The following is a 57,671-nucleotide window of genomic DNA, read 5'->3' on the forward strand; positions in this document are numbered from 1 at the left end:
TCGCTATGCGATGGAGCACATCTTCGACCGGGTCTGCTCGGAGCACGGGATCGAGCATCGCCTGGCAAAGGTGAACCATCCCTGGACCAATGGCCAGGTCGAGCGCATGAACCGCACGCTCAAGGAAGCGACCGTCAAGCGCTACCATTTGAGGCACACGCTCAACTCGAAACCCACCTCGGCGACTTCATCGCAGCCTACAATTATGCGCGTCGCCTCAAGACGCGGCAGGGCCTAACGCCATTCGAGTTCATCTGCAAAATCTGGACAAGAGAGCCAGAAAGATTCACTGTCGATCCAACCCATCACACGCTGGGACTAAACACGTAGTGTCCAGACACATTGAGTTTCACAGCCAGAACAGAACGGTTGCGGCGAGCATGATCGCTGAGAAGAACGTCTCCGGGCATCGATCGCAACGGGTCGCGCCGCGCCGCCAGTCCTTGATGCGCCCGAACATGATCTCGATGCGGTTACGCCGCTTGTCGTATTTGACTGCCCTGTTGCGAGACTTCCGGCCGGGGATGCGGACCTTTATCCCCTTGTCTTTCAACGCTTCTCTGAACCAATCGGCGTCATTGCCTCGATCGGCGAGCAGCCACCCCGCCGTCGGCAAGCTGCGCGGCCTCGACGCCGCCACCCCGAACGGGCTGGCCGGTGCGGGGAAAACCACCATCGAAGAACGCCCCGCCGGGCAAACCCTCGTCGATAACCGGGCCAATGCCGCCCCCAACGCGTCAGCAGCGGCGATGTCGACCGGACGCACACTGGCCATGTCCGACGTGCTCGCGCTGGCCACGGCTGGGTTCGCGGTCGTCTTCCGCGGTTGCGTCGGCTTTGACGAGGATGTTCCTGCGCGGATGTTCGGCGAAACAGGCGCGCCGACGCCGGATTTGTTGCAGCCTTTCGACAAAGGCGTCCCACCCTGCGCCCGCGGCACGGGGCGATGGCAGCGTACTGGCGATCTGCGACAGCGGTACCGACGATGACCAGATCGGCGCGCAGCGGATGGATGCCGGGGGCCAGCTCATCGGCGACGAATTCGTCAACTTCGCCGGTCAAAGCATGCATCCGGCAGCGGCCTGGCTGGACGACAGGGGGCGGTGATCGTCGACGCCGATCCGAACGGCGAGGTGGTCCCGGCGATCAAGGTGTTCGATCTGAATTTTCAGGGCAATGCGGTGGACGACCTGTTTGACGGCAGCGTCGGCGATGGCGCGGACGCGCCGCTTGGCTCGACCGGGTCCGAGGCTGGCGGGCGGTGCGGGCAACGGCTGCCGGTGAGCGGCGCCGGTGCCGGAAAGCTGGTTGGCGTCACGGGGTCTCTTGGGTGGCCCTGCCGTCAGGGCGCTCGATAAGCGGGAAGGTCGGGACACGCGAAGAGGTCCATTCGTCCAGCCGCTCGCCGCACGCGCGACAGTCGAAATAGTCGCGGTCACGAGATGTCAGCTTATAGCTTCCCACCTCGTAGGCTGTGCCGCACTTGCATGTTTTTGGTTTCCATCATGGGTGTATGATAGTGCTGCGCTCGGATCGATGCAAAGCCTCGCGCGAGGAGGTCAGAGCTTTCTGATTTCAAAGTGGCCCACTACCACAGGACTGACATGGTCGATCCGCAGATCAGCGATATGATGTCCACCAGCTTTGAAACCGAGACGATCGAACCGCAAAATCCCGATGGTTCGCGCGGGGCGGAAGCCGTCAGCTCTGTGGTGATTGGTGCGGCGTGCCATGTGCTTCGGAACGGGCCGGGCATCCGGCAGCGTCGGCACGCGGGGGCGGTTTTCATCCAGCAAGGCGCCGGCTAACGACAGTGAAACCAAGCGCGCTCTTGACGACGTTGCCTTGATCGGGTTCGCGCAGGACGACGGGCTGTTCCCGATCTGACCCGGGCGGGGGGACCACCGCTGGGACGATGCTGCCGCCTGGTCTTTCCTGTGCCCGCTGTTTTCCGCCGCGGCGTCGCGTGCAGACCGCGTGCAGAAGGGGGCGCTGCGCCCCGCCTGTCGGCTCCCCCCGGAGTTTAACGGGCAAGATGAAGACGGGGCGCGGCGCCCTGGCTTCATCTTGCCAAATAAACTCCCGCCGGAGGCGTTCGGGCGAACGGCCAGGCGCGGCGCCCCGAGCAGGGCGCAGCGCCAAACTGTCAGGTCACGTCCTTGTAGCTGATTTCCTTGATGTCCGATCCGGTCTTGCTGCGGCGCACATGCAGCCGGTTCAGCGCGTTCACATAGGCGCGCGCCGAGGCCACCACCGTGTCGGTGTCCGCCGATTGCCCGGTGGCGATCTTGCCGTCTTCTTCCAGGCGGACGGAGACGGTCGCCTGCGCGTCAGTGCCTTCGGTCACGGCGCTGACCTGATAAAGCTGAAGCCGCGCCTTGTTCGGATAAAGCTTGCGCACCGCCTTGAACGTCGCATCGACCGGCCCGTCGCCGAATTCGTCGGCGCTGGATTCCTGCCCGCCAACTTCCATCTCAAGCACCGCTTCGGCCTGACCGGCGGTGCCACAGATCACCTTGAGCGACACGATTTCCAGGTGGTTTTCCTGATCGTCGGCCATGTGGGCGGTGACCAGGGCAAGGATGTCGTCATCGTAGACCTCTTTCTTGCGGTCGGCGAGATCCTTGAACCGCACGAAGATGTCCTTGAGCTGGTTGTCCCCCACATCGACCCCAAGCTCCTTGAGCTTGGCGCGCAGGGCGGCGCGGCCGGAATGCTTGCCAAGCGGCAAGGAGGTGCCCGCAAGGCCGACATCCTCGGGGAGCATGATTTCGAATGTTTCCTTGTTCTTGAGCATGCCATCCTGATGGATGCCGGATTCATGCGCGAACGCGTTCTTGCCGACGATGGCCTTGTTGAACTGCACTGGAAAGCCCGCCACCGACGCGACGCGGCGCGAGATATGCATGATCTTTTTCGTCTCGACCCCGGTGTAGAACGGCATGATGTCGCCACGGGTGCGCAGGGCCATGACGACCTCTTCCAGCGCGGTGTTGCCCGCGCGTTCGCCAAGGCCGTTGATGGTACATTCGATCTGGCGCGCCCCGCCCTCGACTGCGGCCAGCGCGTTGGCGGTCGCAAGCCCAAGGTCGTTGTGGCAATGGGTGGCAAAGATCACCTCATCCGCGCCGGGCACGGTGGCAATCAGCTTGCGGATCAGTTCGGCGGATTCGTTGGGCGCGGTATAGCCCACGGTGTCGGGGATGTTGAGGGTGGTGGCCCCGGCCTTGATGGCGATCTCGACCACGCGGCACAGGTAATCCCATTCGGTGCGGGTCGCATCCATCGGGGACCATTGCACATTGTCGCACAGATTGCGGGCATGGGTGACCGTTTCGTGGATGCGGTCGGCCATTTCATCCATCGAGAGGTCAGGGATGGCGCGGTGCAGCGGCGAGGTGCCGATAAACGTGTGGATGCGAGGGCGGGGGGCATGTTTCACCGCCTCCCAGCAGCGGTCGATGTCGGCTTTCTGGGCGCGGGCAAGCCCGCAGATCACCGTTTCCCGCGACCTCCGGGCGATTTCCGCCACGGCGGCGAAGTCGCCTTCGGAGGCGATGGGAAAGCCTGCTTCGATGATGTCGACGCCCATGTCTTCGAGCAGCTCGGCGATTTCCAGCTTTTCATCGTGGGTCATCGTGGCGCCGGGCGACTGTTCGCCATCGCGAAGCGTCGTATCGAAGATGTAAACGCGGTCCTTGCCTGCGCTCTGAGCCTGGTCTGTCATGGTTCTGGATCCTGTAAGGTCTTCGTCCTGGGGTGTTTCGCCGGCGCGAAACGGGTCTCCTCTGAGCGTCCGCGCCGGGAACTGCGCGCTCAGAGGCGAATTAGGAGAAGACGCAGGCCAAGCGCAAGCTCTGCGCAAGGCGCAGTGGCGGGTCGCGCGATATGGCCGTTCATCGTCATGCCTCGGACTATAGGCGCACGGGGGCAAATGAAAACCCGGAAAATGAGCGGGTTTCCGCGAAAATTTCCGCTGCGCTGCGGCATCGCGACGGCAGGGCTTGAGCGGCGCGCGCCACCGTTCATAGTGCGAAATACGAGCAATGAAGAGGGAACCGCGTGCTGAAACAGCTATGCCGCGCCGCCGTGCTGGCGACGATTCCGGTCTGGGCGGCGGCCGAGGGTCGCGAGGCGGCCGATGTCTACGTCTTCGGCAACAGCCTGGTGCATTATCTTGGCGAAACGGCGCGGTCCAACGTGCCGCACTGGCTGGGTGCGATGGCCGAGGCCGACGGCCGGCGCCTGGCGCTGGACGGGCAGTGGGGGTTTCTGCGCGATTTCGCCGGGGGGCTGCCGCCGCGCCCGAACTGGTCGTTTCCGGGGGTGGCAAGCGCCTGGGATCCCGGGCGCGGGGCCTTTGGCGACGCGGGCTTTGACGCGGTGCTGGTGACACCCGCGAACTTTATCCAGTATCAGGCCCCGGACATGGCTTACGAGGGTGACAACCCCGGTGGCGAGTCGCCTCTGGGCGCGACGCTGAAAGTGCTGGACTGGATGCTGGGCCATACCGGGGGCGTGCCGGTCTGGATCTACGAAGGCTGGGCCGAGATGTCGTCGCTGGTGGGGCGCTTTCCGCCGCCGGACCAGGCACTGCGCCGCTATCAGGCGTTCAACGCGGGCGATTATCACGCGTGGTATCTGGACCTGACCGAGGCGCTGCGTGGCGCGCGCCCCGACGCGGACGTGCGGCTGTTGCCGGTGGCCTCGGTGCTGGCCGGGCTGCTGGGCGACGGGGGACTGCTGGAAACCCTGCCAGCCGAGGCTTTGTATGTGGATGCCGACCCGCACGGCACGCCGACGTTGTATTTCCTGGCGGCGATGGTCGTCTATTCGGCGCTGTACGAGACGCCGCCGCCGGCGGGTTATCAGCCGCCCGATAGCCTGCATCCGCAGGTGACATCGGCTTATCCGCAACTGGCGCAGGCTGTCTGGCAGGCTGTCAGGGCGGCGGGTGTCTTGCAGGAAGCGAGGGGCGCACCGCAGCGTCAGGCTGCGGCCAACCCGCCGCAAACGGGTCCGCTGCCGCGGCGCGGCGCGGTGGCCCTGCCGGCAGCGGGCGCCCGTCCGCAGGGGGTTCCCGCGCTGGGAATGGGGCTGAACGGCATTTCGGACTGGTCGACACAGCAGCCCTTTGTGGACCTGATGAAGACGGCGCGCGAATGGGTCGGGCATCTGCCCGGCCAGTGGGGCGGCGTGACAATCGACGCATTGCGCGCCGAGGGCGTTCTGGACGACAACGGCTGGCCTCTGCGCATCCCCGACCGGATCGACCGGCTGGAGGCGCTGTTGCTGACCGATCAACCCGAAGACGCCGATTACCTGCGCGGCAGCTATGTGGTGACATGGGCGGGAACCGGCGATCTGAAACTGACCGGCCGCGCCCGGCGGGTCAGCTATGGCCCCCGCGAGGCGCGATTTCATTACACCCCCGGCGAGGGGGCGGTGGGGATTTCGGTGTCGGCGACCGACGCCAGCGACCCGATTCGCGACATCCATGTGGTGCGCGAAGACCAGATGGCGCTGTTCGAGGCGGGGGTGATCTTTGATCCCGCATGGGTGGCGCGGGTGCGCGACCTGCGCTCGGTCCGGTTCATGGACTGGATGATGACCAACGGCTCGCCCGTACAGGCCTGGTCCGACCGGCCCCGCCCGTCCGATTACACCTGGACCGCCTGGGGCGTGCCGCTTGAAACGATGATCGCGCTTGCCAACCAGATTGGCGCGGACCCCTGGTTCAACATGCCCCATATGGCGAATGACGACTACATCCGCCGCTTTGCCGAAACGGTGCGCGACCGCCTGGACCCCGGACTCAAGGCGCATGTGGAATATTCCAACGAGGTCTGGAACCACATCTTTCCGCAGGCGGGCTGGGCACAGATTCAGGCCGACGCGTTGTGGGGGCCATCCGAAACCGGCTGGATTCAATATTACGGGCTGCGCGCCGCGCAGGCGATGCGGATCTGGGCAGAGGTGTTCGGCGATGCGGCACAAGACCGGCTGGTGCGGGTCGTGGCCACCCACACCGGCTGGCCGGGGCTGGAGGAAAACATCCTTGTCGCGCCGCTGGCTTATCTCGAACTGGGCCATCCCCCTGCGGCGGACTTCGATGCCTACGCGGTGGCGGGGTATTTTGGTTACGAGATGGGCGGCACAGAGATGGCGCCACAGATCGACGGATGGCTCGATCGGGCCGAAGCCGAGGCTGTCGCTGCGGGCAAGGCGCAAGGTCTGCGCCGCGTCGCGCTGCGCGAATACGTCAGGGTTCACCGTTACGAGGCGGCCGTTGCGCCGGTGACGCTGGCGCTTCAGGAGGGCTCGCTGAGGGAACTGGTCGAAGACATCCTGCCCTATCATGCCGGCGCCGCCGAGGCTGCCGGCCTGCGGTTGGTGATGTACGAAGGCGGCACCCATGTGGCCGCACAGGCCGGGCGCACCGAAGACACGCGCCTCACCGAGTTTTTCGAATATCTCAACTACACACCCGAGATGGCCAAGCTGTACGAATCGCTGCTTGGCGGATGGGCGGCGGCGGGCGGCACGTTGTTCAATGCCTTCGTCGATGTGGCGCCGCCATCGAAATGGGGCAGTTGGGGCGCGCTGCGACATCTGGGCGATGCCAACCCTCGCTGGGACATGTTGATGAGCTTCAACGCCACCGGCCCATCTGACTGGGCGCCGCGCGACCCGGACGCCTTTGCCGACGGGGTGATGCTGACCGGCACCGCCGGGGCGGACAGGCTGGGCGGCACCGCGCAGGAGGACATTCTGTTGGGCGGGGCGGGCGACGATACATTGGTGTCGGGCGGTGGCGACGACAGCCTGCACGGCGGGGCGGGGCGGGATGTGGCGCTGCTGCCCGGATCGCGGGGCGATTACAGCTTTGCGCCCGATGGCGCCGCGCTGATCGCGTCCAGCCCGGCGGGACGGGTGCGGCTTGTGTCGGTCGAAGGCCTGAGCTTTGCGGACAGCCCCGCCACCGTTGTTCCTGGCTCGGAGCTGTGACTAAAATTTTTAGCTAAAAATTTTAGGCCCCGGCGCGGCCCTTGGTGAGGTCGTCGATGGCGCGCAGACCGCTCAGAAGCGCCCCGAGCCCGTCGATCTGCACCATGTTCGGCCCGTCCGACGGGGCGTTGTCCGGGTCTTCGTGGGTTTCGATGAACAGTGCCGCCGTGCCTACCGCGCAGGCTGCCCGCGCCAGCGGCTCGACGAACTGGCGTTGCCCGCCCGACGATATGCCCTGGCCGCCGGGCAGTTGCACCGAATGGGTCGCGTCGAACACCACCGGATAGCCGGTCTGCGCCATGATCGGCAGCGAGCGCATGTCGCTGACCAGCATGTTGTAGCCAAAGCTGGCGCCGCGCTCGCACAGCATGATGCGGCGGTTGCCGGTCGAGGCGATCTTGTCCGCGACGTTTTCCATATCCCAGGGGGCCAGGAATTGCCCCTTCTTGACGTTGATCGCCGCGCCGGTTTCCCCCGCAGCCAGCAGCAGGTCGGTCTGGCGCGACAGGAACGCCGGGATCTGCAAGACGTCCACCGCCTGTGCCACCGTCGCGCATTGCGCCGTGTCATGCACATCGGTCAGCACCGGCACGCCGAATTCGGCGCCGATCGTGGACAGGATCGACAGCCCCGCATCCATCCCGATACCGCGCTTGCCACCCAGGGACGAGCGGTTCGCCTTGTCAAAACTGCCCTTGAAGATCCACGGCGTGCGGGCGGCTTCGGCGGCGTTGGCGATGCGTTCCGCCAGCATTCGCGCGTGCTCCAGGCTTTCCAGCTGGCATGGCCCCGCGATCAGCGCGAAAGGCGCGTCGTTGGATACGGTGAGGCCCTTGATCGTCAGTTCCGTCATTCGATGCCTTCCAGTTGCAGCACGGATTCGATGCGGCTGACATCGACCGGATTGTTGAGCTCCCAAAACACCCGGCCCTGCGCCTTGACCTCGACGCAGGCGACCGGGACGCCGTGTTCGAGAAAGCGCAGCTGTTCCAGGCCCTCGACCTTTTCAAGCGTGCCCTCGGGCCAGCCCGCGTAGCTGCGCAGCGCCTCGGGGCGGTAGCCGTAGACGCCCACATGATGCCAGACCTCGGGCGGCGCCGTGCGGTCGCTGACGTAGGGCAGCACTTCTTTCGAGAAATACAGCGCTGTGCCGTCGGTGCGCATCACCGCCGTGGTGCCCCCGACCCGGCCCATCTTGCGGTCGGTGAGAAAGTTCAGAAGCATGTCGCGTTCGGTGCGCAGAACGGGGGTCGCCACCTGCACGGCAGGGTCCTGCATCCGGTCGATCAGCGCCTCGACGAACCAGGGCGGCGTCAGGGGGGCATCGCCTTGCAGGTTTATGACGATGTCGGGATCGGTGCCGAGCTGCGTCAGGGCCTCGGCGCAGCGTTCGGTGCCGTTGCGCGCATCGCTCGACGTCATCAGCACGTCCGCGCCAAAGCCGCGCGCCGCATCCGCGATGCGCGCATCGTCGGTCAGCACATACACTGCGTCGACGCCCTGGGCCTGACGTGCTGCGTCCCAGCTGCGCTGGATCAGCGTCTTGCGCACGCCGCTGGTTCCGGCCAGTTCGATCAGCGGCTTGCCCGGAAACCGGGTCGAGGCAAAGCGGGCGGGGATGAAGATGACCGTTTTCATGCCACACCTGCCCGCAGCGCGTCGTGGATATGCACCAGTCCGACCAGCGTGCCATCGGCGTCGACCGCGAACAGGGACGAGATCTTGCCTGCGTTCATCACCCCCAGCGCCTCGGTCAGCAGCGCGTCGGGCGCGATGCTGCGGGGGTTTCGGGTGGCGACTTGTCCGGCGTTGCGCTCCATGAGTCCCTCCAGGTTGCGGCGCAGATCCCCGTCAGTGATCACGCCTGTCAGCTTTCCGTCCTCGACCAGCGCCGCGACACCAAAGCCCTTCTGCGACATCACCACCAGCGTCTCGCCCATGTCGGTGTCGGGCGTGACCATGGGCAGTTCGGCGCCGCGATGCATCACCGCCGACACCCGCAGCAATTGCGCGCCAAGCGAACCGCCGGGGTGGAAGGCCAGGAAATTCTCGCGGTCGAAGCCGCGCGCGCGCATCAGCGATACCGCCAGCGCATCCCCCAGTGCCATGGCCATGGTGGTCGATGTGGTGGGGGCCATGCCGATGGCGCAGGCCTCGGGGGCGTCGGGCATAAGCAGCAGATGGTCGGCTTGCCGTGCCAGCGTGCTGTCGGCGCGGCGCGTCATGGCGATCATGGGGATGGAAAAGCGCGCGCAATGGGCGATCATGTCGGCAAGTTCGCGGGTTTCGCCCGAGTTGGAAATCAGGATCACCGCGTCGTCTGGGGTAATCATCCCCAGATCGCCGTGGCTGGCCTCGCCTGGGTGCACGGTCAGGGCCGGGGCGCCGGTCGAGGCCAGCGTTGCCGCGATCTTGCCCGCCACATGGCCCGATTTTCCCATGCCCGACACGATGATGCGCCCGTTGATGTGCAGCAACAGCGTGATGACGTCATCGTAGGCGGCGGGCAGTTCGTCGGCCAACCGCGACAGGGCCGCAGCCTCGGTGGTCAGGACCTCGCGGGCGATCTGGGAAGAAGTCTGGACCATGCGCTTTCTCGTAAACACTGTGTGCGCCTGTTAACGCGGGGGGGCGGCGCTGTCCAATGCGGTCTTTGCCGACCCGTTCAAAACCTGCCCGTCAACCCCGGCGGGAGTGGCATGGGCGTGGGCATGGCAGGGCGGCGTTTCTGCCGCCCCGGCCCCCATCAGGGCGCCTGAACCAGACCCGAGGCAGGCAGACCCGCGGCAGGCAGCCGTCCGTTGGTCGGCAGAGACGGTCAGTCGCGGGTCTCGTCCGGGGCCACGCCCCAAATGGCAGTCTTGGGCGCCCAGCCGCTGTATCCGCCAGCGGACAGTTCGCACCACGACACGGTGCAGTCGCCCAGTTCGGCCACTACCCCAAGGGCAAGCTTGGCGGTGACGGGGGTGTCTTCGGACGCGCGGCTGTGCAGGTCGAGCATATCCTTTTCCACCAGCACCGTGCGCACGCCGGACAACAGCGAATAATGCACCCAGCCGCCGGCGCCGTCGGCGTCGCGCACCCGGCGCCAGTGGCCATGTTCGGCGGTGATTTCCAGCGGCATGTCGCGGCGCAGAAACACCCAGTCGATGCGGTGGGTCAGCGAGGGCCCGCGTCGCACGTTGGCCTCGGATGTCTTCAGCGACACGAACCTTGGCACGGGCAGGGACGTGACCGGCCCGCGTTCCTCGGCGCCGGTTGCGGCGCCCGAGACCAGCGTCGCGACCAGCGACAGTGCCACGGCGAATTGTCTCATTTCCCTGTCCTGCCCGTTTTTTTGCAGGCGGGGTTCTTGTGCCCCGCAGCATCAGAGGGCAGTGTGCCAGCAAGCCAGCGCCAAGGAAAGGGACGGGACCGCGTCATGCCGATGAAACGCCTGAGTGTTGTTGTCACGCGACGCTTGCCGGAAGCGGTCGAAACCCGCCTGACAGAGCTGTTCGACGCGACCCTGCGCGACGATGACACCCCGATGACCCGTGCCGAGATCGCCGCCGCCATGGCAGGCGCAGACGTGCTTGTGCCCACGATCACCGATAACATCGACGCCGCGCTGATCGGGCAGGCGGGCGACACCCTCAAGCTGATCGCGAACTACGGCGCGGGGGTCGACCATATCGACGTCGAGACCGCCCGGCGGCGCGGCATTCTTGTGTCGAACACTCCCGACGTGATGACCGACGATACCGCCGATATGGTCATGGGGCTGATGCTGGCGGTGATGCGCCGGATGCAGGAAGGGCTTGTCACCATGCAGGCCGGTGACTGGGGCGGCTGGGCGCCGACCGCGTTTGTGGGCACCCGGCTGGGCGGCAAGCGGCTGGGCATTCTGGGGATGGGGCGGATCGGGCAGGCGGTGGCCAGACGCGCCAACGCCTTTGGCATGCAGATCCATTACCACAACCGCCGCCGCCTGCGTGCCGAAACCGAAGAGGCGCTGGAGGCGACCTGGTGGGAAAGCCTGGACCAGATGGTGGCGCGGATGGATGTGATTTCGGTCAATTGTCCGCACACGCCATCGACCTTTCATCTGCTCAACGCACGGCGGCTGAAGCTGATGAAGCCCTCGGCCGTCATCGTCAATACCTCGCGCGGCGAGGTCATCGACGAAAGCGCGCTGACGCGGATGCTGAAGGCGGACGAACTGGCGGGCGCGGGGCTGGATGTTTACCAGCACGGCATCCGGGGCAACCCGGAGCTTGTGAACATGCGCAATGTCGCGATGACGCCGCACATGGGGTCGGCCACGATCGAAGGCCGGATCGAGATGGGCGAAAAGGTGCTTTTGAACATCAAGACCTTTGCCGACGGGCATCGTCCGCCCGATCAGGTTCTGCCCGGCGTGTTCTGAGGCCTCGCCAGATTCGATGAAAATCCGGGGGAAAGGTCGCGGTTGCGCCCGGTTTGGGCACGACTTGCGACACCGCGACACCCGACTTTGACAGCGCAACGTCGATCAGACCGGAGTCGCTGTCATGATGTCTCATCTTTCCACCGCCCCCCGTGGGGATGCGTTTCTCGACGATCAGTATGCCTGGTCCCCCGGCTATGACTCGCCCCCCCCCGAGGTGTCCGGGGCGCCCGTCGGGTCGTTCTGGGCCGAAGCGACAGCGCAGCAGGCGGCGGTGTTCTGGCAGGCCGAAGCGGCCTGGGCCGAAATCCTGGATGAGCGCGAATCCTTTGGTTGGTCTGCCCTGCACGACGAACGGCTGACCGAGACCCAGGCCTTTGCCGCCCACGAAGAGCTGCTGTTCAACGGTCTTCCGGCGGGCGGCTTTTCGGTGCTGCAATGGGAAGGCGTCGGAACCATGCGCAACATCGGCAACCTCGCCGCCGATCTGGGCCGCATCCTGACGCTGGAAATCGTGCAGACCGCGGGCCAGCCTTATCTGCTTGGGGTCAGCCGCGACAAGGACATGCTGGTCGCCTGGCGTGTTCTGGAAGACGGCGATCTGGTCGAAACCTCTCGGGTCGATTTTGGCGCCGTTCTGGGCATCCGCTCCCCGAAGGAAATGACCGTGCGCGTGCTGGGCGATGTGCCGTATATGCTGCTGGTGGGCGAAAACGATCATGCCCCCGGCGTTCTGGCCATGACCGAAACCGGAGAGCTGCACCTTGCCGAAACGCTGCTGGAACTTGGCGTCTTGCCCTGCGGGGCGCTGCGCGTGCCGCGGGTGGCCCTGACCAAGGCTGCCGTCCCGGTCGCATTCGGGATCGAGCTGATGCTGGCGCCCGTTGTGCCGCCGGTCTGGCTGGTGCCCGGCGGCGGGATCGCGCTGCAACTGGCGGGGGATCTGGTGCCCGGCTACGCGGTGCTGTCCGCCTGATCCCGCCCTGACAGGATCCCGTTCACAAGCGTTTCCGCGCCGAGGCTGGCGCGGAATTTTTCTTCGACATGTGCCCGGCCCGCCGCAGACAGGCGCGCAGCGCTTTCGGGGTTCTGTGCCAGTTCCTTGATCGCGCGCGCCAGCGAGGTGGGGTCCTTGGGGGGGACAAGCTTGCCGTTCCGGCCGTCGTCGATCAGTTCGCGCACGCCGCCCGCATCGGTGCCGATGGTCGGCACCCCGCAGGACATTGCCTCCATATAGGCCACGCCCAGCGGTTCGTGCCAGGACGCCAGCGCAAACACATGCGATTCCAGCAGCTTGGCCTTGACCGCCTCGGCGTCGATCGCGCCCAGCAGCTTGACGTGATCCTGCAAGCGCAGCTTGCGCAGGTGCGCTTCCAGTTCCTTGCGGAAACCATCGCCGCCGGCGTCATCCTCGCCCGCGATCTCCAGCCGCACATCGACGCCTTGATCCAGCAGTTGGCGCACCGCCGACATCAGATCCTGGTGCCCCTTGACCACATTCAGCCGGCCGCAGGAAAACAGCTGCACCGGGCGGCCCTTTTCCGGGGCGCGATAGGGCGTGGTGCGTTTCAGAATGTCGGTGTCCACCCCCATCGGGCGCACATAGACGCGCGCGGGCAGGGCGCCGGGCAGGGCGTCGCGCATTTCCTGCAGCAGCTTGTGGGTGATGATCGTGGCAAACGCCGCGCCCGACCATTTGAACCGCTGCCCCGGTCCGTAATCCGACAGCGGCCCGTGCAGGGTCAGCGAATAGGGCGGGCCGCCAAGTTTGCGGCACAGCGCGGCGATCAGCGCGGCGCGCCCGCAGGAATGCACATGGATGTGGTCAAGCTGCCGTTTCGCCGCCAGGGTTTTCAGCGCCTGGGCCGCGGACAGCGTTATCGCGACGTCCTTGCCGAAGCCGGGGCCCTCGCGGGCGATCCAGCCGAGTATGCCCCTGGGCAGCAGCGCCGCCATGGCCTGCGCCGCCAGAACAGGGCGCATCTGCCCTAGGTAAACGGTCCGCGCGATGGCCGCTTGCGACCAGTCGTGCGAGATCAGCCCCAAAGGAGGCATACGCGTCGACAGCAGCTGGACCGTATGGCCCATCCGTTCCAGCGCACGCAGCTCACGCCAGTAAAAGATATGCGTCTGCCCCGGAAACTGGGGCACGAGATATCCGATTCGCAATCGCTGCGACACCGATCCCCCCGCTTACAGGCTGTTTCCCCGCGTGGAACCGCGGGTGTTTGTCCCAGCTTCCCCGGTTCTTCTTTATTTGGCCACAGTTTGGTGGCACCTGTGCGCCTGAAGGGCGATGAAATCGCGCGACTGTGGCGGGTTTAATACGCATGACGACTGATCCCGGAGAGAATCCCGGAACGCCAGCGGTTTCGGTGGTGCTTCCTGCCAGCAATGAGGCGGCGCTGATCGGTCGTTGCCTGCGGGCGCTGCGCGGATCGCGGTTCGATCAGACAGTGCAGGTCGTGGTCATCGCCAATGGTTGTCACGACGAGACCGCCGCGCGCGCGCGCGCCGAGGCACCGGGCTTTGCGGCGCGGGGCTGGTGCTTGCAGGTGATCGACCGCGCCCAGGGAGGCAAGCTTGGCGCGCTTGGGGTCGGGGATGCGGCGGCGCGGGCGGGCATACGCATTTACCTTGACGCGGACGTGACCGTCAGCCCCGACCTGATCGCACAGCTGTACGGGGCGCTGGACCGGCCCGGCGCGCGCTATGCCAGCGGGCGGGTCCGCATCACCGGGGTCGGTGCGATGTCACGCGCCTACGCGCGGTTCTGGGCGCAGGTGCCGTTCATGCGTCAGGGCGTTCCCGGCTGCGGAGTCTTTGCCGTCAACGCCGCGGGGCGCGCACGCTGGGGCGACTGGCCCGCCATCATTTCCGACGACACCTTCGCGCGGCTGTGCTTTGCCCCCGCCGAACGCCTCGGCGTTTGCGCGCCCTACGACTGGCCAATCGCCACGGGATTGCGCAATCTGGTCAGGGTGCGACGCCGCCAGGACGCGGGCGTCGCCGAAATCGAACAGAGGTATCCCGACCTGCTGTGCAACGACGACAAGCCGGGGTTTCCGGCATCCGAAAAGCTGCGGCTGGCGTTGCGCGACCCGCTTGGCTTTGCCGTCTACAGCGGCGTGGCGCTGGCTGTCCGGCTGCGTCCGGCCGGCGCGGGCTGGAGCCGGGGGCGATGATCGCGGTGATGCGCCAGCGGTTTCGTGGCACGTCGCTTGCGGCGCGGGCGGTGCGGTCTTCGCTGCTGACGGTGGGCGGCTTTGGCTTCAATCAGGCGCTGCGGCTGGCGTCCAACCTTGTGCTGACGCGGCTGCTGTTCCCCGAGGCCTTTGGCCTGATGGCGCTGGTGTCGGTGTTCATGATGGGGCTGCAACAGTTTTCCGACGTGGGCACCACAACGGCGATCCTGCAAAGCCGGCGCGGCGACGATCCCGATTTCCTGAACACCGCCTGGACCGTACAGGTGTTGCGCGGGGCAGGGCTGGCGCTGGCGGGCGCGGCGCTGGCCTGGCCGATGGCGCGTTTCTACGACGAAGCGCAGCTGCTGCATATGTTGCCGGTGGCGGCGCTGTCCTTGTTTATCGTGGGGTTTCGCCCCACCCGGATGGACACTGCCAACCGGCATCTGCTGCTTGGGCGGGTGACGTTGCTGGACATGGTCACGCAGGTGTCGGGGCTGGCGGTGGCGATTTTTCTGGCCTGGGCGACCGGGTCGGTCTGGGCGCTGGTGATCTCGGGGCTGGTGTCCTGCGCGGTCGAGGTGGTGATCAACTGGGTCTTTCTGCCGGGGCCGTCCAACCGCTTTCGCTGGGAACGCGCGGCGACGCGCGAGCTGGTGACCTTTGGCAAATGGATTTTCCTGTCCACCGTCTGCGGGTTCTTCTTCAGTCAAAGCGACAAGCTGCTGATGGGCAAGTACCTGACGCTGGACCTGCTGGGGATCTACAACATCGGCTATTTCCTGGCGGCCTTTCCGATGCTGCTGGGGGGGATGGTGACGCGCCGCATCCTGATCCCGATCTACCGCGAGACCCCGCCGCGCCGGAGCCGCCACAATTTCCTGCGTCTGCGCCGGATGCGGTTCATCGTGACGGCGGCGCTGATGACGCTGGTGGGGGTGTTCGCCTGCGTCGGAGACTGGCTGGTCGATCTGATGTACGACGAACGCTACCTGGCGGCGGGGGCGGTGACGGTGGTCATCGCCTGCATGCAGATGCCGCAGATCATCGTGCAGACCTACGATCAGGCGGCGCTGGCGGCGGGCGACAGCCGGACGTTCTTTGTGTTGGCCTTTGCGCGGGCGGTTCTGATGATCGGCTGCGTCCTGATCGGGCTGGAACTGGGCGGCCTACTGGGGGCGCTGCTGGGCATCGGGGCGGCCTATGTGCTGGCCTATCCGGTCGTGGTGTGGCTGGCGCGCCGGATGGGGGCGTGGGACCCGTTGCACGACGCGGTCTTCGCGCTGGCCGCGACCGGGCTGACCGGGTTGGCCGCCTGGCTGAACTGGCCGGTGATCGTGGCGATCGCAGGGCTTGGTGGGGGCTGAGCCGCGTCGTTAAAAGGGAAACGATTCCATGGCTGCGCGGCATTGTGTTTCGTGCCATAACAATGCCCGTTAAAATGCCCTTGATTCATGGCGAAGACCGGCCGGATACCTAAAAACCGCCGCAATTCTCCCCCATTGCTGCGTTAGCAGAGTATTAATATCTATTTAGCGGGGTAATTTGGTCATGCGCCCAATCGATCAGCACGAAATCGGTGAAAACGACATCGCCATCGTCGGCATGGCGGCGCACCTTCCCGGCGCGGGCGATATTCTGCGTTACTGGGAAAACCTGCGCGCCGGGCGATCGTCGTTCCGCAAGCTGACCGAGGATGATCTGCGCGCGGCGGGCGAAGATCCCGGCCTGATGCGCCACAAGAATTATGTACCCTTCGCCGCGCCGCTGGACGATTTCGAAATGTTCGACGCGGAATTCTTCGGGTTTTCGCCCAAGGAAGCGGCGATCATGGACCCTCAGCACCGGCAATTCTTGGAATGCGCGTGGGAGGCGCTGGAAAACGCCGGCCATGTCCCGGACAGTTTTGACGGGCAGGTGGGCGTGTTCGCGGGTTGCGGCATGGGGTCGTATTTCTATTTCAACGTCTGCTCGAACCCGGATCTGGTGGAAAACACCGGGATGTTCCTGCTGCGCCACACCGGCAATGACAAGGATTTCATGACCACGCGCGCCAGCCATGTGCTGGATCTGCACGGCCCGTCGATCAATCTTCAGACCGCGTGTTCGACCTCGTTGGTGGCGACGCATTACGCGGTGCAGGCGCTGCTGAACGGCGAATGCGACATGGCGCTGGCCGGGGGCGTGACGATCGAACTGCCACAGGGGCGCGGCTACCTGTACAAGGAAAACGAGATCCTTTCGCCCGATGGTGCCTGCCACGCCTTCGATCACCGCGCGCAGGGCACGGTGTTCGGGTCCGGCGCCGGGGTCGTGGTGCTGCGCCGCCTTGCGGATGCGGTGGCGGATGGCGATCACGTCTGGGCGGTCATCAAGGGCAGCGCGGTCAACAACGACGGCGCGCAAAAGGCGGGCTATCTGGCGCCTTCGGTCGATGGTCAGGCGGCGGCAATCGCCGAGGCGCAGGCGGTGGCGGGCATCACGTCCGACACGGTGGATTACGTCGAATGCCACGGGACCGGCACCTATCTGGGCGATCCGATCGAGGTCGCGGCGCTGACCCAGGCATTTCGCGAAACCTCTGACGCGACGGCGCATTGCCGCATCGGGTCGGTCAAGACGAACATCGGACATCTGGACACGGCGGCCGGGGTGGCGGGGCTGATCAAGGCCTCGCTGGCGCTGCATCACCGCGAGATGCCGCCGTCTCTGGGGTATGAGGCGCCGAACCCGTCCATTGATTTCGACGGCTCGCCCTTTGTGGTCAACGACGCGCTGGCCGCCTGGCCGAAAACGGCACATCCGCGCCGCGCCGGGGTGAATGCGCTGGGGGTGGGGGGCACCAACGCCCATGTGGTGCTGCAGGAATCCCCGGCGCCCGCGCCGTCGGATGCAAGTGACTGGCCGTTCCAGATCCTGACCCTGTCGGCGCGGACGCAGGGCGCGCTGGACGATGGGGCAAAACGTCTTGCGGCGCATCTGCGCGCGCATCCCGAACAGCCTCTGGCAGACGTGGCCTGGACGCTGAAGCAAGGGCGCCGCGCCTTTGACAAGCGCCGCATCGTGGTTGCCGAAACCCACGAACAGGCCGCCCTTTTGCTGGAACAGGACGATCCGCGTCGGGTGCATTCGCACAGCGCGCTGGATCGCCCCGAGGTGGTATTCACCTTCCCCGGCGGCGGCGCGCAATACCCCGGAATGGCACGCGATCTGTACGAGACCGAACCGGTCTTTGCCGAATGGATGGATCGCGGGCTGGATGCTTTGACCGGGATTTCCGACGCCGACATCCGCGCGCTCTGGCTCGATACCGAACCGGCGCAGGCGGACGAGGCGCTGAAACGCCCGTCGCTGCAACTGCCACTTATCATGATTGCCGAATATGCGCTGGCGCAGCTTTGGATAAGCTGGGGCATCACGCCGGTTGCGCTCGCGGGGCATTCCATGGGCGAAAACACCGCCGCCTGCCTTGCCGGTGTCATGCGTTTCGAGGATTGTATCGGCCTTGTGCATCTGCGCGGGCGACTGTTCGATACCGTGCCAGCCGGGGGAATGCTGTCGGTGAATCTGCCCGCTGACCAATTGCGCCCGCTGCTGGGCGATCAGCTGGATCTTGGCGTGGTCAACGCGGCGGATCTGTCGGTCGCCTCGGGGCCGGTGGCGGCGTTGGGGGCACTGCACGCGCGGCTGACGGCGGACGGCATCGACTGCCAGCGCATCGCCATCGACATCGCCGCGCACAGCCGGATGCTGGACCCGATCCTGAACGAGTTCCGTCGCTATCTGATGACCATCGACCTGAACGCGCCGCAGATTCCGCTGACGTCGAACCGAACCGGCAATTTGATGACGCCCGAGCAGGCGGTGTCGCCCGATTACTGGGTCGACCACTTGCGCGGCACGGTGCTGTTCGCTGATTGCATCGGGGCCGTGGCGGGGCCGAACCGTATCCTGCTTGAGGTCGGGCCGGGCAAGGCGCTGTCGGCGCTCGCCCGTCAGCATCCGGACGTGACCGCCAACCAGGTGCTGTCGTCGCTGCGCCACCGCGACGATGCGGTGTCCGACGACAAGCACATGTTCGAGGTTCTGGGCCGGCTTTGGGCGCTGGGCGCGACCATCGACTGGGCGCAGGTCTGGGGCGGCGCCCGCCGCGCCCGCGTGGCGCTGCCGGGCTACGCGTTTCAGCGCGCGCCGTATTTCATTGCGCCGGGCCGGGCACAGCCGCAGACCGCGCCGCAATACCTGATGCGGCAGGGCGATGTCGCTGACTGGGGCTGGAAACCCGTCTGGCGCCCCCGCGCCGCCGAGACCGAGGTCGATGTCGATCACGGGCTGGCCGATGCGGATCCGCAGGTCTGGCTGATGTTCATGGATGACTCCGGGCTGGCCGCCCGTGCCGCCATCCGCCTGCGCGCCGCCAGTCACACGGTGATCGAGGTGCGCCCCGGCGATAATTTCACCCGCCTGGCCGACACCTCGTATCTGCTCGCCCCCGAGCGCGGCCGCGAAGGGTATGACCTGCTGATCCAGGATCTGGTGCAGCGCGGTCAGGTGCCGACCCGCATCGCCCATCTGTGGCTGGTCACCACCGCTGAGGATCACCGCCCCGGCTCCAGCTTTCTGCATCGGCTTCAGGAGCAGGGGTTCTATTCCCTTCTGTTCCTCGCTCAGGCCGTGGCCGAGGAAAACCTGCCCAGACCGCTGCATATGACGGTCGTCACCAATGGCGCAGCGCGGTTGCGCGATGAATCGCTGCCCTATCCGGTCAAGGCCACGATCGCGGGTCCGGCCCGCGTGATCCCGCGCGAATTGCCGGGCGTCACGGTGTCGACCCTTGACCTGACGCTGCCGGAGGCGGCGACGGGGGGCCTGTTCGCCCGGCGCAAGGCGCAGGCGGCCCATGATCTGGCAACCGACGCGCTGGCCACCCAACTGCTCGAAGAACTTCTGGCCGCGCCCTCGGGCGCCATCGCCGTGCTGCGTGGCGGCAAGCGGTACGCCTGCACGATGAAGCCTGTGGCGCTGCCCGCGCCTGCCGCGCCAGTCACCGGGGGCACGGTGATGATTACCGGCGGGTTCGGTGGCATCGGCCTGACGCTGGCGCATCAGCTGGCGGCGCAGGGCGCGCGGATCGCGCTGGTGGCGCGGGCGGCTTTGCCCGACCCGCTGCACTGGTCCGACTACCTGTCGCGCCACGCGCCGCAGGATGTCATCGCACGGCGCATCCGCGCGGTGCGCAGCCTTGAAGCGGCGGGCGCCACCGTGATGACCTGCGCCGCCGATGTCTGCAATCTGGGCCAGATGCGCAGCTTGCGCGATGACATCGAACAGCGGCTTGGCCCGATAGCCGGCGTCATCCATGGCGCTGGCGTGATCGACGATGGCCCGCTGATGACCAAATCTTCGGCGAGCATCGAGGATGTGTTCACCCCCAAGATTCACGGCACGCAGGTGTTGGGCGACATCTTTCCCGACGGCACGCTGGACTGGATGGTGCTGTTCGCGTCATCCTCGACCGTCACGGCGCCTGCGGGGCAGGTGGATTATGTCGCCGCGAACGAATACCTCAACGCCTTTGCCCAGTCCCGCGCGGGTGGCAAGACACGCGTCATCGCGATCAACTGGGGCATCTGGAACGAGGTCGGCATGGCCGCCGAAGCGGTCGCGCAGCGTCGGGGCGAAACGCCTGCGGCCCCGGTGGACCCCGCCGGCGTGCCGATGCTGGACACGCGCACGTTCGATGCCCGGGGCAACCGGATGTTCACCGCGCGCTACGCCACGTCCGACTGGTTCATCGGCGAACACCGCACCCGCGCGGGCGATGCGCTGCTGCCCGGCACCGGCTACATCGCCCTCGCGGCCGAGGCGCTGCGGGCGCAGGGCGAACCCGCCGCTTTTGAAATTCGCGACCTTGCGTTTTTGCGCCCGCTGCGCGTGACCGATGGCGCGTCCCGCGACGTGCGCGTCCGGCTGACCCGCCGCGACGAAGGCTATGGGTTCGACGTGCTGGCCGACGCCACGCTGGGTGGAACGCGAGGCCACGCGCTGACCGCGCAAGCGCGGCTGGCGCTGATGCCGATGGCACGGCCCGACCCGCTGGACCTTGGCGCGATCCGGGCGCGCTGCGGCGCGCCGGTCACCGCGCAGGGCGGCAAGCTGACCACCGCGCAAGAGGTGCACCTCGCTTTTGGTCCCCGCTGGAAGGTGCTGGACGCCCGCGCGCTGGGGCAGGGCGAGGGCATCGCCGATCTGTCGCTCGCGCCCGGTGCGGCGCCGGATGGCTGCCTGCTGCACCCGGCGCTGATGGACATCGCCACCGGCTGGGCGATGGAACTGATCGAAGGCTACCAGCCTACCCACCTGTGGGTGCCCGTCAGCTATGCCCGTGTGCGCGTCCATGCCCCCCTGACCGGGCGCATCGTCAGTTGGGTGCGCAACGCCGCCGACAACCGCGCAGCCAACGAGACCGCGAGCTTTGACATCACGCTGTGCGACCCGCAGGGCGCGGTGCTGGTCGAAATCTCGGGCTTTACCATCCACAAGCTGGTGCAGGCCGACGTGCTGCGCGCCGCCCCGCGCCTGACCGCCGCCGAACTGGAAACCGACAGGACCGAAACGCAGCCGCTGTCCCCGGCCGAGGAACGGCTGGCCCACAACCTGTCCCAGGGCATCCTGCCCGCCGAGGGGGCCGAGGCCTTTGCCCGCGCGCTGGCGCTGGGCGCGCCGCAGGTGGTGATTTCGTCCATGGATCTGGGCCAGCTTGTGGCGCAGACCGCCGCCAGCACCGCCGAACGGGCCGAGGGCCATAGCTTTGACCGCCCGCAGCTTGACGGCGATTACGTCGCCCCCGGGAACGATGTCGAACGCACGCTTGCCGGGTTCTGGCAGGATCTGCTGGGCGTGCGGCAGGTGGGTGTCGATGACAGCTTCTTCGACCTCGGCGGGCACAGCCTGATCGCCGTGCGGCTGTTCGGCATGGTGCGCAAGACCTTCCGCGTGGATTTCCCGATCTCGGTGCTGTTCGAGGCCCCGACGATCCGCAAATGCGCCGCGCTTATCATCGCCCAGACCGGCCATGTCGACAGCAGCGACGCGCCATCGGCACCCGAGCGCCGGTTTACCCATCTGGTGGCGATGCACGACGGCGAAGGCGGGGCACGCACGCCGTTCTTTCTGGTGGCGGGGATGTTCGGCAATGTGCTGAACCTGCGGCATCTGGCGCATCTTCTGGGGGCGGACCGGCCGTTCTACGGGCTTCAGGCGCGCGGGCTTTACGGCGACGCGGCGCCTCACGACGACATCGAGGCGATGGCCCGCGATTACATCGCCGAAATGCGGCAGGTGCAGCCGCACGGGCCCTACATGGTCGGCGGCTTTTCGGGCGGTGGTATCACCGCCTATGACATCGCGCGCCAGCTGGAACTGGCGGGCGAAGAGGTGTCGCTATGTGTCCTGCTGGACACGCCGCTGCCGGTGCGCCGCCCGCTGGATCTGCGCGACCGGCTGATTATCCAGGCGGCCGAGGCCCGCGCCAGAGGACCGCTTTATCCGCTGATCTGGGCGCGCAATCGCATCCGCTGGGAAATCGCCAGGCGCCGCGCGCCCGGGGAAACCCGGACCCCCGGCTTTCACAACGCGGAAATCGAGGCCGCCTTCCTTGCCGCCGTGGGGCGCTATCACGTCCGACCGTGGGACGGGCGGCTGGTGCTGTACCGCCCGCCGCTGGTGGGCAAGTGGACGGTAACGGGCGGCCGCATGGTCAATTCCGAACGCGCCTATGCGCTGCACGACAACGACTGGAGCGCCCGGTCGCCTCACGTCGAGGTTCACGAGGTGCCCGGAGATCACGATTCCATGGTGTTGGAACCCAACGTCCGGGTGCTTGCCGCGCTGATGCGCGAGGCGATCATCGAGGCCGAGGCCACAGGGGGCGAGGTGGTCGATTTTCCCGGCCATCGCGCGGCGGAGTAAGCGATGCCCCGGCTGCTGATCGTTTCGCTGAACTACCGCACGCCGCAGATGACCCTGCGTTCGGCGCAGGCGGCCCTGCGCGAGATGGAGGGGCTGGACGCGGAACTGGTGATCGTCGACAACGACAGCGGCGACGGCTCGTTCGAAACCATGCAGGCCGGGCTGGCGCAGCCCTGGGCCGCGCGGGCCCCGATCCGGCTGATCCAGTCGGGGCACAACGGCGGTTTCGGCGCGGGCAACAACGTGGGCATCCGGGCGGGCATGGCCGACGGGTCGCGCCCCGATTATGTGTACCTGCTGAATTCGGATGCCTTTCCGGGGCCGGGCAGCATCGCGCGGCTGCTGGATCACCTTGAAACCCATCCCGAAGCAGGCTTTGCCGGCAGCTATATCCACGGCGAGGACGGCGCGCCGCATATCACCGCCTTCCGCTTCCCGTCGGTCTTGTCGGAACTGGAAGGGGCGGCGCGTTTCGGCCCGATTTCCCGCGCGCTGGCGGGCTGCAAGGTGCCGCTTGCCCTGCCCGAGCGCACGCAGCGTGTCGATTGGCTGGCCGGGGCGTCGCTGATGATGCGGGACTCGGTGCTGGACGGGATCGGCCTGTTCGACGAAACCTTCTTTCTGTATTTCGAGGAAACCGAACTGTGCCTGCGCGCGGCCCGCGCCGGGCATGAAACCCATTACGTCCGCGACAGCGAGGTCACGCATATCGGCTCCGTCTCGACCGGGATGAAGCGATGGCAGCGCATCCCCGGCTTCTGGCTCGACAGCCGCTGGCATTATTTTTGCAAGACGCGGGGGCGCGGGTACGCGGCACTTGCGACCCTGGCCCATGTGGCGGGCGGGCTGCTGTGGCGGCTGCGCAGGGTGGTTCAGCGCAAACCCGCGGCGGACCCGCCGCATTTCCTGCGCGATATGGTTTTTCACGATCTTCGGGCCCTGCTGCCCGGCGCGGCGCGCCCCATGGTGCGCCGTCGCGAGATCAAGACGGAGTAAGGTAGGATGACCCAGTTTTCCAGCGTTGTCATGGGCAACGAAAGCCTTCTGGTGCAATGCAGTGAAAAGCTGCTTGACGCTGGGCACGAGATCCGCGCGGTGGTCACCCGCAACGCGGACATCGCGGCGTGGGCCAAAGACCGGGGGCTGGCGGTGGTGGCACCGGGCACGGGGCTGGCGGACCGGCTGGGGGGGCTGGCGTTCGACTGGCTGCTGTCGATCGCCAACCTTGACCTGATACCGGCGGCGGTGCTGGCGCTGCCCGCCAGGGGCGCGGTGAATTTCCATGACGGCCCGCTGCCGCGCCACGCAGGGCTGAATGCGCCGGTCTGGGCGTTGATGCAGGGAGAAACCCGCCATGGCATCACCTGGCACATGATCGAGGGCGGCGTTGACGAAGGCGACATTCTGGTGGCGCGCGGGTTTGACATTTCGGCCTCCGACACGGCGATGACGCTGAACGCCAAGGCGTTCGAGGCGGCCATCGACAGCTTTCCCGAGCTGATGGCCCAGCTTGAACACGGGCTGAACCGGTACCCGCAGGACTTGACGTTGCGCAGCTATCACGCGCGCAGTGATCGCCCGTCAGCGCATGGGCTGCTGGATTTCTCGCAATCCGCCGACAGCCTCGCGCGGCTGGTGCGCGCGCTGGATCACGGCGGCTATGCCAACCCGTTGTCCGCCCCCAAGGTGCTGGCGCATGGCCACCTGTGGCTGGTGACTGCCGCGCAGCCGGTTGCCGGCACCGGCGCCCCCGGCGATATTCTGGAGGCAACCGACGATCACCTTACCGTCGCCTGCGGCAGCGGTGCGCTGCGGCTGGCGCATTTTACCCACCCCTGCGGCGCGCTGGCGCTGGTGGCGCAGGTCGGCAAACCCGGTGAGCGGCTTGCGGTCCTGTCCGAAACCGAGCGCGCCGGGATCGACGCCCGGATTGCGCAGGCGGCCCCGCATGACGCGCACTGGCGCGCCCGGCTTGCCGCCCTTGCGCCGGTCGAATTGCAGGGGCTTGGCAAAACGGGCGGTCAGATCCTGAGCCGCGCTCTGACCCTGGGCCGCCAGCCCGAAGCGCAGGTCGCGGTGTGGGCGGCGCATCTGGGGGGGGCGACGCAGGGCGACATTGCCTTTGCCGATGCCGCGCTGAAGGATCTGTCGCAGGGCGGCTACATTTCCCCGTGGGTGCCGCTGCGGGTCAATACCGCCGAGCCGCGCGACGATCTGGCCGCCGCGCTGTCCGCTGAGATCGCCACGGCGCGCCGGCGCCACGGGTTTTTCACGGATCTGCCCGCGCGCACGCCGCGGATGTCGGGCAAGCCCCAGGTGCCTCATGTGGGACTGAGCCTGGGGGCGGGGCACATCCCCGGCACAGTCGTGACGGTCGAGTTGGCCGATGGCGCCGCGACCCTGCTGACCGACAGCGGGCGGATGGATCCGGCGCGGGCGGAACTGCTCGCCGCGCGGCTGGAACTGATGGGCGGGGCGGACGCGCGGCCGATGCTGCCCGATGCGGAACGCGACCTTGTGGTCAACCGCTGGAACGCGGGCCAGGTCGATCACGACGCCGCGCTGACCATGCAGGCGGCGTTCGAAGCGCAGGCGGCGCGCAGCCCCGACGCGGTGGCGTTGGCGTTCGAGGGCCAGACCCTGACCTATGCCCAGCTTGACCGGCGCGCCAATCAGGCGGCGCAGGTGCTGCGCGGCATGGGCGTGGGGGCGGACACGGTGGTGGGGCTGTATACGCGCCGCTCGGTCGATCTGATGGTTGGCGCCCTGGGCATTCTGAAGGCGGGCGGGGCCTATTTGCCGCTGGACCCGGCCTATCCGGCGGACCGGCTGCAACATTACATAACCGACAGCGGCGCGCCGGTGATCGTCACCCAGTCCGGGCTGCGCGACAGCCTGCCCCGGCACGGCGCGCAGCTTTTGGTGATCGACGCCGATCCGCGCCTGACGCAGGCTCCGACGCAAGCCCCCGCGCCGGTCGCCGGGCCAGAGCACCTTGCCTATGTCATCTATACCTCGGGATCGACCGGGGTGCCCAAGGGCGTGATGATCGAACACCGCAACGTGGCGAATTTCTACAGCGGCATGGATGCGGTCATACCGCATGAACCGGCCGGGACGTGGCTGGCCGTCACCAGCCTCAGCTTCGACATTTCCGTGCTGGAACTGTTCTGGACCACGGCGCGCGGGTTCAAGGTGGTGCTGACGTCGGATGAAGACCGGGCGCTGATCTCGAATGGCGCGATGCCGATGTCGGATGCGGGCATGGAATTTTCGCTGTATTACTGGGGCAATGACGACGGCGTCGGGCGCGACAAATACGCCATGCTGCTTGAGGGCGCGAAATTCGCCGACCAGAACGGATTCAGCGCCGTCTGGACGCCCGAGCGGCATTTTCACGCCTTTGGCGGGCCCTATCCCAACCCGTCGGTGACGGGTGCCGCGGTCGCCGCAGTTACCCGCAACATCGCGGTGCGGTCGGGTTCGGTGGTGGCCCCTCTGCATCATCCCGCGCGCATCGCCGAGGAATGGGCGGTGATCGACAACCTCACCAACGGGCGCGCCGGCCTGGCGATCGCCAGCGGCTGGCAACCCGACGATTTCGTGCTCCGCCCGGAAAACACCCCCCCCAACAACAAACCGGCGATGATCGAAACCATCGCCCGGCTGCGCGACCTGTGGCGCGGCACACCGGTGCCGTTCCCGCGCGAGGACGGCACGATGTTCGACGTGGTGACGCAGCCGCGCCCGGTGTCGGAAGAACTGCCGATCTGGATCACCACGGCGGGCAACCCCGACACATGGCGCGAGGCGGGGCGGTTGGGGTGCCACATCCTGACCCACCTGCTGGGCCAAAGCATCGACGAGGTGGCCGACAAGATCCGCCTTTATCACGCCGCGCTGCGCGAGTCGGGGCACGATCCTGCGGATTTCAAGGTTTCGCTCATGCTGCACAGCTATGTGGCCGAAACCCGCGACGCGGCGCGGGAAACCGCCCGTGGTCCGATGCGCGAATACCTGCGCGCGGCGGCGGGGCTTATCAAGCAATACGCATGGGCGTTTCCAGCGTTCAAGCGGCCTCAGGGACTGAACAACCCGTTCGAGCTGGATCTGGAAATCCTTGAACCGGACGACCTTGAGGCGATCCTTGATTTTGCTTTCGAACGGTATTTCAACGACAGCGGCCTGTTCGGCACGGTGCAGGACGCGCTGGACCGGACAGAGCAACTGAAGCGCATCGGCGTGACCGAAATCGCCTGCCTCATCGACTATGGCATCCCGCGCCAGCAGGTGCTGGACGGGCTGAAACCGCTGGCCCGCGTGGTAAGGGCGGCGAATGCCACGCCCGAACTGGCGGCGGACGATTTTTCCATCGCCGCGCAGATCGTCCGGCACGACGTGACGCATATGCAATGCACGCCGTCGATGGCGCGGATGATCGCGATGAACGACGAGGCGCGCTTTGCGCTGTCGAAGGTCCGGCACCTGTTTCTGGGAGGCGAGCCGCTGCCCGGCGCATTGGTCGAGGAATTCGGGCGAATCACGCAGGCCAGCATCACCAACATGTACGGCCCCACCGAAACCACGATCTGGTCGTCGACCGAGCTGGCGCAGCCCGGAGACGGCGTGGTCAACATCGGCCTGCCGCTGGCCAACCAGCAGCTGTATGTGTTGGACGAGGCGCAACAGCCCGTCGGCATCGGCATGCCGGGCGAGCTGTGGATCGGCGGCCAGGGTGTGACCCGCGGCTATTGGGGCCTGCCCGAACTGACGGCGGACCGCTTCGTGCCCAATCCGTTCCATGCGGGGCGGATGTATCGCACGGGCGATCTGGTGCGGCGGCGCATCGACGGGCGGATCGACTTCATCGGGCGGGTCGATCATCAGGTCAAGCTGCGCGGTTTCCGCATCGAACTGGGCGAGATCGAAGCGGTGCTGGAATCCCAGCCCGGCGTCACCCAGGCCGTGGTTGCCGCGCGCGAAGACACGCCGGGCGATCTGCGGCTGGTCGGTTATTACACATCCGACGCGCCGCTGGCCGACGCGGACCTGCGCGCCGGGATGGCGCAGCATCTGCCCGGTTTCATGGTGCCCCAGCATGTCATGTGGCTCGACAGCTTTCCGCTGACCCCGAACAAAAAGGTCGATCGCAAGGCGTTGCCAAAACCCGACGCCCGGCCCGCGCGCCCCGCCCCCGCGCCGCGCACCGCCCCTGTGACCCGGTCGCCAGCAGCGGTGACGGCGCAGGGTCCGGACCTGCTTCGGGCGCGGATCGCCGAGATCTGGTCGACGGTTCTGGGCGTATCGGACATTGCGCCCAGGGACAGCTTTTTCGACCTCGGGGGACATTCGTTGCTGGCGGTACAGGCGCATCGGTCGATCCGCGACGAGCTGGGGGCCAGGGGGCTGTCGATCACCGACATCTTCCGCTTTCCGGTGCTGGCGGATCTGACCGCGCGCGTCGCTGCGCTGGTTGACACGAGCGATGCGGCCCCCGGGATGGCCGGGCCCCCGCCTGATGGCGCGCCGCAACCGGCGCCGGTCGGCGACCGGGCACAGACGCGATCCGACGCCATGTCCCGTCGCCGCGCGATGCGGGCGCGGCGCAGCGCCTGACCCGGATGACTCCGAAGGCACTAAGCCGGGCGCTGGCCGATACCGGCCTGCTACAGGGGCTGGGCTGGTCGGTCAGTCTTCCGGTCGATGATCCCGACGCGTTGTTTGACAGCGAGCGCGCCGCGCTGCGCCGGGCCGTGCCGGCGCGTCTCGCGGAATTTACCGGAGGGCGCGTTGCCGCCCGCGCGGCCATGGCGCGGATCGGCATCGGAGCGCAGGCGATCCCCATGCAGGATGATCGCGCGCCGCTTTGGCCGCAGGGCGTGGCGGGCAGCATCTCGCACGGGGGCGGGCTGTGTCTTGCGGTGGCGGCGCGCGGCCCGTGGCGCGGCATCGGCATTGACCTGGAACCCGACGCCGACATGGATGCGGCGCTGATCGACGCCATTGCCACCCCCGCCGAGCTGACGGGCCTGGCGCCGCTGCCCCCAGAGCGGGCGGCGATGCGGGTCTTTTCCGCCAAGGAAGCCGCTTACAAGGCGCAGTATCCGCTGTGCCGCGCCCTATTTGGATTCGACGCGATGCACGCCGGGCTGCCTCTGTTCGATATGCGGATGACCCGTGACATCGGGCTTGGCATCGGGGCCCGCATCCCGGTCAGGCAGGAAATCATCGCCGGACTGATCGTTTCGCTGTCACTGTTGCCGTAAACCTTTCGAAACATGGCGCGATTGTGGCGGTGCGGGCCGTTCCGTCAACGATTTGTTTCCAGTTTGTACCCGATTAACGATGGCGGGAATGCGGCATTGGGGCTAAATTGTGGCCCAATGGCGGCGCCTTGCCCCGGTTCGAATCGAATTGGGGCGGCTTGGGGAAATTCCTCGGGCAGGGCATCCGGAAGGAACCGCTTCGCGTTCGCAGGGTGGGGGCACACGTTGCGGGAGTAAAGAGAATGAACCAGTTCCAGTCGGTTGGCGAAGTGCTTGCAGCTTTGCGGCGCAGGGTGCTGCTGATGATCGCCGTCATTCTTCTGGGGTCCGCTCTCTCGCTTTATATCGCTACGCAGCAGGTCAAGACCTACGAGACGACCGCCGTCGTTCAGATCGAAGAAAGCCAGGTCCCCGACACGCTGGCAGGCTCTGCCGCGCAGTCTCAGGATGCCGCGCGCCGGGTGCAGTTGATCGAACAGCGGCTGATGTCGCGCGACAACCTTGTGCGCATCATGCAGGAGCACCAGCTGTTCAGCGACGATCCGGACATGAGCCTGAACGAGCGTGTCTTTCACATGCGCGAAGCCGTGCGAATCGACGAAATCCGGTCGAATCCCGACGCCTATGCCGCCACGCAAGAGGCGCCCTCGGGGCTGCTGATCTCGGTCACGCTGGGCGATCCGCAAAAGGCCGCGGATCTGGCGAACGAGCTGATGAACACCGTGATCGAACAGTCCCGCGACCGCAGCGTCAGTCGCGCCCGTGAAACGCTGGATTTCTTCGAAAGCGAAGAGGCGCGCGTGGAAGCCGAGATTCAGGCGAAGGAGGCCGAGGTCGCGCGGTTCAAGCAGGACAATGGCGATGCGCTGCCTGCCGGGCTGGGGTCACTGCGCGATCAGCTTACCACGCTTCGGGACAACGCGCTGACGCTCGATCGCGAAATCGTCGCGCTGGAAGCCAACAGCTCGCGACAGCGCCAAGAGGTGCTTGGACGCCAGATCGGTTTGCTGCGCGAGCAGAAGACGCTGGTGGAAAACCGCATCATCGCGATCAACGAGACCATCCAGCGGGCCCCCGAAGTCGAACGCGCCCTGTCCGGTCTGGAACGTGAGCTGACGCGGCTGCAAGAGCAGTACAACGTCATCACCCGCCGCAAGGCCGAGGCGGAAATGGGTCAGATGCTGCAAGACCGCCAGCACATGGCCCGGTTCGAGGTGCTGGAAACCGCGCTTGTGCCCGAATTTGCGGCCTCGGGCAGCCGCAAGAAGGTGCTGGCGATGGGCGTGGTGGCCAGCGTGATCGCGGGTCTCGCGGCGACCTTCATCGCGGAACTGATGAACCCCGCGATCCGCAGCGCGGCGCAGATGGAACGGGCGTTGGGTGTGCAGCCGGTGGTGTCGATCCCGACCATCCGGACGCGCGGCGAACGTCGCATCACCGGCATGCGGCTGTTTTCGCTACTCGGCCTGCTGTTCGCGGCGATGTGGGCGGCGCTGAGCAGCGTGACCGACTGGTCGGCGTTGCTGGGGCGGTTTCTGCCACGGGCGGTACGGCCCTGACATACATCGGCGCTTTCCCCTTTCTTGCGTCTCAGTAGCTGTATTTACTCAGTTGGGTGCCTTCGGCGCGGTTCAGAACGGTGCCAAGCAAAGGCGTGTTTTCCCCCAGACGCCGTTCGACCTCGCGGATTTCCTTGTCGGTGGTCAGCCCTCCGCCCACCACCAGAAGCACGCCGTCGAACAGAGGACGAAACGCGATCACATCGTCCGAGAACAGCGCCGGCGGCAGATCGAACAGGATCACGTCCGGGGCCAGCCGTCGTTCGATGGTCTGCAGCGTCTGCGCGGTTTCCGGCGATTGAAGCAATTCCGACGCGTAGGGTTCGACCACCCCGTTGAATCCGAAAGCGACGTTCGGCCCGGCGTGAATGTCGTTGTCTCCCATGCGCTGAAAATGCGCTTCCGCCGACAGTCGCCCGCGCAGCACGTCGCCCATCGAGCCGGGATTGTCGGCGCCCATCACCTTGTGCAGGGTCGGGCGGCGCAGGTCGCAATCTATCAGAAGCGCGCGGCAGTTTTGGTGCCGTGACAGCGAAATCGCCAGGTTCGCCGCCGTAAAGGTCTTGCCGCAATCCTTGGTCGGCGAGGTGATCGCGACGCGTCGCCAGCCGTTTTCGGACAACGCCTGAAGCAGTCGGGTGCGCAGAACGTCAAAGGCGGCATGGGCGGGGTCCTGTCGTCCTGCGGTGACGATGCGGTTGCGATCGAGGTGCCGCGCGTTGACCGAAAACACCGGCAGGCGCGACCAGACCATATCGGGCGAGGCGTCGTCTTTTGCCTGTCGATCTGCGCCGGCTTGACGTTCTGCTTGGGCTTGGTGTTCTGCTTCGGCCTGCTGTTCTGCTTTAGCCCGACGTTCCACTTCGGCCAGCCGTTCCACTTCGCCCTGCCGCTCGGCAGCGGCCCGACGGTCGGCTTCGGCCTGCCGCTCGGCGGTCAGCTTGTGCTGGCGTTCCGCTTCTTGAGCCGCAGCAATGCGGGACTGCTCTTCGGCGGCAGCCATGCGGCGCGCGTCTTCGGCACGGGCAAGCTTGGCGGCCTGCTCTCCGGCGGCGATTTCTGCGGACAGCGGGTTGCGTCTGCGGAATTTGCGATCGTCAGTCATGCGTCTGCCTTTGGGCGGCATCGGGGCACGCACATCGCGACCCGATGGGTCCGCCGCCTTTCATATACACATCCAGCACCATCGACATCCGTTTGCGTTTTGACGAATCGCCCGGACCGCCGGCGATTCCGGCGCATCCCGCGATTTCAGCCCCCACCAAGCCATGGGACTTTGTCAAGAATGAGGTTTATTCGAAGGTATTGTTTACCAAACCTCATCGCCAGCCCCAGTGCGTCACATTCCGATCAGGTTGGCGTTGCGAATGGCGCTGTCCACGAACGCGCCGCGGTCAGCTTCGGGCCGCCAGTCCAGCATGGCCTTGGGTTTGTCGTTGGCAAAAGGCGAGAAATGCGCCCGGCTTTGCCAGTCGGCGCGCGATGGGCGCACCAGCCCGGACTTATGCAGCGCATATTTTTTCAGCCCGTATTTCACCGCATCCGACAGATAGAATGCTGTGAGGTTGCCGCTGTCGACCCGGATGCGCACGCCCAGGGCTTTGTGGATGGCGTCGAAATAGCCGCGCGCCGACAGCATCGGTTCGCCGACCAGATTGAAGCTGTGCCCGACGGCGGAGGGGCGCGCCGCCATGCGCACCAGCCCGTCGACGACATCGTCGATCAGCACAAAGGGCAGGATGTTGTCCCCCGGTCCCCAGATCCGCACCGCGCCGGCGCCATGCCAGCGTCCGATGCCCCAGTGCTGCAAGGGGCCGCCATGGCCAACCACGATGCCGGGGCGCGCGATGGTCAGCGGCAGGCCGCGCTGCTTGTGCAGCTTCATCAACTGGCGTTCGCATTCCGCCTTGGACCGGGCGTAAAGGTTGCGATCGGTCATGTCGTCGGCAAAGGCGGTGTCTTCGGTGATCGTCGTGCCCCGGTCGGACATGTCGTAGGATGCAATGGTCCCGGTGTAGACAAGGCGTTTCACCCCGGCCTGTTCGCAGGCCATGCCGATGCGGGCGGCGACGCCCACATCGTTTATCAGCGCGTCGGACCATGTCTTGTCCATGGATTTCGCAAGGTTGAAGACCACGTCGATGCCCTGCATCGCTTGTGTCAGCGCGTCCAGATCATACAGTGACACGGCGGCGGTTTCCACCCGATCGGGCAGGTCGGGAAAGGGGCCGTGGCGGCCGCGCGACAGCACGCGCACATCGTGCCCGTCGGCCACCAGGCGCCGGGTCAGGGCGCGACCGATAAACCCGGTGCCGCCGATGACCATGGCGGTGGGCCTGGGGGCGCGGGTCTGCACGGCGGGGGCCTTGGCGCGGAGCGTTTCGGCCGGCAGCAGCGCCAGCGCGTCGTCGATCACTTGCATCACGGCGACAGCGGTTTGCCCGCTGAATCGCGCGTCCTGCGGGGCGTTCAGATCGCCATAGAGCGCCGCGTTCATGCCCCGAAAGCTAAGCGCATAGGGGCCTTTGCGGTTCAGCGACTTGCCTTGAACCCAGGCGTTGCGCAGCCCTTCGCGCAGGTGCTGGCGCGCCAGATCCAGCTGCTTGCGCAACGGGTTCACTACCAGATCCGAGCTGTTCTCGCGTTCAACCACCAGAACGTCGGAGGCAAAATCCAGCCGTGCCCGCGCCGACGATCCACGCAGCGTGACGGACCGGTCGTCCTGCGTTTCCACCAGGCTGACGGTAAAGGTGATGTCCACGCCCCCCGCGCGCGCGAGAAAGCGAAAGGCTTGCGGGCGCGGGTCGTCGCCGGGCAGCATCACGGGTTTGGTCGCTTCGGCAAAAACCACCTCGGGGGGGCCGAACAGATCCACGGCAAAGGCGACCAGATGCGGCCCGACCTCAAGCAACAGGTTCCTTGGGTCGCGCAGAAGCCAAAGGTTGAACGGCCCCGAACGCAGCGGCGACAGCGGCAGCGCATAGCTGATTTCCGCCGCCGATACGCGGCCCAGCGTGCCGTCTGTCATCATCGCCTTCAGCCGTTGATACCCCGGCAGACCCAGAAAGTTGTGCCCGGCGTGGAAACGCTTGCCTGCCGCCTCGGCTGCGGCGGTGATCTGCCGGGTGTCGTGTGCGCTTTCGGCGACCGGTTTCTCGACCAGCACATGCAGCCCGGCGGCAAGGCATTGCAGCGCCAGCGGTTTGTGCAGATGCGGTGGCGTGAGGATATGCACCGCATCGCAGGTGCCGCTTTCGATCAGTGCCTCGACACTGGTAAACGGCTGCGCGCCGCAGGCTTCGGCCATGCCACGCGCGGCGGTTTCGGAAACGTCGCAGATGGCGGCGACGCGCGTGCCGGGGGTCGCGCGCAGCGCGTCTGCGTGCCAGGTGGCGATGTATCCGGCGCCGATCAGGCCAATACGGGTCATGGCTATCCTCACTTGTACTCGATGATGCGCATCTGTGCGTTTCGGCGGCGGCGCAGCCCATAGGTCGCCATGCCGATCAGGTTGGGAAATTTCGACAGAGTGATGAACAGCGCGTGGCACAAAGCCTCGGTCCGGGGCAGGCCGTCGCGCATCAGCCCCTGAACGGTGCGGCCGTAGTTCAGCGCATAGGCGCCCGACAGCAGCACCGCCAGCGGCCACCAGATCAGCAGTGCCACAAGGATCAGGATCGGGAGCACAAGGGCATAGGCCAACACCCGGCGCCGCTCGCGCACGAAGTAATCCGGGTGCAGATCGCCCACTTGCGCAAAGCCGTGGCCGGTGCGCACGGCGCGGGTCCACCATTGACCGAAGCGATGGGTGTCGGCGTCGTGGCGGGTCATTTCGCGCGGGATGCGTTCCAGCCGCCAGCCACCCTTGCGCAGCCGGGTGCAGAATTCGTCATCCTCGGCGGCGATCACCGCGGGGTCGAACCCGCCGATCGCGCGGAACGCCTTGGCGCGCACCATCATGTCGCCGCCACAGGTCAGGATCTCGCCCGCCGGGCGGCGCCATTCGAAATCGGCAAGCTGGTTGAAGACGCTGGCGTCGCGGTAAATCTCGGATCGCCAGCCGGTGACCATGCCCAGATCTGGGTTGGCGATCAGATGCGCGTGTCCGGCTTGCACAAAGCCGTCGATCAGCACGCAATCGCCGTCGATGAATTGCACGAATTGCGGATCCTTCAGCGCGGCAAAGCCGGCGTTGCGGGCGCGCGCGGCGGTAAAGGGCTTTGACATGTCCAGTGCGACCACCGTGGCCCCGGCGCGCCGCGCCTCGGCCACGCTGTCGTCGGCGGAGCCGGAATCGACATAGATCACCTGCCGCGCCTGCCCCATCACCGAGGTCAGCGCCGCCACCAGCCGCGCGCCTTCGTTGCGCCCGATAAGCACCACATCCACCGGGATCATTCCATCAACTCGCGTTTCGGGGGCGTTTCGCCGTCGCCGTAGCCGGTGAACAGGTTCGACAGGCGCAGCGCCTCGATATGGATGTTGAAGTCAGCCTCGACCGTGGCGCGCCCCACCGCGCCCATTACCCGCCGCTGATCGGCGCTGCCCAGCATCTGCTCGATGGCCTCGCTCAGGGCGTGGGCATCGCCGGGGGGCACCAGCAGCCCGCTTTCCCAGTGGCTGACCAGTTCGGGGATGCCGGCGATCCGGGTCGCGATGACCGGAACACCGGCGGCCATCGCCTCCATCAGCACGACGGGAACGCCTTCGGCGAAGCTGGGCAGCACGAAGACATCGGTCTGGGACAGCGCCTCGGCGACCGCGTCCTGGCTTTGATAGCCAAGGAACAGCACCTGTTCACCCAGCGGTTTTGCCCGCTCTTCCAATGCGGCGCGGTCGGGTCCGTCGCCGATCAGCGCAAGGCGCAGTCCGGGATAGCGCGGCGCAAGCTCGGCCACCGCGTCCAGCAGGATCGGCACGCCCTTGACCCCCGCCAGACGCCCGACGAACAGCAGGACCTGCCCCTTGTGCGGCGCCGTGTCATAGCGGTCGGGGTCGATGCCGCAATGAACGACGTGCAACTTGTCCCAATGCGCCGGGTCCGCGAAACACATCAGTTGCGAGCGGCAGTAATCGGAAATGCAGGCGACAAAGCGCGCGCGCGCGGCTTTTTCATCAATACGCCAGTGGGCGGGTTCGAAAAAGATGTCCGGCCCGTGGATGGTAAAGCTGTAGGGGATGCCCGACAGTTCCGACGCCAGCATCGCCACGGTGCAGGACGCCTTGGCGATGTGATTGTGCAGGTGGTCGATTTTTTCGCGCTTCAGCCGGTCGGCAAGCACCGCCGCTTCCAGGAAATAGGCAAGGTTGTAGGCGCGGCCCCTGATCCCCCTGGGCGCGGTGCCCCAGGCCAGTTTCAGCGCGCGCAGGTAGCGCAGCGGGGTCAGGGCGAACCGCAGCTGCGCCTTGACAAGGCGAAACGGGTTCTTCGCGGCGGACAGGACGCGAAAGGTGCGCGCGTGTTCGTCGCGCTGTTCTGGGCCGACCAGATGCTCGGCCCCGGTGGTGCGGATCGAGCAGGTCAGCACCTCGTGCCCGATGTCGCGCAGCGCGGCGATCTCGCGCTGGATGAAGGTGTCGGAGGCGCGGGGGTATTCCCCCGTCAGGTAGGCGAGTTTCGGTAGGCTCATCTGTCTGCTCTCATGCTTGCGTCGAGCATGTCTTCTAGTGGCGCATCATCATGGCCGCCAAGGGTTTCGCGCAGGGCGGTGTTGGGCCATTTCAAAGGCATGATCCGGGCACGCAGCGGAGCCTCGCGCAGCAGGCCGGGCAAATGGGCCGACAGGGGCGATAGCACTCGGGTGAGCGCAAGCCACACCCGCCACGGCAGCGGGATCGCCAGGCGCGGCCATCCGGCGCGCTGACGATGCGCCGCGACAAAGCGGGCGCGCGTCGGGCGGTCGTCGTCGATCACGTTCAGCGCAACGATGCCGCCGGGGTCTATCAGCGCCGCCGACACCAGCGCGCGGGCGCAGTGGGTCACATGGGTCAGCGGCAGATCCCCGTCAGAGGTCAGCGTGATGGTCACCGGCCCCGCGTCCACCCCGTTCAGTGCGTGCCAGCTGCGCCCCGGCCCCCAGACCGCGCCGGGGCGCATCAGCCACAGCGGCGCGCCGCGTGCCCGCGCCAGCGTTTCCTGTGCAAGCTTGGCGTTGGCATAGGTGTCGGGCGCAGCGCCTTCGGCGAACAGCGGGCTGGTTTCGGTGATCGTGCCGCCGGGCAGGGCGCGCCCGGTGTCGTAGACGGTGATCGAACTGACCAGCACCAGCCGCATCGCATCGGGCAGGGCCGCCAGCAGATGCGCCGTGCCTTTCAGCGTGTCCCGCGCGGCGGCGTCGGCATCGCCGCCCGGATGCGCCGCCGCATGGATCACGGCGCCACAGCCCCGCAACGCACCGGACAGCGCCTTGACCGACGCGGGATCGGACAGATCCGCCCGCACCAGCGTGACGCCGCCATCCCATTCGGGCGCAACCGTGCGGCGCACCACCGCGACCACCTGCAAGCCCTGCGCGCGGGCCTGTGCCACCGCCGCGCGACCGATAAAGCCGCCCGCCCCGGTGATGAGGATGCGGCCTATGTCGCCCAAGGCATCGGATCCAGCGGATCGCAGCGGGTGGTCATGGTCCGCGCGCCCGAGGTTTCGCCGGCGTTCTGGATCGCAAGGGTAACCTCGGTCATGTGCAGCGCGAAATCGTCCGTGAGGCGGCAGGGGCGGTTGTGCTCCAGCGCATCCAGCATCTCGGCCGGGCCAAGCATGAAATTCATCGCGGCCGCGCCCCAGCGCCTGACCTTTGGATGGGTCGGCTGGTCCAGCCGGTAGCGGCGGGGAAAAGGGTGTTCCATCAGGCGGCGCCGGATGGTCACGCGTTTGGCAAAGCGGACCTTGGCGGCGTTGTCCCACGCAGCCTTGCAGCTGAGAACGCCCTTGTCGCCGACGATGCGGATGGAATGGTCATGCGGGGCCACGACCGAACAGGTCAACCGCGTCACCGGGCCGTTGTCGAAAAACAGCGTCGCCACCGACAGGTCCGGCGCCATGGGCCCCTGACCCAACTTGTCCGGCACGGTTTCGACGCTGGCGGCGACCACCGTGCGCACCGATCCGAACCACCCGATCAGCCAGCCCAGATAATAGCCTGCGTGTTCCAGCGTGCAGCCGACACGGAATTCATCTCCAGCCGGCCAGGGCGCACCGCTTTCCGTCATCCATTTGTCATAGGCGGCCTGCGGGACGAACCCGTCGTCAAGTTCGGCATAGATGGCGCGCGGTGTGCCCGCGATGCCGCGGCGCAGGGCGTGGCCCAGGGTCTGCGCGGCCTCGCCCAGCACCGAGCAGGGGGCCGACACCAGCAACAGGCCCTTTTGCCGCGCAAGGCCGTGCAGTACGACCGCTTCGGCCATGTCCATCGCCAGCGGCTTTTCCGAATAGACGTGATGCCCGGCCTCCAGGCAGGCGCGGTTCAGCGCGTAGTGCGCCCCCGGATTGGTCAGGTTGAGAACAACGCCGCCCGCCGGAGCAGAGGCCAGAAATTCGCCCAGAGACCCCGCCGCCCGAACGCCCCAATAGGCGCAGAAGCGGTCCAGCCGCGCGGCGTCGTGGTCGTAGACCGTCGCGATTCCGATCCCCGGCATGGCCTTCAGCGAGCGCATGTACAGGTCCGCGACAAAGCCGCACCCGAGTATCGAAAGCCGCCGCACTATGCGCCCCACGCGGGTTTCCGCCGCCGCCTTGGTTTCGCCAAAGTTGTCATTGCAATCCCTGCTGATGATTCTTTCCGGGCCGATCGAGGTTGTCAAAGCCGACAACTGTGACAAGATTTCGGCACGCCGCCTGAACAATCGCATTGTGCGGCGCGTGTTGCCAGTCGGCGCGGAAACAATCAGGTGTTTGTGTTCGCTTTGTGGGCTGTGAGAAACGCTATTTTCTTTCATTTATGCAATTTTGAGGTAAAAGTGTGGCGGGGGCCCGAAGGGGTAGTACTGTGATGAATTTCACGATTGTAGGCGAAAATATCTCGGTGAATGTGCCGACAAAAGCGGCACTTCTGGCTCGTGTCGCAAAGCGGCTTGCCCAAAAGCAGGGCTTTGCGCTGGCCACCATCAATCTGGACCATCTGGTCAAGCTGCGCACCTCGCAGACGTTCCGCGCCGCTTATGTCGCGCAGGATTTCGTGGTGGCCGATGGTCATCCCATCGTCTGGATGTCGCGCCTTGCCGGTCGCCCCGTCGAATTGATGCCGGGGTCGGACATAATCGTGCCGCTGGCGAAGCTCGCCGCGCGCCAGGGCGTCAGCGTGGCGCTTGTGGGCAGCCGATCCGAAACGCTTGAGGCGGCGAAATCCTATCTTGAACGGGAAATCCGCGACCTGAAGGTTGTGCTGACCCTCGCCCCGCCGATGGGGTTCGATGCCAGCTCCGAGGACGCGAACAAGCTGCTTGCCAAGGTCGCCGCCTCTGGCGCGGGGCTGTGCTTTGTCGCGATGGGGGCGCCCAAGCAGGAAGTGCTGGCCGCCGCCGGGCGCAGGGTCGCGCCGAACGTGGGGTTTGCCAGTATCGGTGCCGGGCTCGATTTCTTTGCGGGGGCGCAATCGCGCGCACCGAACTGGGTGCGGGCCTATGCGCTGGAATGGCTGTGGCGCGCGCTCAGCGATCCCAGGCGGCTTGGTCTGCGATATCTCAAATGTCTGGGGGTCCTGCCCGGTCAGTTGCTGCGTGCGGCGCTGCAAAGACTGCGTGACGTCGCGCATCACCGGCAGGTGCCGCACTGAAGCGGCTCAGGGGCCAAGGCGCCGTGGCCGGGGACGCCGCATCAACAGCAGATCCTTGACCCGCCCCTTGATCCCGCGCGGCGGCAACAGCTCGTGATCCATTTCAAAGACGGTGCCGGTCAGCGTTTCATCCATGCTGAGCGCCAGTTCAACGCCCCACGCCGCCGCGATTTCGGGGGCAAGTCCGTCGGGGATGCCCATCCCCGTCTGCAACATGCCCGGCAGCCAGTCGCCGATGACGATGCCGGGGAACCGGTCCGCCAGATCCGCGACCAGGGCCCGCGTCAGAAGGCGCGCGGCGCCCTTGGACACCGAATAGGCCGAGGACGCGGGCAGCGGCGCGATGTCGGCAAAGCTTGCCACGTTCAGAATGCGCCCGCGCCCGGTGTCGCACATTTGCGCCAACGCGGCAGCCGAACAGGCCGCGACCCCGCCAAGGTTGGTCGCGACGGTCCGCATGAAGCTTTCGGCGGTCTCGTCCAGGAAATCGCGTTTCGGATAGACCGCGGCGTTGTTGATGAGCAGCGCGATGCCGCCCCGCGCTCCGAGCGCGGCAAAGGCATCGCGCACCGCCGCCCCGTCGCTGACATCCAGCGTCAGGGCGATGAACCGCTCCCCCGCCAGCGCCCCGGTGTGCGCCAGCGTTTCGGAGCGGCGGCCGGTTCCCGCAACGGTGAACCCGCGCCGGCACAGCGCAACCGATAGGGCCCGCCCAAGGCCCGACCCCGCGCCGGTGACAACGGCGATGCCGTCCAGGGGGGTAAGCTGTGTCATGTGTCCCTCGTGATGGCATCGGCAACGCGCAGGGCGTTGGCGGCGATGGTCAGCGACGGGTTCACCCCCATCGAGCTTGGCATGAACGACGCGTCTGCGCACCACAGGTTGGCCAGCCCATGCGCCCGGCACTCCGGATCCAGCACCGAACGCGCGGCATCGCTGCCAAAGCGCAGCGTGCCGCTGGGGTGGCCAAAGTTCAGCTCGGGGTTTCGCCCCAGGAACATCCGCCTCTGCCCGCGCAACGCCCGCGCGATGGCGCGGCGAAAACTGGTGCGGCGGACGAGCAATTCGTCGTGGATCCGGTAATCGATCGCCAGCGCGCGCCCTGGCAGCACGCGGTTTTGCGCGTAGGGGAGATCTTCGAGCAAGCCGACAAAGATCTGGGCATGGCCGAACAGCCGGGCAGCGATGGCGGCGGGCAGGCGGGTCAGTTGTCCCAGCCCCGGCACGGTGCGCAGCGCGGACCGGGCCAGCATCAGGTTCAGGTAGTGCACGATTTCGCCGTAAGAGGCGCGGATGCCCATGGCCTGGATCATGCCCAGCCGCGCGCCGTTTCCGTGATAGAGGTCGCGCAGGGCGATGGCCTTGGTCGCCCCCGCATCGGGGGTGCCGCGCGGAGGCCACAGCGCGAACATCTCGTTCAGGTGGAACATCAGGTTGCGCCCCACAAGACCCGAGCGGTTGGCCAGACCATCGGGCCAGACCTCGGACGTCGACGCCATCAGCAGGCGCGGTGAGTTCAGCGCGCCCCCCGCAAGCACCACGTTGCGGGCGCGGAACATGTGGATTTCATCGCCGACGCGGGTCTCGACCCCGGTGATGCGTGTGGTGCCCAGCAGGCGCGTAACCTCGGCCCGGTCGATCAGCGTGGCATTGCCGGTGGCCAGCGCCGGTTCCACCCCGGCAGAGCGGCCGTCCTTTTTGCACGCGGTCGGGCATTTGGTCCCCAGACAGTTCAGGCAACCGGGATCGCGGGCGATGGCTGTGTGCGCGAAATAGGGGTGCAGGCCCCGCTTTTCGAATGCCTTGAACAGGGCGGATTCGGTGGCGGTCAGCGGGGGCGGGGACGCCAGCGGCATCGGGGGATCCTGGCACAGCGGGTCGGGGGTGCCGTGCAGTCCGTAGAGTTGCGCGGCGCGGTCGAACCAGCCCGACAGCGCGTCAAAACCGATCGGCCAGCCACCGGTCGGGTGGGGCCTGTCGGGCCGGGGCTCCAGATCGTGGCGTTCGGGCCGTTCCAGCGTGGCCGCGTAAAACACCGAAGACCCCCCAACCCCCGCCCCGATCGGTGCATAGCCCGTCGACTCGCGCCCGTTCACACGCGCTGTCAGCGGGTCCGGCCAGAGGCCGCGCGCCAGCCGGGCCTCGGGCACGAAAATATCCGATAACCCGTTGCGTTCCGGCCGGTGCCCGGCCTGTCCCCGTTCCAGGAACAGCACCTTTTGCCCCGCCTCGGCGAGGGCCCGGCCTGCGGTGCCGCCTCCGACGCCGGTGCCGATGACGATGGCGTCCCAATAGATGTCCGCCGCCGGGTGGGTCACGATTCGGGTTCTTTTGTCGTCGGGCGGGCAAAGACCGGCGCGAACAGGGCGCGCAGATCGCGCGCGGCGGTGTTGGTCAGGTGGTTGTTGTCGAAGTAATAGCCCCTGCCGGCGATCAGCGCATGGCAGGCTGTGGCGTCGCACAGGCTTGGCCAGGGGTCGATCCAGGTGATGACGCCGCTGTCGGAAAGCGCGCGCCAGGGCGCTTCGGCCGGGGCGACGCGCCGGTCAAGCGATGCCCTTGGGGTGTCGCTTTGCGCGACGGGGGCGCGGGCCAGCGGCCAGCCCGCGTGGGCTGCCTCGCGAGCGGCAAGGCGGCTGTCGTAATGCGCGATCTCGGGCGGCTGGCGCAGCACGAGGATTTCATCGAACCGGTCGAGCAGGGCGTTGACGGTGGCATTTTCCGCACGCGCCAGGATGTCGGCCTGAACGCCGCCGATGCGGGCAGGCGCATCGGTCGGATGCAGCGCGATGGTGTTGTGCGCGTCCAGTCCGATGCCGGTGCCGGTCGCGTAATAGGTCCAGCGTCCGACAAGCAGCACCTTGCGCAGGCTGGGCAGTCCTTGCAGCGCCTGCCGGATTTGCAGGTTCGCGTTGGTGCAGGCGGTGTCCTGGGCCAGCGTCGCGGCGCCTTCGACCTTGCGCAGGTCGAACAGCGGCGGGCAGCCGGCGCGCCACAGGATGATGGCGGGGGTGCCCGCCTCGTGGGCGGCCAGGTCCAGGCCTTCCTTGAAGGCGCGCACATGGCTGTCGCCCCAGACCAGCGCCCGCGGGGGGCCGTCCGGTCCGATGGGGCAGACATCCAGCCCCTCCAGCGGGCCTTCGGCGGGGGTGACGCAGCGCGACCAGTCCTGAAGGAAATCGGCTGAGGCGGCGATATGCGGCTGGGCTGACGGGCCGAAGCGGTCCGGCAGGCCGTCGTTGGTGTAAAGCCACCCGCCCAGGGCCAGCGCCGCGCAGGACACGGCGGCGGTGCCCGCGAACACCGCGCCGCCGGACAGTCGCGCCCGGCGCACCGGCGTTTCGACATAGCGCCACGACAGGTAGGCGACGCCCACCGACAGTGCCATCCACAGCGCCGCTTCCAGCGGGCCGGCATAGTCCCGGCGCAGGTATAGCGACAGGGTCAGCACAGGCCAGTGCCAGAGGTAAAGCGAATAGGACATGCGCCCCACCAGGACCATGCCGCGCCGTGACAGCAGCCGGTTGACCGGGTTGCGCCCGGTGCCGTTGGCCAGCAGCAACACCGTACCCAGCACCGCCGGACCCGCCAGCAGGCCGGGAAACATCGGCCCCGCCGGAACGAACAGCACCGAAGACAGCACCAGCCCCAGCCCCAGCCAGCTCAGCACCGCATGGCCGCGCCAGCGCCGCCCGGTCTCGCATCCCCAGATGGCCAGTAGCACGCCCGACAACAGTTCCCACGCGCGAAAGGGAAACAGGTAGAACGTGGCCGTCTGTATCCTGGGGGTCAACGCGACGGACCCGGCCAGCGACAGCGCCCAGCAGCCGATCAGCGCCGCGATCAGCGCACCACGTCTGCGCGACAGCAGCAGGATCAGCAGTGGCAGAAAGATATAAAACTGTTCCTCGACCGCGAGCGACCATGTGTGCAGCAGGGCCTTTTCATCCGACGCGGTGTCGAAATAGCCGGCCTGCCGAAAGAACAGCACGTTGGACAGATAGACCGTCGCGGCGATCAGTTGCTTGCCGAATTCGCGAAATTCGAACGGCAGCAGCAGCGACCATGCAAACAGCGCCGTTACCGCGGCCATGGTGAAAAACGCGGGCGCGAGGCGTTTGAACCGGCGCAGGTAAAAGCGGGGCAGGTCGATTGTGCCGCGCGCGTCGTATTCGCGCCACAGGATGCCGCCGATCAGAAAGCCCGAGATGACGAAGAACACATCAACGCCGGTAAAGCCGCCGCCAAGGCCGGGCATGCCGAAATGGTAGAAAAACACCGCAAGAACGGCGATGGCGCGCAATCCGTCGATGTCGCTGCGATAGGGCAACGGCGCGGGGCCATCGGGCGCGCGAGACGCGGAAGGCTCCGCGGTGTCGGGCGGGCGCGCATGCGCGACGTCCGTGCTGTGGTCGGCCGGGGCCTTGCTCATTTGTGCAATCCGGGTTCTCCGGGTTCGTGATCGGACGCCCGTATGCGTTCGAGGTGCGCCGATTCCGCGTTTGCCCGGAAAATGCGGCGATACCATGGCGCGGGCGCGCCTTTCCCAAGGGTAACCGGCATTCCTTGCCATTCGGTCAACGTCGGCGGGGCTGTCCCGGCCCTTGCGGCGTCGCGCGCGTGTCGGTGGGGTACAGGGGCAGGGGCGGGGGCCATGACGCTAGAAGAAACACGGTTTCGTCACGCTCTGGCCCTGCCGGATCCAGTCATGCACCGCTGCGACCTGTTCCGCCTTGCGTTCCCATGTAAAATGGCTCTGGACCCGCTGGCGCGCCGCGGCCGCCATGGGGGCAAGGCGTTCGGGCGTTTCGGCCAGCCGCGCCAGTTCGCGGGCAAACCCGGCGACGATGTCGGCGCGTGTGCCGCACGGCACCTTTAGTCCGGTGCCGGGCACGACCAGTTCGCCGGGGCCGGCGTAATCGACGATCAGGGGCACCACCCCCAGCGCCATCGCCTCCAGCACGACCCCGCCGCCAAACTCGCGGATCGAGGGAAAGGACAGCAGGTGGCAGCGGGCCATGATGTCCTGCACCTCGCGGTGGTCCTTCCAGCCGTGAAAGGTGATGGCGTGCGCGATCCCCAGCCTTGCGGCCTGCGCCCGCAGATCGGCGCCCATCGGACCGTCGCCGATCATCTCCAGCGTCAGGCGCCCGTCGCGCAGCAGATCCGCGGCGGCGTCCAGCAGCATGTCCGGCCCCTTGTAGGGCACCAGCCGGCCAACGAAACAGGCGCGCAGCCCCCCCGGCGCGGGGGAGGCGGCGCGGTTGAACCGGGCCGGGTCGATGCCGTTTTCGGGAATGTAAAAGGTCTTGTCGCGGTAGCGCGAAGGGATCTCGGATTCGGTGTGGCGCGACCCCACCAGGATCGCGGCAGCCTGATCCAGCGTCGCATTGCGCCCCGGCAGCATCTTGTAGGCCCCGCGCAGGTAGCTGAGCCATTCACGTTCGGCCCGGCGTTCGGTTTCGAACCCCCTGGGCCAGGGCACGCCGCCATTCAGCGGCCCGAGCACAAAGGGCACCCCCGCCCGCGCGCAACGCCCCGCAAGCGACGAGGGCACCGTCGGCGACAGCGGCGTGACACGGTGAACCACATGCCACGCGCCGCTGCGGATCTCATCGCCGAACCGCTGCCAGACCAGCCGTTCGAACCACGGATAGCTAAGTGCATTGACGGCCTGAACCATGGTCCAGCCCTTGCCTTCGCCCATGCGCAGCCGTTCGGCCAGCTTCCAGGCCGGGCGGGCAAGCGCCTCGGAATCGATGGCGGTGAAATCCAGGCGCTCGGTCAGCCCGGCGCGCAGGAACGCGTCCCGGTTGCGCAGTTGCGTCACGATATGCACCTCCGCCACCTGGCGCAGCGCGGTGGCCAGCGACCACCCGACCAGCGGAACGCTGACCCATTCGGGGTTGGCGGCTTCGGCGATCACAAGCACCCGGTGCCGCGATTTGTCAAACATCTGTTCCCCCCTTGGTCACGCGGTGCACAGGCCACTCACATGATGGATTGCCACTTGAGCGCCTTGTCCCCGGCCAGCCCGCGCTTGATCCGCGCGGCTTTCAACGACTCGGCGTAGCCCGTCAGCGCCCCGGCGACCATCCAGGTCAGCGGCGTCAGCGTCGCGTTCGGGATCATGTCGAAGACGTTGATCGCCAGCATCAGCGACAACGGTGCAACAAAGGGCGAGATCCGGTCTTCCTTCGCTGCCACCGCTTCGCGCCAGAGTAACACGAGTGGCAGCACCAGCAGGCCGAATTCCGCCAGAAAACCGACCCAGCCATAAATCCCGATGACGATGATCCAGCGCCCGTCGGTCACCGACAGGATGATGCCCGACACCGGGTCAAGGATGTGATTCCGCCCCCAGCTGCCCCAGCCGAACACCGGCTTTTCATAGGCTCGGTCCAGCAGGGTGTTTTCGTTGTCGAAGCGGAATTCCAGAGAATGGGCGCGTTCCGGGTCGATGTTGGCGGCGGCGGCCAGGATGCGGTCCTCGGGGACCAGATGGGCGCCTTTCAAAATCGGGTAGCCGATCGCCAGCAAGCCGATCAGGATGGCCACCCTGATCTGCATGAGCCGGGTAAAGAACACCACCATCGGAATCAGCGCCACCGCAAAGATCAGCGCGCCCAGCGATTTCGCCAGCACCAGAATTGCCGTCAGGTACAGCGCGGCGGCAAGGATCTTGATGTTGTGCATCCGCGCGTCCAGCCGCCACAGCGCGAACCCCGCCACCGCCGAGGTGAAGATAAAGAACGCCACCCACAGCCCGTGATACAGGAACACCACCGGACGATACCCCCCCGCCCGGATCGACTGGCCGAACAGGTGCTGGTAATAGCCGTAGATCCAGTTGTTGAGCTGAGGCGACAGGCGCATCTCGATCAGCATGAGCAGGCTGTAGACCAGCCCGCCGACCAGCAGCGCCAGCAGGAAATAACGCTGCGCTCCGCCGCTGATGAGGTATTGCCGTGCCAGCAGGAACGGCAGGATCAGCAGGAATTGCTGCACGATCAGCGCCAGCGCGTCCTTGATGCCCAGCGCGGGCAGGCCGATCTGGCCCCAGAACACCGGCTCGGTATTGCCCAGCGCCGTCATGATCGGTGACAGCACGAACACCAGCAGCAGCCCGCGGCCCAGCAGTGACCGCGGCAGCAGGGTCGCGCCCTCGGGGCCCTGGGGGCCGTATTTCCACAGGCAAAAGGCAAAGGCGGTCAGCGCCGGGATGTTGTGCTTGTTCAGCGGCGGCATCAGCGGCAGGTCAAAGGCGGCGGGCGGTTCGGGCAGAAACAGGTAGCCCACCACCAGCGACAGGATCAGCGCCCGGTCCGCCGCGAGCCGGCGAAACAGCGCAATGGTCACCACCGGCCAGATGGCCAGCATCAGATAGGCAAGAGGGTTCGGCATCCCGGACGTCGCTCTTTCGCATGACGCGCCCCGCCGACCCCCCTTTGGTCCCGGCGCGCAGATCCCAGCCTAGCAGCCGGGCGCGCCGCTGTCGCCCCACGCGCTTAAAAAGCTTGTGATTTGGCCAATATGGCACATCCGGCCTTTGCGGCGCGCGATTGCCCGCCGCTGGCCATCTTTTCGCCAAGGATCGCTGCATTAAGGGCATGCGGGACGTGGAATTGAAATTCGGGGTGATCGGGTGTGTCAGACCAGCGGTTGAACATCGCATATCTGTGCGATTTTTCACCGCTCGATCCATACATGTATTCGGGCGGTAACAGGCGCATACACGATGCGTTGGTGAAACATGTCGGCGAGGTGACGATCCTGCCCCGCGACTGGGGGCTGGCCGAACCGGTCCGGCAGGCGATCCGGCGCCTGCCCGACAGTGCCGCGCGGCGGCTGCGATGGCGTGCCCATCTGGCGCTGTCGTCCGTCATCGCGCACCGGGTCGAGGCAGAGCTGGCGCGCGCGCGCTACGATGTGCTGTTCTGCGCCTATTCGTTTCACTCGCTGCTGGGCGTCACCGTGCCACCGGGCACCGTCACCGCGTTTGCGTCCGATGCGACGCACACCGTCTATCGAAATTCTGAAATCGGTGCCGCCTACTCGTCGAAATTTCCCGGCGGGCGGGCGTTTGACGGCTGGGTCGAACGCTGCGAGGCGCGCGTCTACGGTGGCGCGGATCTGCTGTTCTGGCCGTCGCGCTGGCTCAAGACCGAAGCGGATGCGCTGTATGGGCTGACGCCCGAGCAATCGTTGATGGTGCCCTGGGGGGCGGGGTTGGGCCGGGTGCCGCGCGCCGCCTATACGCCGCTGTGCCCCGGCGCGCCGGTGCGCCTGCTGCTGATCGGACGCGACTGGTTCGGCAAGGGCGGCCCCATCGCCTTTGACACGATGAAGGTGCTGCGCGCGCGGGGCGTCGATGCGCGGCTGACCGTGATCGGCTGCATCCCGCCCGAGTTCCATCGCAGCGAATGGATGACCATCCACCCCTCGCTGGACAGGACCGACCCCGAACAGGCGCGGATCTTTGAGGATGCCTTTGACGAGGCGCATTTCCTGGTGCAGCCGTCGTTTGAAAGCTACGGGTTCGCGTTCTGCGAGGCATCGGCCTATGGGTTGCCGGCGCTGTGCCTTGATGTCGGCGGCGTGCCGGTGTTCGACGGCGAAAACGGTCATGCCCTGCCGCGCGAAAGCACCCCTGACCAGTTTGCCGACGTGATCGAAAGCTATCTGCGCGATCCGCAGGCCCACGAGGAGCTGTCGCGCAGCGCCCGCGACACCTTTGAGGCCCGGCTGAACTGGGATGCCTGGGGGCAGACCGTCGGGCAGCATCTGCGCGATGCGCTGGTGGCACAGCGCGCAACCCCCGAAGCGCCGCCCGAAGCGGCGGGGTTTGTCCCGTCGGGGGGCTTGTCGGGGGGCTGATCGCGCCCGGCTCTGGTCAGGCGGCGGGCTGTGCCCTAGGATTCGTCACCGGAGGACCCGCATGAGCGACCAGCCGACGCCAGACCTTGCCCCCCGCGTCTCGGACACGATCCGCAAGACCACCTGTTACATGTGCGCCTGCCGGTGCGGCATCGACGTGCACCTGCGGCAGGGGCGCCCCGTTCTGATCGAAGGCAACCGCGATCACCCGAAAAACCGCGGCGTGCTGTGCGCCAAGGGGGCGGCGGGGCTGAAACAGGTGACCTCGCCCGCGCGGCTGCGCGCGCCGTTGCGGCGGGTCGGGCCGCGCGGGTCGGGGCAGTTTCGCGAAATCTCCTGGGACGAGGCGCTGGACACGGCGCTGTCCTGGCTGAAACCGCTGCACGATGCGGCCCCCGAAAAGCTGGCGTTCTTTACCGGGCGCGACCAGTCCCAAAGCCTGACGGGCTGGTGGGCGGAACAGTTCGGCACCCCCAATCATGCCGCACATGGCGGGCTGTGTTCGGTGAACATGGCGGCGGCGGGGATCTATACGCTGGGCGGATCGTTCTGGGAATTCGGCGCGCCCGACTGGGACCACGCCAAGCTGTTGCTGTTGTTCGGCGTGGCCGAGGACCACGACAGCAACCCGATCAAGATGGGACTCGCCCGTCTGAAGGCGCGCGGCGCCAGAATCGTCGGAGTGAATCCGATCCGGTCGGGCTATAGCGCCATCGCCGACGCATGGGTGGCCATCACGCCGGGCACGGACGGGCTGTTCATTCTGTCCCTGGTGCATGAACTGCTGAAGGCGGGGCGCATTGATCTGGACTTCCTTGCGCGGTTTTCCAACGCGCCGGTGCTGCTGGACAGCGATCCCGCCTCGCCGACCCGGGGGCTGTTCCTGCGCGACGACGCGGGCCGCCCGCAGGTCATCGACCGGCGCACCGGCAAGCTTGCGCCCTGGGACGGGCAGGGCGTGCAGCCCGACCTGCGCGGACGCCTGCGCCGCGCCGGGGTCACGCATGTGTCGGTGATGCACGAGATGGCCGACCGCTACCTTGCGCCGCACTGGGCCCCCGAAGCGGTCGCGGGGCGCTGCGGCGTGACCCCGGCACAGATCCGGCGCATTGCCGCCGAACTGGCGCGCGCCGCGTTTGACGACCCGGTGATCCTGCACCGCCCCTGGACCGATTTTCGCGGTCACCGCCACGACAGCATGGTCGGGCGCGCCGTGGCGGTGCACGCCATGCGCGGGATTTCGGCCCATTCCAACGGGTTCCAGACGGCGCGTGCGCTGCACCTGTTGCAGACCCTGCTGGGCGCCGTCGAAACGCCCGGCAGCTTTCGCTTCAAGCCACCCTACCCCAAACCCGCCGACGCGCACCCCAGACCGCATTCCCGCACCACGCCGGGCCAGCCGCTGCCCGGCCCCGCGCTGGGCTATCCCCAGGGCCCCGAGGATCTGGCCCTGCGCCCCGATGGCACGCCCGCGCGCATCGACAAGGCGTTCAGCTGGGAAAACCCGCTGTCGGTGCACGGGCTGTTGCACATGGTGATCCCGAACGCGGCGGCGGGCGATCCATACCGCATCGACACGCTGTTTCTGTATATGGCGAACATGGCATGGAATTCGTCGATGAACACCCGCGGCACCATCGACATGCTGACCGCGCAGGACGGCGACGGCTACGTCATTCCGCATATCATCGTCAGTGATGCCTACAGTTCGGAAACCGTAGCCTATGCGGATCTTGTGCTGCCCGACACGACCTATCTGGAACGGCACGATTGCATCTCGCTTCTGGACCGGCCGATTTCCGAACCTGACAGGGCCGCCGATGCGATCCGCTGGCCGGTCGTGACGCCCGACCGCGATGTGCGGCCGTTCCAGTCGGTGCTGCTGGATCTCGGCGCGCGGCTGGGCCTGCCGGGGATGACCCGGAACGGTGCGCCGCGCTACCGCGATTACGCCGATTACATCACCACCCACGAACGCCGCCCCGGCATCGGACCGCTTGCGGGATGGCGTTCCGGCCCGGCCGGCATTGCCCATGGGCGGGGCGACCCGAACGAAGCGCAGTTGCAAAGCTACATCGCCAATGGCGGCGTTTTTCAGGCGGAAATCCCTGCCGAGGCGCAATATTTCAAACCCTGGAACGCCGCCTATCAGGACTGGGCCGTGACATTCGGCCTGGCCGACGCGCCGCAACCCTACCTGATCCAGCTGTGGTGCGAGCCGCTGCGCCGCTTTCAGCTTGCCGCCGAAGGCCACGGGGTCATCCAGCCGCCCGACCACCTGCGCGGGCGCATCATCGCCACGCATGACCCGCTGCCCGGCTGGCACGCCCCGATGTCGGACGGGTTCGAGGACCCGGTCGAATACCCCATTCATGCACTGTCCCAGCGGCCCATGGCGATGTATCACAGCTGGGGCAGCCAGAACGCCTGGCTGCGCCAGATCCACGGCCACAATCCGCTGTACCTGCCCACGCTCTGGTGGGACCGGCTGACCCTGAAGGAAGGCGACTGGGTGCGGGTGATCTCGTCCCGTGGCACGCTGACGGTGCCCGCCGCGCATATGGCCGCGCTGAACCCCCACACGGTCTGGACCTGGAACGCCATCGGCAAGCGCAAGGGGGCCTGGGGCCTTGACCCCGCCGCGCCCGAGGCGACGCGGGGCTTCCTGCTGAACCATATCATTTCAGAGTTGTTGCCCGATCGCGGGGATGGGCGGCGCTGGGCGAACAGCGATCCGGTGACGGGGCAGGCGGCCTGGTTCGACCTGCGGGTGCGGCTTGAGAAATCTGCCGCCCCGACTGAATCCCAACCCGCCTTCGCGCCCGTCTCGCCGCCCCCCGGCACAGGGCCGTCGGCGACGGAGGATGCGTGTTGAAACACTGTTTACCATCGGGGCAATCACGCCATTGTTTCCGGTTTGGTGCCCAATTCTTGCCGGAATACGGGCGCAGCGTCGTTTTGCGAACGGTACAGGAGACGGCGCATGACAAGACCGGACAAAACGGGGCTGGAGCCTGCGCGCCCGTCGCAACCCTCCTGGGGGGATTACGCGGGCGAGGGCATCTGGTCCTACCATGCGACGAACCGCGAAATCCGCGAGCTGGCCATGCCCGCGCGGGTGCGCGACCTGATGACCCGCGTGGCCGAAGGCTACGTCGAAAGGCTGCCCGCGCTTTACACCGACTGGTCGCTGGACGACCCGCGCGGCCAGTGGGAGGCCTTTCCCGAACAACAGGTGTTCAGGGTCACCACGGTAAAAAGGCGGGTCTGGTACGCGCGCTACGGGCTGCTGTCATCGTGGAACCACGAAACCCACAGCTGGCTGTGGGCCTGGGCGTTTCCCAAAGACTGGAAGATGCCGGCGGGCGTCGTCGCGCCGGCCTGGGCGCTGCACCGCGAAGCGGCACGCAAGGGCTGGGCCGCCGGGCTGGAACCGTCCTTGCTGGTCAACGAGGGCGAGGCGATGCGGCTGGCCTGCCTTGCGGCGCATGTCTCCGGGCTGCCGCTGATCTACCGGGCCAGGGTGAATGCGGTGAACACGCAGTTCTTTGTGCTGGAACAGCCGGTCTGGGCCAGTTGATCGCGCGGGGGGCGGCGCGATGACCGCGCTGCCGCCGGAACCTGTCCGCAAGCTGGGGCTGGTGATCGACCTTGACACCTGCGTCGGATGTCATGCCTGCGTCATCGCCTGCAAAGGGTGGAACGACGTCGCCTACGGCGCGCCGCTCGGCGATGCGGACGCGTATGGCGCAGATCCTTCGGGCGCCTTTCTGAACCGGGTCCACAGCTATGAGGTGCAGCCCCCCGATGGCCCCGCCCAGCATGTGCATTTCCCGCGTTCCTGCCTGCATTGCGACTCGGCGCCTTGCGTGCCGGTGTGCCCGACCGGGGCCAGCTACAAGCGCGCCGAGGACGGCATCGTGCTGGTCAACGAAGACGCGTGCATCGGCTGCGGGCTGTGCGCCTGGGCCTGCCCTTATGGCGCGCGCGAAATGGACCCGTCGGCGGGGGTGATGAAGAAATGCACGCTGTGCGTGGATCGCATTTACAACGACGCGCTTCCCGAACAGGACCGCGAACCGGCCTGCGTGCGCACCTGCCCCAGCAATGCCCGCCATTTCGGAGACCTCGCCGACCCCGAAAGCGCGGCGTCGCAGCTGGTCGAGGCGCGTGGCGGTTTCGCGCTGATGCCCGAAACGGGCGCGGCGCCGGTCAACCGCTACCTGCCGCCCCGCGAAAAGGACTGGGATGAAACGGGGTGGGGTGATGAAACCGACGTGCTGGCCCCCTGGCTGGCCCCGGTGGCCGAAGAACCGCAGGGCTTTCTGGGCTGGCTCGACCGGACGCTGGGCAAGGTATAAGGGGGCGGCATGCATCCCGCACGGTCCCTCATCGCCTTTACCACGCTTTCGGGGCTTGGCTTTGGCCTGCTGGCCTGGCTGGGCATCGATCCGACGCCGCCCACCGGGGCGGTGGCGGCGGCGTTTTATCTTGTCGCGGCGGCACTGGCGCTGGCGGGGCTGGGCGTCTCGGCGTTGCACCTGCGCCGCCCGGAACGCGCATGGCGGGCGTTTCGCGAATGGCGCACCAGCTGGCTGTCGCGTGAAGCCTGGACGGCGGCGCTGGCGCTGGCCCTGTCCGGCGCGCAGGGGCTGTTGCTGACCTTTGGCACAGGGTTGTTGCCGGCCTTGGGCATGGGGCTGGCGCCGCTGGGCTGGCTGGCGGCGGCGGCGGCGCTGGGCACGGTGCTGTGCACGGCGATGATCTATGCGCAGCTAGCGACGGTGCCGCGCTGGCACCACTGGTCGACCCCGGCGCTGTTTCTGGCGCTGGCGATCACGGGGGGCGCGCTGTTGTCGGGACGTATCGCCGTGGCAAGCGTCGCGCTTGCGCTGACCGGCGCGCTGCAACTGTGGTGCTGGTGGGACGGCGACAAACGCTTTGCGCGCGCCGGGCATAGCCTTGCCACGGCGACCGGACTGGGTGGCATCGGTACTCCGCGCCCGCTGTTTCCGGCGCATACTGCCCGCAGCTATGTGATGGATGAAATGGTCTGCACCGTAGGGCGCCGCCATGCGCGAAAGCTGCGGGCGCTGTCGCTGGCGCTGATGACGGTGCTGCCGGTGGTGCTGCTGCAACTCCCCATGCCGCATCTTTTCGGTTTTCTGGCCCTTGTTTCTCATGTGATTGGGGTGTTTGTGTCGCGCTGGTTGTTCTTTGCCGAGGCCGAACATGTCTCGGGCCTCTACTACGGGAGACGCTGATTGCCCTTTCTGGCCGGGTTCGATGCTCGCTGGCAGGATGCCGCGGAGTATCTCGACGCGCTGCGCCGGGACCTTGGCGAAGGGCGGCGGCTTGATCTTGTGCCCGACTATCTTGCGGATAACGTGGTGCTGGACGAAGGTGCGGGGCTGCTGCCCGGACCCGAAGCCATGGGCAAGGCGCTGGCCGCCCGGCTGGCGGCGCTGCCCGGCCTGAGCCTGTCGCGCGAAGAAATGCTGTGGGCGCCATCGGCCCACGATGCGTTTGTCGCGGCACAGCGGTTTCAGGCGGCGGGGCGGCATGACGGGCCGGGCCTGTACGGGCCGCCCACCGGCAAGCTGGTGCGCTACATGGCCATGTCGGAGACCTGGTGCAACACCGGGGCGCTGCGCGCCGAATGGGTGCTGCGCGACGAAACCGCGATCCTCGACCAGATCGGCGTCACCCTCGAAGACGGCGCGCGTTGGCGCCTGTCGCAGATGCCGCCCGCCCCGCCGCCTGCCTTCGTATCCGCCGCCGGCGGCGCAGCCGCGACAGCCCCCCCCGCGATGCCCAGCCCCGGCGCCGGCAACGATGACGCCTGGGGGCATACGCTGGGCGATCTGGTGCACCGGATCATGGGCGGAGAGCTGTCGGTAATCGCGCGCCATTTCGACCCCGCCGCCGAGCTGTTCTATCCCGGTGCCATCATCGGGTCCGGCCCGCGTGAGGCCGAGGCATTCTGGCTGGGCCTGCGCGCCGCCTTTCCGTCGGCCGAGTTCCGCGTGCATCACTTGCTTGGCGCCGAAGAACACCTGTCGCCGCCCCGCGCCGCCATTCGCTGGACGCTGACCGGCAAGCACGACGGACATGGCGCATTCGGCACGCCCACGGGCGCACGGGTCAGCATCCTGGGGTTGACGCAGGCCGAATTCGGCCCCGACGGGCTGCGGCGTGAATGGACGCTATACGATGCGCCGGGCGTGCTGGCGCAGATCCTGCGCGCGGTCGGTTAGCGCCGGAACAGACCTTTCAGCCAGCCACCCGCGTCGCTGATGTTGTCGCCCATCTCGTCCAGCGCCGGGTCGATGCGGGACGCACGAAACCGGCGCCAGCGTACATAGACCGCCCAGGAAAACGCCACCAGCAGCGTAAGGATGATGATGTTGGTCCAGGGAATGATGCGCACGTCCGGCCCCGTCACCGTCTTGACGCTGATCGCATTGGGAAAGATCGACAGGAATTCGTTGCGCCAGCCGTAATGCTTGATCGCCACCCATTGCGGCGCGGCCGCGGTCGATCGGACATCGGCGGCCTCGGCCTGCAGGTTCGAGGTGTCGAACTTGAAATACGGCGGCCAGCCCCAGCCGGTGTCTTCGTTGCGATAGACCATCACGTCGTCGCTGGCCAGCCGCGTCTGGATGAAGAACACGTCACGCCCCTGCGCCGTGGTGCTGTCGCCGGTCGCGGCATTGCTCCAGAACCAGCGGTTTTCACCGGGGTCGACGCGACGTTCATAGGTGTCGGTGATCCGCGCGATGTCGTGCTGGGGCAAGGTGTAATGCAGGAACGCAAGGACCAGCACCCAGAAGGCGGCGATGAAAAACCACTTTATGTAGGCCACGACGGATCTCCTATTGGAAATTGGTCAGATAGATCACGACGGCTATAAGGCATAGCGGCAGGATGTACACGCCAAGGATCGCCTTTCGCCGCCAGGGACGGTCATATTCGGGCGGGTCCGATGTGATAGCCGGGCCCCGGCAAGGTACCAGGCCTCGAACAGTCCGGGTATGGCGACAGCGTTTAGCGGGGCAGGCCGATGGCGGCACGCGCATCCCGAGCCCACGGTGATAGTCGTACCAGTTCGCGGCGCGATGACGGGCAGGCGATGCCACGCCCATACGCACCGGCTAACCAGATGGATTCCCATGGGACTCCGTCGGGGTTGAGGGCCCGCAACAACGCCTGTCGAATGTCAAAGTCATTTGCCTCACCTCACTTTACCCGATCCGGGTTGTCGAAGAAAAACCGCACCATTTCGGCGCTGGCGTCTGGACCCTTGGGGTCGGTATAGGACCCGCCGGTCGATCCGCCCGACCACGCGTGGCCCTGCCCGTCGATGCGCCAGTGTTCCACCACGGCAGCGCCGTTTGCATCGCTGGAAATCACCCGCGAAAAGTTGCGGCCGTTGGCGTGCCCCCGTTCGTGCGTTTCGAGGCTCTGGCGCGTGTTGCTGTCCAACGCCCGACGCGCGACACTTTCGCCGTTCTTCGGGCTGACCGTTGCATCGGCAGTGCCGTGGAAGACGATTGTCCGGACAGTCGACCCCGACCGAGGCCGGATCGGTGCATCAAGAATATTGCCGCCCATCGCCGCAAAAGCCGATGGCACATCCTTGGCCGCGCCCACGGGCAAGCCCGAGTGCACGCCGACGGCCGCGAACACGTCCGGATAGGTTTCACCCAGAATTGCAGCCATTGCCCCGCCTGCCGACAATCCGGCGACAAAGGTATGGTCTCTGACAATATCATGCGCGGCGCAGACCCGTGACGCCATTCCGGCCAGAATGGCGGGTTCTCCCCGATCGCGCCGTTGGTCGCCGCGGCTGAACCAGTTCCAGCAGGACTGCGCGTTGTCTCCGCGGGACTGCGCAGGATAAATCACGACGAAACCGTGCTTTTCCGCCAGTTCGTTCATCCCGGTGCCAGCCGCGAAATCCTCCGGGGATTGTGTGCAACCGTGCAGCATCATGATGACACCGCCCGCCCCTGCTTTCGCCGACGCCGGAACATAGGTTCGATACATCCGGCTTCCTGCCGGGCCGGTATAGGTGTCTTGCAAGAACGGCGCACCTTGGGGAACCGCTGTATGGGCGGGGGCGGCCCCCGCGCCGGCGTTCGGCATCCGAGCCATCAGCCCGGCCAGCCCGCCGGTATGGCGGCCCCCCGATCGGGATGCGTCGGTTCCCGACAAAAGCCCATGCCGGGCAAGCGTGCGTTGCACCAGGTCGTTGGCGGCTGACAGGCGTGCGTCATCCGCCGCAGCGCGCAGCGCGCCCGCGTCAAAGAGTTTCATTTGGTTTTCCTATTCTGGGATGCGCATGCTATTTGATGCGGTCGGCAAGTGCCTGCTTGATTTCCGTACTGGCCTGCAGGGCACCCAGCACGGTGATGGATCCGATCGTCTGAAGCGCCAGTTCCGGGGTGACATCTGCGTTGATCCGGGCAAGCCCGACAACCTTGACGTGCAGCACCTCGCCGGCATCGCGCAAGGCTTCCAGATCCGCCGCTGAATAGTCGCGCAGACCCAGCTCCATCGTGTGGCGCTCAAGCGACTGACTGACAACGCCCGTATGGCTTTCCAACTGGTTGCGGATCGCGGTGCGGATCAGATCGCTCCGATTCGAGTAAAACCCTTCCTGCACCAGAAGGTCGATGCGGCCGAGGTCGACAAAGCCAAGATTGATCGTGATCTTTTCGTTTTCGGGCTGCTTGTCTCGCAGCTGTTTGACGTTGTCCACTGTTTTCTCCATCCGTGTGGATGGTATTTGGAGTTTTTCAGGCGCTGTGCAACCCTCATTCCGGAAAAAAGCCGAAAATCGCTGCGCAGCGCCGTATGGCCGGAAAAACTCTGTTCCGGTTTGGTGTTCTGATTTTTCAGACCTTCACGCCGGAGGGCGTAAGCTTCTGGTTCGCCATGTCTGGCTTACAGCCAGGATCGACGCCCCATCTCGCAGCGGCAAGATCGCTGCCAGCGCCCCCTGATACTGGGCGTGGCGAGGGCGTTTCAGTCGGGCTGACTGCACGATCCGACGGCGCCGCGACCAACTGACGCCCGAACCGTTTTCGAACACTCATTGCTGAGAGGAAACACGGTGACCCGGGAGCAGGTCGCAGGTAAATGGGACGAAACGCGCCGCAACGTGAACGCCAGACAGGGCGAAGCGGGACGCCGACGGAATCCGGAACGAGAACCGACACATCCCGCCGGTTCAGACCGACACGACCACAGGCTTGGTCAGTCCGCATCCGGCCGGTCATCAGCGCCGCGATGCTCCATAAATCGACTGGCTGCGAGCAGTAATGCCGCCAGGATCGCACAGAGAACAGCGAACAGCCCGAAACCCGCCCCGGCGGCAAGGCCAAGAGCGCCCGCCACCCAAAGACTCGCGGCGGTTGCCATGCCGCCAACCTTGTCGTCGCCCTGGATGATCGCCCCGGCGCCCAGAAAACCCAACCCACCGACGACGCCCTGCAAGACCCGAGTGGGGTCCGCGGACAGGCCGAAACCGTCCATGTTCCGCGACATCTCGACTGCGGTGACGGTCAGGATCGCTGATCCGAAAGCGACCATCATATAGGTTCGAATACCGACCCGGCGCC

41 protein-coding genes and 2 pseudogenes (1 of these 43 running past the window's edge) are annotated in these 57,671 nt (G+C 66.7%); 20 read left to right on the top strand and 23 right to left on the bottom strand.

From position 1 onward, the window contains the following. Positions 1 to 330 (top strand): annotated as a pseudogene (locus ATI53_RS05530) (integrase core domain-containing protein); the annotation flags it as partial. 19 nt (positions 331 to 349) lie between these two features. Here ATI53_RS05530 and ATI53_RS05535 read toward each other — a convergent pair. Then, positions 350 to 628 (bottom strand): annotated as a pseudogene (locus tag ATI53_RS05535) (transposase); the annotation flags it as partial. A 145-nt stretch (positions 629 to 773) separates the two neighbouring features. On the opposite strand from ATI53_RS05535, the gene ATI53_RS22915 reads away from it, so the two are divergent. Next, positions 774 to 989, top strand: a complete 216-nt coding sequence (locus ATI53_RS22915; protein WP_146609886.1) for a hypothetical protein — start codon at positions 774 to 776, stop codon at positions 987 to 989. A gap of 114 nt (positions 990 to 1,103) precedes the next feature. Then, entirely contained in the window at positions 1,104 to 1,358 is a 255-nt protein-coding gene (locus tag ATI53_RS05545) for a hypothetical protein (protein WP_111549905.1), read from the top strand. 201 nt (positions 1,359 to 1,559) lie between these two features. On the opposite strand, the gene ATI53_RS22920 is transcribed toward ATI53_RS05545, so the two are convergent. Beyond that, positions 1,560 to 1,823 (bottom strand): hypothetical protein, encoded by a 264-nt coding sequence (locus ATI53_RS22920; protein WP_146609887.1) that lies wholly within the window; start codon positions 1,821 to 1,823, stop codon positions 1,560 to 1,562. Positions 1,824 to 2,146: 323 nt separating this feature from the next. Further along, positions 2,147 to 3,727 (bottom strand): 2-isopropylmalate synthase, encoded by a 1,581-nt coding sequence (locus tag ATI53_RS05555; RefSeq protein WP_009504020.1) that lies wholly within the window; start codon positions 3,725 to 3,727, stop codon positions 2,147 to 2,149. Positions 3,728 to 4,062: 335 nt separating this feature from the next. Here ATI53_RS05555 and ATI53_RS05560 point away from each other — a divergent pair, with 335 nt between their 5' ends. Continuing rightward, on the top strand, positions 4,063 to 7,008 hold the full coding sequence (locus ATI53_RS05560) for a calcium-binding protein (RefSeq protein WP_111549907.1): 2,946 nt from the start codon (positions 4,063 to 4,065) through the stop codon (positions 7,006 to 7,008). Between the two features lie 22 nt (positions 7,009 to 7,030). On the opposite strand, the gene kdsA is transcribed toward ATI53_RS05560, so the two are convergent. From kdsA to ATI53_RS05580, 4 genes are all read right to left on the bottom strand, one after another. After that, positions 7,031 to 7,861 (bottom strand): 3-deoxy-8-phosphooctulonate synthase, encoded by an 831-nt coding sequence (gene kdsA, locus ATI53_RS05565; protein WP_111549908.1) that lies wholly within the window; start codon positions 7,859 to 7,861, stop codon positions 7,031 to 7,033. Continuing rightward, on the bottom strand, positions 7,858 to 8,646 hold the full coding sequence (locus tag ATI53_RS05570; protein WP_111549909.1) for a 3-deoxy-manno-octulosonate cytidylyltransferase: 789 nt from the start codon (positions 8,644 to 8,646) through the stop codon (positions 7,858 to 7,860). The genes kdsA and ATI53_RS05570 overlap by 4 nt, the downstream gene beginning before the upstream one ends. Beyond that, a complete protein-coding gene (locus ATI53_RS05575) occupies positions 8,643 to 9,596 on the bottom strand; it encodes a KpsF/GutQ family sugar-phosphate isomerase (protein WP_009504026.1) in 954 nt (317 codons plus the stop codon). Before ATI53_RS05575 ends, ATI53_RS05570 begins: the two co-directional genes overlap by 4 nt. Positions 9,597 to 9,826: 230 nt before the next feature. Further along, the gene (locus tag ATI53_RS05580; protein ID WP_009504027.1) at positions 9,827 to 10,324 is read right to left on the bottom strand and encodes an SH3 domain-containing protein; all 498 of its coding nucleotides are present in this window, start codon (positions 10,322 to 10,324) and stop codon (positions 9,827 to 9,829) included. A gap of 105 nt (positions 10,325 to 10,429) precedes the next feature. Between ATI53_RS05580 and ATI53_RS05585 the strand changes: the two genes are divergently transcribed. Next, the gene (locus ATI53_RS05585; protein ID WP_009504028.1) at positions 10,430 to 11,416 is read left to right on the top strand and encodes a 2-hydroxyacid dehydrogenase; all 987 of its coding nucleotides are present in this window, start codon (positions 10,430 to 10,432) and stop codon (positions 11,414 to 11,416) included. A 124-nt stretch (positions 11,417 to 11,540) separates the two neighbouring features. Continuing rightward, the gene (locus tag ATI53_RS05590; RefSeq protein ID WP_009504029.1) at positions 11,541 to 12,392 is read left to right on the top strand and encodes a hypothetical protein; all 852 of its coding nucleotides are present in this window, start codon (positions 11,541 to 11,543) and stop codon (positions 12,390 to 12,392) included. On the opposite strand, the gene epsE is transcribed toward ATI53_RS05590, so the two are convergent. Beyond that, positions 12,371 to 13,585, bottom strand: coding sequence for an exopolysaccharide biosynthesis GT4 family glycosyltransferase EpsE (gene epsE, locus ATI53_RS05595; protein ID WP_009504030.1), 1,215 nt, complete (start codon positions 13,583 to 13,585; stop codon positions 12,371 to 12,373). The genes ATI53_RS05590 and epsE overlap by 22 nt on opposite strands. A 161-nt stretch (positions 13,586 to 13,746) precedes the next feature. Here epsE and ATI53_RS05600 point away from each other — a divergent pair, with 161 nt between their 5' ends. The 7 genes from ATI53_RS05600 (at position 13,747) to ATI53_RS05630 (ending at position 30,397) form a co-directional block, all read left to right on the top strand. After that, complete coding sequence (locus ATI53_RS05600; RefSeq protein ID WP_170134530.1) at positions 13,747 to 14,601, top strand: glycosyltransferase family 2 protein; 855 nt, start codon at positions 13,747 to 13,749, stop codon at positions 14,599 to 14,601. Continuing rightward, a complete protein-coding gene (locus tag ATI53_RS05605; RefSeq protein WP_111549911.1) occupies positions 14,598 to 15,968 on the top strand; it encodes an oligosaccharide flippase family protein in 1,371 nt (456 codons plus the stop codon). The genes ATI53_RS05600 and ATI53_RS05605 overlap by 4 nt, the downstream gene beginning before the upstream one ends. A gap of 184 nt (positions 15,969 to 16,152) precedes the next feature. Continuing rightward, complete coding sequence (locus ATI53_RS05610; protein ID WP_111549912.1) at positions 16,153 to 22,572, top strand: type I polyketide synthase; 6,420 nt, start codon at positions 16,153 to 16,155, stop codon at positions 22,570 to 22,572. 3 nt (positions 22,573 to 22,575) lie between these two features. Further along, positions 22,576 to 23,568 (top strand): glycosyltransferase family 2 protein, encoded by a 993-nt coding sequence (locus ATI53_RS05615; protein WP_009504034.1) that lies wholly within the window; start codon positions 22,576 to 22,578, stop codon positions 23,566 to 23,568. A gap of 6 nt (positions 23,569 to 23,574) precedes the next feature. After that, entirely contained in the window at positions 23,575 to 28,188 is a 4,614-nt protein-coding gene (locus ATI53_RS05620) for a MupA/Atu3671 family FMN-dependent luciferase-like monooxygenase (protein WP_111549913.1), read from the top strand. A gap of 5 nt (positions 28,189 to 28,193) precedes the next feature. Next, the gene (locus ATI53_RS05625) at positions 28,194 to 28,838 is read left to right on the top strand and encodes a 4'-phosphopantetheinyl transferase family protein (RefSeq protein ID WP_009504036.1); all 645 of its coding nucleotides are present in this window, start codon (positions 28,194 to 28,196) and stop codon (positions 28,836 to 28,838) included. A gap of 242 nt (positions 28,839 to 29,080) precedes the next feature. After that, positions 29,081 to 30,397 carry a GumC family protein gene (locus ATI53_RS05630; RefSeq protein ID WP_111549914.1) on the top strand — a complete coding sequence of 439 codons (1,317 nt, stop codon included), beginning with the start codon at positions 29,081 to 29,083 and terminating at the stop codon, positions 30,395 to 30,397. 31 nt (positions 30,398 to 30,428) lie between these two features. Here the strand turns inward: ATI53_RS05630 and ATI53_RS05635 are convergent, their stop codons facing one another. The 6 genes from ATI53_RS05635 to ATI53_RS05660 all read right to left on the bottom strand — a co-directional run bounded on the left by ATI53_RS05635 (position 30,429) and on the right by ATI53_RS05660 (position 38,245). Next, a complete protein-coding gene (locus ATI53_RS05635) occupies positions 30,429 to 31,502 on the bottom strand; it encodes a nucleotide-binding protein (RefSeq protein ID WP_111549915.1) in 1,074 nt (357 codons plus the stop codon). Positions 31,503 to 31,736: 234 nt separating this feature from the next. Further along, positions 31,737 to 33,827 (bottom strand): NAD-dependent epimerase/dehydratase family protein, encoded by a 2,091-nt coding sequence (locus ATI53_RS05640; RefSeq protein ID WP_111549916.1) that lies wholly within the window; start codon positions 33,825 to 33,827, stop codon positions 31,737 to 31,739. Between the two features lie 8 nt (positions 33,828 to 33,835). Next, positions 33,836 to 34,795 carry a glycosyltransferase family 2 protein gene (locus ATI53_RS05645; RefSeq protein ID WP_111549917.1) on the bottom strand — a complete coding sequence of 320 codons (960 nt, stop codon included), beginning with the start codon at positions 34,793 to 34,795 and terminating at the stop codon, positions 33,836 to 33,838. Continuing rightward, entirely contained in the window at positions 34,792 to 36,027 is a 1,236-nt protein-coding gene (locus ATI53_RS05650; RefSeq protein WP_111549918.1) for a glycosyltransferase family 4 protein, read from the bottom strand. Before ATI53_RS05650 ends, ATI53_RS05645 begins: the two co-directional genes overlap by 4 nt. After that, positions 36,024 to 36,986, bottom strand: coding sequence for an NAD-dependent epimerase/dehydratase family protein (locus ATI53_RS05655; protein ID WP_111549919.1), 963 nt, complete (start codon positions 36,984 to 36,986; stop codon positions 36,024 to 36,026). The genes ATI53_RS05650 and ATI53_RS05655 overlap by 4 nt, the downstream gene beginning before the upstream one ends. Continuing rightward, on the bottom strand, positions 36,974 to 38,245 hold the full coding sequence (locus ATI53_RS05660) for a Gfo/Idh/MocA family protein (RefSeq protein ID WP_111549920.1): 1,272 nt from the start codon (positions 38,243 to 38,245) through the stop codon (positions 36,974 to 36,976). Before ATI53_RS05660 ends, ATI53_RS05655 begins: the two co-directional genes overlap by 13 nt. Before the next feature lie 140 nt (positions 38,246 to 38,385). Here ATI53_RS05660 and ATI53_RS05665 point away from each other — a divergent pair, with 140 nt between their 5' ends. Further along, on the top strand, positions 38,386 to 39,168 hold the full coding sequence (locus tag ATI53_RS05665; RefSeq protein WP_009504045.1) for a WecB/TagA/CpsF family glycosyltransferase: 783 nt from the start codon (positions 38,386 to 38,388) through the stop codon (positions 39,166 to 39,168). A 6-nt stretch (positions 39,169 to 39,174) separates the two neighbouring features. On the opposite strand, the gene ATI53_RS05670 is transcribed toward ATI53_RS05665, so the two are convergent. The 5 genes from ATI53_RS05670 to ATI53_RS05690 form a co-directional block, all read right to left on the bottom strand. Then, a complete protein-coding gene (locus ATI53_RS05670) occupies positions 39,175 to 39,942 on the bottom strand; it encodes an SDR family oxidoreductase (RefSeq protein ID WP_009504046.1) in 768 nt (255 codons plus the stop codon). After that, complete coding sequence (locus tag ATI53_RS05675; RefSeq protein ID WP_111549921.1) at positions 39,939 to 41,486, bottom strand: GMC oxidoreductase; 1,548 nt, start codon at positions 41,484 to 41,486, stop codon at positions 39,939 to 39,941. The genes ATI53_RS05670 and ATI53_RS05675 overlap by 4 nt, the downstream gene beginning before the upstream one ends. Next, positions 41,483 to 43,600: an acyltransferase family protein gene (locus ATI53_RS05680; RefSeq protein WP_240778598.1), complete on the bottom strand. Its 2,118-nt coding sequence runs from the start codon at positions 43,598 to 43,600 to the stop codon at positions 41,483 to 41,485. The genes ATI53_RS05675 and ATI53_RS05680 overlap by 4 nt, the downstream gene beginning before the upstream one ends. Before the next feature lie 228 nt (positions 43,601 to 43,828). Beyond that, positions 43,829 to 45,124 (bottom strand): glycosyltransferase family 4 protein, encoded by a 1,296-nt coding sequence (locus ATI53_RS05685; RefSeq protein WP_111549922.1) that lies wholly within the window; start codon positions 45,122 to 45,124, stop codon positions 43,829 to 43,831. Between the two features lie 35 nt (positions 45,125 to 45,159). Next, positions 45,160 to 46,572, bottom strand: coding sequence for a hypothetical protein (locus tag ATI53_RS05690; RefSeq protein WP_111549923.1), 1,413 nt, complete (start codon positions 46,570 to 46,572; stop codon positions 45,160 to 45,162). Between the two features lie 342 nt (positions 46,573 to 46,914). On the opposite strand from ATI53_RS05690, the gene ATI53_RS05700 reads away from it, so the two are divergent. The 6 genes from ATI53_RS05700 to ATI53_RS05725 all read left to right on the top strand — a co-directional run bounded on the left by ATI53_RS05700 (position 46,915) and on the right by ATI53_RS05725 (position 54,302). Then, a complete protein-coding gene (locus tag ATI53_RS05700; RefSeq protein ID WP_240778599.1) occupies positions 46,915 to 48,045 on the top strand; it encodes a glycosyltransferase family 4 protein in 1,131 nt (376 codons plus the stop codon). 61 nt (positions 48,046 to 48,106) lie between these two features. Continuing rightward, complete coding sequence (locus ATI53_RS05705) at positions 48,107 to 50,920, top strand: molybdopterin oxidoreductase family protein (protein WP_111549925.1); 2,814 nt, start codon at positions 48,107 to 48,109, stop codon at positions 50,918 to 50,920. 108 nt (positions 50,921 to 51,028) lie between these two features. Next, positions 51,029 to 51,625, top strand: coding sequence for a DUF6882 domain-containing protein (locus ATI53_RS05710; RefSeq protein ID WP_111549926.1), 597 nt, complete (start codon positions 51,029 to 51,031; stop codon positions 51,623 to 51,625). 19 nt (positions 51,626 to 51,644) lie between these two features. Next, the gene (locus tag ATI53_RS05715) at positions 51,645 to 52,406 is read left to right on the top strand and encodes a 4Fe-4S dicluster domain-containing protein (RefSeq protein ID WP_009504055.1); all 762 of its coding nucleotides are present in this window, start codon (positions 51,645 to 51,647) and stop codon (positions 52,404 to 52,406) included. Between the two features lie 9 nt (positions 52,407 to 52,415). Then, positions 52,416 to 53,309, top strand: a complete 894-nt coding sequence (locus tag ATI53_RS05720) for a dimethyl sulfoxide reductase anchor subunit family protein (RefSeq protein WP_111549927.1) — start codon at positions 52,416 to 52,418, stop codon at positions 53,307 to 53,309. Next, a complete protein-coding gene (locus tag ATI53_RS05725; protein WP_111549928.1) occupies positions 53,310 to 54,302 on the top strand; it encodes a nuclear transport factor 2 family protein in 993 nt (330 codons plus the stop codon). Here the strand turns inward: ATI53_RS05725 and ATI53_RS05730 are convergent. The 4 genes from ATI53_RS05730 to ATI53_RS05750 form a co-directional block, all read right to left on the bottom strand. Continuing rightward, positions 54,299 to 54,910, bottom strand: coding sequence for a DUF1523 family protein (locus tag ATI53_RS05730; RefSeq protein WP_009504058.1), 612 nt, complete (start codon positions 54,908 to 54,910; stop codon positions 54,299 to 54,301). The genes ATI53_RS05725 and ATI53_RS05730 overlap by 4 nt on opposite strands. A 374-nt stretch (positions 54,911 to 55,284) precedes the next feature. Then, a complete protein-coding gene (locus ATI53_RS05740) occupies positions 55,285 to 56,364 on the bottom strand; it encodes an extracellular catalytic domain type 1 short-chain-length polyhydroxyalkanoate depolymerase (protein WP_111549930.1) in 1,080 nt (359 codons plus the stop codon). 28 nt (positions 56,365 to 56,392) lie between these two features. Then, positions 56,393 to 56,809 carry a ribbon-helix-helix domain-containing protein gene (locus ATI53_RS05745; protein ID WP_111549931.1) on the bottom strand — a complete coding sequence of 139 codons (417 nt, stop codon included), beginning with the start codon at positions 56,807 to 56,809 and terminating at the stop codon, positions 56,393 to 56,395. Between the two features lie 497 nt (positions 56,810 to 57,306). Further along, on the bottom strand, positions 57,307 to 57,671 hold the 3' portion of the coding sequence (locus ATI53_RS05750) for an MgtC/SapB family protein (RefSeq protein ID WP_009504061.1). 115 nt of this gene lie beyond the right edge of the window; 365 of the gene's 480 nt are visible here — the last part of the coding sequence; its start codon lies beyond the right edge, outside the window; the stop codon is at positions 57,307 to 57,309.

It is taken from the genome of Salipiger aestuarii (assembly GCF_003259905.1).
GTDB lineage: Bacteria > Pseudomonadota > Alphaproteobacteria > Rhodobacterales > Rhodobacteraceae > Salipiger > Salipiger aestuarii.

What these genes read in the sequence shown, in the direction of transcription:
- ATI53_RS22915 (WP_146609886.1), top strand. Translation starts at nt 774, where the DNA reads ATGTCCGACGTGCTCGCGCTGGCCACGGCTGGGTTCGCGGTCGTCTTC.
- ATI53_RS05555 (WP_009504020.1), bottom strand. Translation starts at nt 3,727, where the DNA reads ATGACAGACCAGGCTCAGAGCGCAGGCAAGGACCGCGTTTACATCTTC.
- kdsA (WP_111549908.1), bottom strand. Translation starts at nt 7,861, where the DNA reads ATGACGGAACTGACGATCAAGGGCCTCACCGTATCCAACGACGCGCCT.
- ATI53_RS05570 (WP_111549909.1), bottom strand. Translation starts at nt 8,646, where the DNA reads ATGAAAACGGTCATCTTCATCCCCGCCCGCTTTGCCTCGACCCGGTTT.
- ATI53_RS05575 (WP_009504026.1), bottom strand. Translation starts at nt 9,596, where the DNA reads ATGGTCCAGACTTCTTCCCAGATCGCCCGCGAGGTCCTGACCACCGAG.
- ATI53_RS05580 (WP_009504027.1), bottom strand. Translation starts at nt 10,324, where the DNA reads ATGAGACAATTCGCCGTGGCACTGTCGCTGGTCGCGACGCTGGTCTCG.
- ATI53_RS05585 (WP_009504028.1), top strand. Translation starts at nt 10,430, where the DNA reads ATGCCGATGAAACGCCTGAGTGTTGTTGTCACGCGACGCTTGCCGGAA.
- ATI53_RS05590 (WP_009504029.1), top strand. Translation starts at nt 11,541, where the DNA reads ATGATGTCTCATCTTTCCACCGCCCCCCGTGGGGATGCGTTTCTCGAC.
- ATI53_RS05600 (WP_170134530.1), top strand. Translation starts at nt 13,747, where the DNA reads ATGACGACTGATCCCGGAGAGAATCCCGGAACGCCAGCGGTTTCGGTG.
- ATI53_RS05605 (WP_111549911.1), top strand. Translation starts at nt 14,598, where the DNA reads ATGATCGCGGTGATGCGCCAGCGGTTTCGTGGCACGTCGCTTGCGGCG.
- ATI53_RS05610 (WP_111549912.1), top strand. Translation starts at nt 16,153, where the DNA reads ATGCGCCCAATCGATCAGCACGAAATCGGTGAAAACGACATCGCCATC.
- ATI53_RS05615 (WP_009504034.1), top strand. Translation starts at nt 22,576, where the DNA reads ATGCCCCGGCTGCTGATCGTTTCGCTGAACTACCGCACGCCGCAGATG.
- ATI53_RS05620 (WP_111549913.1), top strand. Translation starts at nt 23,575, where the DNA reads ATGACCCAGTTTTCCAGCGTTGTCATGGGCAACGAAAGCCTTCTGGTG.
- ATI53_RS05625 (WP_009504036.1), top strand. Translation starts at nt 28,194, where the DNA reads ATGACTCCGAAGGCACTAAGCCGGGCGCTGGCCGATACCGGCCTGCTA.
- ATI53_RS05630 (WP_111549914.1), top strand. Translation starts at nt 29,081, where the DNA reads ATGAACCAGTTCCAGTCGGTTGGCGAAGTGCTTGCAGCTTTGCGGCGC.
- ATI53_RS05635 (WP_111549915.1), bottom strand. Translation starts at nt 31,502, where the DNA reads ATGACTGACGATCGCAAATTCCGCAGACGCAACCCGCTGTCCGCAGAA.
- ATI53_RS05640 (WP_111549916.1), bottom strand. Translation starts at nt 33,827, where the DNA reads ATGACCCGTATTGGCCTGATCGGCGCCGGATACATCGCCACCTGGCAC.
- ATI53_RS05645 (WP_111549917.1), bottom strand. Translation starts at nt 34,795, where the DNA reads ATGATCCCGGTGGATGTGGTGCTTATCGGGCGCAACGAAGGCGCGCGG.
- ATI53_RS05650 (WP_111549918.1), bottom strand. Translation starts at nt 36,027, where the DNA reads ATGAGCCTACCGAAACTCGCCTACCTGACGGGGGAATACCCCCGCGCC.
- ATI53_RS05660 (WP_111549920.1), bottom strand. Translation starts at nt 38,245, where the DNA reads ATGCGATTGTTCAGGCGGCGTGCCGAAATCTTGTCACAGTTGTCGGCT.
- ATI53_RS05665 (WP_009504045.1), top strand. Translation starts at nt 38,386, where the DNA reads ATGAATTTCACGATTGTAGGCGAAAATATCTCGGTGAATGTGCCGACA.
- ATI53_RS05670 (WP_009504046.1), bottom strand. Translation starts at nt 39,942, where the DNA reads ATGACACAGCTTACCCCCCTGGACGGCATCGCCGTTGTCACCGGCGCG.
- ATI53_RS05680 (WP_240778598.1), bottom strand. Translation starts at nt 43,600, where the DNA reads ATGAGCAAGGCCCCGGCCGACCACAGCACGGACGTCGCGCATGCGCGC.
- ATI53_RS05685 (WP_111549922.1), bottom strand. Translation starts at nt 45,124, where the DNA reads ATGTTTGACAAATCGCGGCACCGGGTGCTTGTGATCGCCGAAGCCGCC.
- ATI53_RS05690 (WP_111549923.1), bottom strand. Translation starts at nt 46,572, where the DNA reads ATGCCGAACCCTCTTGCCTATCTGATGCTGGCCATCTGGCCGGTGGTG.
- ATI53_RS05705 (WP_111549925.1), top strand. Translation starts at nt 48,107, where the DNA reads ATGAGCGACCAGCCGACGCCAGACCTTGCCCCCCGCGTCTCGGACACG.
- ATI53_RS05710 (WP_111549926.1), top strand. Translation starts at nt 51,029, where the DNA reads ATGACAAGACCGGACAAAACGGGGCTGGAGCCTGCGCGCCCGTCGCAA.
- ATI53_RS05715 (WP_009504055.1), top strand. Translation starts at nt 51,645, where the DNA reads ATGACCGCGCTGCCGCCGGAACCTGTCCGCAAGCTGGGGCTGGTGATC.
- ATI53_RS05720 (WP_111549927.1), top strand. Translation starts at nt 52,416, where the DNA reads ATGCATCCCGCACGGTCCCTCATCGCCTTTACCACGCTTTCGGGGCTT.
- ATI53_RS05740 (WP_111549930.1), bottom strand. Translation starts at nt 56,364, where the DNA reads ATGAAACTCTTTGACGCGGGCGCGCTGCGCGCTGCGGCGGATGACGCA.